We start from the raw sequence: 48,923 nt of genomic DNA, 5'->3' as shown, positions 1-48,923 counted from the left end.
TTTTTTGTACTTAAAAACATACTTGACAATATGAGAACAGAACGACAAAATACTTGACAAATTCGGGTATTAATAGTAAAATATTTTCAACAGTGGTTGTAAAATGTTGGTGAGGTGAGTATAGATGGATTTTTTAGATGCAAGAGATGTTTTAAATGAAAGTGTGCCGAAAGAAACGCAAGTTGAAATTGCAAAGATTATAAAACGTTCTTATAATATTGTAAAACATATAGAGAAAGATAAAGATTATTTTGATTCGTTATTAGCAAAGAATATACTTACATATTTAAGCAGTATTGTAGTTGAAATACAACTAGAAAAGGCAATTAAATCTAATGTACTGCCTTATAAATGTTCGGTTATTCCAAATTCAGCAAATAATCATTATCATTTGGAAATGAAAACTTATGATGACAAATATATATTTACAGTAAATCAAACAGCGAATAAAAACTATACTCCTAGGTTATCAATTTTTAGAGCAAACCATAGTTTAAATAATCAGATTACAATTGAAGACTTTTTAGGGATTAAAAGAAAACAAAGCGATTCGATTTATCTTCTAATTACTCATGGGCATTATAGAAATAAATTAAATTTTATAACTATAGGTATTCCACAGCCATATATAACAGGATGGGTGGATAAAATTAATTTATTGGAGCAGTCTTATATAGTTGAAGCATTAAATTCAGAAGAACACAAAGAAGAAAAAATAGAAAATGACATTGCATTAGAAATCAAAGATCTAATCACAAAAAGGGTGGCTAAAGATGGGTAAAAGCAAAACTTATAGGAAAGTTAATATTATTCCTGAAAGGTTAAGACAAGCAAGAATTATTAGAGGTCTAACTATACAAGAGTTAGCAGATAAAATAGGAGTAACTAGACAGTCAGTTTCTCAATACGAACTAGGACAATCAAATCCTAGTTCGGTGGTTTTGCGAAAAATAATAATGGTACTTAATTTTCCTAAAGGTTTTTTTTATAAACCTTCAAGAATAAAAAATACTCCTTCGGGGACTGCATTTTTTAGAAGTTATGCTACTGCAAGAAAAAAAGGAAAAGATCGAATAGAGGAAAGGTATGAGTTATTTGTTGAAATATGTCAATACTTGAGCCAATATATAAATTTCCCGAGTGTAAGTATCCCTAATTTAGAACATTTTAACCTAAGAGAATATATTGCTTTAGAGGAAATTGAAGAAATTGCGAATGAAGTGAGGAGTTACTGGGGGTTAGGGTTAGGCCCTATAAGTAATGTAATGTTACTTATGGAAAAACACGGCTTTTTTATTACAAGAAATACTATAGATGAAAAAACTATTGACGGATTTTCCAAGATTGAAGATGGAAGGCCTTTTATTTTCTTAAGTTCTGATAAAAAATGTGCTGTGAGAACTAGGTTTGATTTAGCACATGAATTAGGGCATATTATACTGCATCAAGGAATAGAACAAGATCAGTTAACAGATAAAAAATACTTTGATGAAATAGAAAGACAAGCCAATAAATTTGCTGCCGCTTTTCTATTGCCAAGAGAAAGTTTTATTAATGAAGTATTTTCAACGTCTGTTGATCATTTTTTGTCTTTAAAAGAACGTTGGAAAGTTTCAATAAGCGCTATGATAATGAGATGTAATGATGTTGAACTATTTACCGAAAATCAGCATTTGTATTTGCAAAAACAATTATCCCAAAAAAGATGGCGAAAAAATGAACCTTTAGATGATGTACTAGTTCCTGAAAAGCCTATTTTGACTAAACAAGCATTTGAGTTACTGCTAGATAGTGGTGTGTTAAATTCTTATCAAATAATAGAAGATTTGAAGATGCCAATAGGGGAGATAGAATCATTAGCTAATCTTGATGAAGGTACGCTAAGTAAGTGTAATCGAGTAATACCTATTAATATTAAGAAATTTAGCAACTAAAAGGTCAAGAATAGCAAATAAATTCAACTTTATTATTTTATAATCGGATAATATTTCGGAAAACCCAACGCTCATATTTCGATTTTAAGCCACGTTTATAAGCATAGCAATGGTTTAATATGGGTAAATATAAGCAAAAGACTGTATAAAAACGCAGTCCAACATCTGATTATGCAGATAAAAGCCTAGTGGCAATGAAATATCATTGATGGATATACTCGGGAGCGAAAATGATAGCGTTATAAGTCAAGTAGAGTTAAAGCTTCAGATTAAAAAAATGTATTATAAGATGAGAAAAGTACTAAAGAAGAGAGAACGTTTGATACTGGAGTTGAGGTACGGTCTTGCTGATGGCACTATTATGACTCAAAGAGAAATAGCTAAGATGCTTGGAATCTCTAGATCATATGTATCTAGAATAGAGAAAAAGGCAATAGACAAATTAAATAAAGAATTAAATCCATAAGGGCATAGAGTAAAATCTATTGCCCTATTATTTTCTTCAGACTACCATCCCTAAATTATATGATAATAAAACACGAGTTTACATATTTCCCCTAAAAAAAATCTACAAATTGACAATTGAGTTGATTTAATTTATTATGGGATTAATAATCATCGACTTATTAAAAATAATGAGGTGTGATATGAAAAAGCGATTAAAGCCTGATTTATTTATTGACTCAATTTACGAGCTTGACCTTGAGATGCTAAAAGATAAAGGTATTTCAAACTTAATAATTGATATCGATAATACTGTTGTATCATGGAATCAGACTTATCTTGATCAAGAGATCAAAGATTATATAAATCACATAAAAGAGCAAGGATTTGATATTTGTTTTATATCAAATAATACCAAAAAAAGATCCCGGGTTTTTGAAAAGGAATTGGACATCCCAGTTATTTGTAATGCCGCAAAGCCTATGAAACGGTGTTTTAAGAAGGCACTGACCATATTGGATGGAGAGAGAAAAAATACTGCAGTGATTGGTGACCAGATCTTCACCGATGTATATGGAGGCAACAGAATGAAGCTGTTTACTATACTGGTTAAACCTATTAGTGAACAGGAGTTTATTACTACAAAAATAATGAGAAAGATGGAAAACAAGGTGTTAAAGGAGATAAAAGATAGGTATGAAAAATGACGCATATACTTTAGGTTTGGTAGGTAAACCTGTTTCTCATAGCCTGTCACCACTACTTCATTCTTTATTGTTTGAAATGCTCAATTTAAAATGTACATATATAGCTCATGAAGTAAATTCCCAAGATTTAAGGAGTACAATAGAAAAAATAAAGGCATTAAATTATAGGGGGTTCAATGTAACATATCCATATAAACGTGATATAATAAAATATCTGGATGAAATAGATGAGTCGGCAAAACTGATAGGCGCAGTCAATACCGTTAAATATGATGGGCAAAAACTGATAGGATATAATACGGATGGTATAGGTTTTATACGATCGATGGCTGATAAAGGAAAAGAAATTAAAAACCGAAGGGTATGTATATTAGGTGCGGGGGGAGCTTCGCGTGCAATTGCTGTGAATATTGCTTTGCAAGAGCCAGCTAATATCACTGTTCTAAATAGGACGGTCAGTAAGGCAGCAGAAGTCTGTAATATAATAAATAATAATATAAAAGACATTGCACAATATGGGAGTATCAAAGAGATACAAAGAATTGAAAATTCGGATATAATTATAAATACTACCCCCTTAGGAATGATTCCTTATGAAGATAGGTTGCCCATAGAAGGAAAGATTCAATTATCTGAGGATAATGTTGTATATGATATTATTTATAATCCTCCACAAACAAAACTTTTAAAATTGGCCGAAGATTTTGGTTGTGTAGCGCTAAATGGTCTAGGAATGCTTATATATCAAGGTATTTCATCTGAAGAAATATGGTTAGATATTCAAATATCTGACCATACTGCAAATTTAATACTAAAACAAATGAGAAAACTGACAAATTTTTAATTCCATGAAGGAATTTTTTTCTTTTTGACGAAATAAGTAGTTTATAATGGTAAAAAGGTGAATTTAAATGAATGATGAAAAGAGAATGCGGCTAGGTGAGATTTTGATAAATGCAGGTATTTTAACAAAAACTCAGCTCAAACAGGCATTATATAAGCAAAAAGAAACAGGCCAAAAGATAGGAAAGATACTTATAGATGAGGGGATGATCACAGAGCAGGAGATTATAGAGGTACTAGAATTCCAATTAGGAATTCCCCATGTTGATCTTATGAAGATCATGCCAGAAATTGAAGTTGTCGAACTGGTGCCTCAATCTATTGCGATCAAGAATACGTTGATACCCATCAGAAAAGTTTATAATAAAATACAAGTGGCTATGAGTGATCCTTTGGACATATTCGCTATTGAAGATGTTAGGCTTATAACAGGAATGGATGTAATACCAGTTATTGCAAGTGAAAGACAGATAATAAGTGCAATAAAGAAGTACTATAGCCAAAAATCTGCCCAGATGGCTGCTGATGATTTGAATAAAGAGGTTGTTTTAAATATACAAGATGATTTGGATCAACAGTTGGTTCAGGAGATAAACAGTGCACTTGCAGTAAGAATTGTAAATGCATTGATTGAACAAGCTGTGAGACGAAATGCTAGCGATATTCATATTGAGCCTTTTAAAGAAGATGTTAGAATTCGTTTTAGAATAGATGGTATGATGAGGGAGATTTTGAGGCACAACAAACAAATACATCCTGCAATTATTACTAGGATAAAGATAATTGGCAACATGGATATAGCAGAAAGGCGAATTCCCCAAGACGGAAGAGTGGAAATGAATATTGATAATAAGGAGATAGATATAAGGGTATCGATTTTGCCTACTATACATGGGGAAAAAGCTGTATTAAGAATATTGGATAGGACAAATTTTTTAAAGACAGTTGAACAGCTAGGTTTTAGCCGAGCAAACCTCAAGCATTTTAATTATTTAATGTCCACAAACGCCGGGTTGATATTAGCTACTGGTCCTACGGGCAGTGGAAAGAGCACTACCTTATACAGCATTCTAAATAAACTGAACAAATCAGACAATAACATTATTACTGTAGAAGATCCTGTAGAATACAGAATTGAAGGTATAAACCAAGTACAGGTGAATAATAAAGCAGGCCTTACTTTCGCAAACGGGTTGAGGGCAATTTTAAGGCAAGACCCTGATATAATTATGGTAGGAGAAATAAGGGATTTGGAGACTGCAAAAATATCCATTCGTTCATCCATAACCGGGCATCTTGTTTTAAGTACGCTTCATACAAATGATGCTGTAAGCACTATAAGCAGGCTTAGAGATATGGGTATAGAATCCTATTTGATTGCAGCTTCTATTAGAGGGATCATTTCACAGAGGTTAGTAAGGAAAGTATGTAATAATTGTAAGAAGCCGTACAAACCGGATAAAGCTCAAATTAAAATTCTTGGGGCAGAAACAGACGATGAGAAAACTTTTTATAGAGCGAGAGGATGCTCAATATGTGGAAAAACAGGTTATATCGGCAGGACTGGGATACATGAGGTTATGATGATAACCAAAGATATAAGGAATTTAATATCTTCCGATAGCAGCATTGAAGCAATAAAGGCTATGTCCATAAAAAATGGAATGCAAACGCTAAAGCAGTCTGGATTAGAGCTTATACAAAATGGTATAACAACCTTTGAAGAGGTGATGAGGGTAATAAATTTGGACTCGGAGGATGAATGAAAGTGAGTATACCTGAAATTGCAGTATTGTTAGAAAAAGCTGTACAATTAAATGCATCTGATCTTCACATAAGTGTAGGTGTTCCACCTGTGGTTAGAATAGATGGACAGCTAAAGCGACTTAACTATGATGTATTAAAACCGGATGATACTAAAGCGTATATAACTTATATTTTAGATAATGAAAAATTAATAGAACTTCAGAATAAAGGGGATATAGACTTATCTTACTCCATTCAAGGGTTGAGTCGGTTCAGAATAAATATTTATAAGCAAAGAGGCAGCTACAGCCTTGCGATAAGAATAGTAAATAGGAACATTCCTACCATGGAGAGTCTTGGTTTGCCTTCTGTAATAAAGAAGCTTGCTGTGGAAGCTAAAGGTCTCGTATTGATTACAGGACCTACCGGTAGTGGAAAAACCACTACGCTTGCCTCTATGATAGATTACATAAACAACAACCAAAGCAAACATATAATTACGCTGGAGGATCCTATTGAATATTTGCACAGAAACAATAAAAGCATAGTTAATCAAAGAGAAATACACAATGATGCGTTGAATTTTAATCGGGGGCTAAGGGCAGCGCTGCGACAAGACCCTGATGTTATATTGGTGGGTGAGATGAGAGACTTGGAAACTATATCAACAGCATTGACTGCTGCTGAGACAGGACATCTTGTATTGTCAACTCTTCACACAATTGGTGCAGTAAAGACCATAGACAGAATAATTGATGTTTTTCCACCTTCTAGCCAGCAGCAGATCAGAGTACAGCTTTCTATGGTGCTTAAAGGGGTTGTATCCCAGCAACTCATTCCCTTAAGGGATGGAAAAGGTCGGATACTGGCTCCAGAAACCATGGTTGTAACACCGGCGATTAGGAATATGATTCGTGAAAGCAAAGTACACCAGATTGCAAATTCAATCCAAACCGGGGGTAAATATGGAATGAAGACAATGGATTCACAACTGGCAGAACTATATTTAAAAGGAATGATAAGCAAAGAAGATGCGATAAATCACTCTTCTGAACTAGATGTATTATTGAGACTCATAGGAGAGTGATATAAAATGGAGAGGTATTATTATAAAGCTAAAGATATGTCCGGAAAGACAATCGAAGGATTATATGAGTCCAGCAGTGAAAGAGTTTTGATCTCAATGTTAAATGAGAAGGGGTTTTTCCCTACAGAGATTAAAAAGTCCAAAACTCGCAATAGCCTGAAGGAAACAAGATTGTTTAATAAAATTACTACTAAAGACCTATCCATGTTCTGTAGGCAGTTTAGCGTATTGTTGAGTTCTGGTATTCCCCTTGTCACCTGTCTTGATATATTGAGAAAACAGGAAAGCAATCCTAAAATGTTAATCGCCCTTAATTGTATTTTTGAAGAGGTGCAAAAGGGTAAATATCTTTCACAAGCTATGAAGATGGCAAAAGATGTTTTTCCTAAAATGCTGATAAGTATGGTAGAGGCTGGAGAAACGAGTGGAACTCTTGATGAAACCTTCAAACGCATGGAAATGTATTATGGACGGGAATTTAAAATGAAAAAGAAGATACAGAATGCAATGGTTTATCCTGTACTGGTATTAATTGTGGCAATTATTGTAGTTATTTTTTTGTTAGTTACAGTGGTGCCTATGTTTGTTAGCATATTTGAAGGATTTGGACAAGAACTACCCGGTCCTACTAAAGCTATACTTGCAATAAGTAATTTCTTAAAGAGATATTGGGTTTTAATAGTTTTAGGTATTTCAGCATTGGCGTCTATTATACACTATAGGAAAAAACGCCCACAGTCAAAAGCAAGATTTGATGGCCTAAAACTCAAGTTGCCTGTGTATGGGCCTACCCTCCAAAAGATTATAACATATCGATTCGCCATGGCATTGGGAGGGCTTTTAAAAAGCGGAATACCTTTGATACAATCATTGGATATGGTGGAAAACATAGTGGATAATGAAGTATATAAGGATAGGTTTCAACAGTCCAAAAGTCATATTCAACAAGGATTGAAGCTGTCTGAACCACTTGACAGTTTTAATATTTTTCCCCCTATGGTTATTCAGATGATAAGGGTAGGGGAAGAGTCAGGCACATTGGATGAGATGCTTCTCAAAATTGCCAGTTTTTATGAGAACGAGACAGAAGTAGCATTGACAAGGCTCACCACTCTCATAGAGCCTGTAGTGATAATAATTTTGGCGGTAGTTGTAGGTTTTATAGTTCTTTCTATAGCATTGCCTATGTTTAATATGTATAATTTTATTTCGTAGAAGGGAGGTGAGGGGGATGAAGGCGAAAAAGTTTAATAAATTATTAAAAGATGATAAGGGGTTTACTCTGATTGAACTTGTTGTGGTGTTAGCCATACTGGCAATACTCGTAATGATTGCAATACCTGTTTTCGGGAATACCACAGAAAATGCAAGGGTTAAGGTGGATGATGCTAACTTGAGGACGGCACAAAGTGCATTGCAATTATATATTGCAGAAAGCGGAGATGATGACCTATCAGAAGTATCAACTGTAGAGGATCTAAAAGTTGAGGTTACTTATGATGGGAAAGAGTATGGTCCATATCTGCCAGATGACTTTGAAACAGAACCTCAATCAAAAGAATATAAAGAAAAAGGATATACTATGATAGTAAGTGGCACAGATGTTGAATGGGGGACTCCCAGTAGTTGACCAGGATTTCGATCTAGTGTGATGCGGTATGCACAGTGTTTTGATTAGAACATGGAATAAAAACTTACATATAAAGTAAACGAATCCCTTGAAGAAATATTCGGTTAAAATAACTTGACGCATGGAATGGAGAAAATAACAGTTTAGCTTTAAGCAAGTTTAGAAAAGCTTGGTATTTTCGAAATGGCATGAGTCGTAGTTATTTCCGAATATTCATTTGTATGAATGTTCTTCAGTCGCAGCTACAGGTTATCATACACCCTAGCAAAGGTTAGCGATTAATTGGTAAACTGATAAAAAGTTTAACTGTAGATATATAGTATAAACTTATACAAGGCAAATGAGCTGCTCATAAGTGTTTAGCTAAAAAATAGAGGAGAAGATATGTGGACGCATAATGTAGTTATATTTTTATTTGGTTTGGTAATAGGAAGTTTTTTAAATGTTTGTATAGCCAGGATACCTAAAAAGGCATCTATAGCATATCCACCTTCACACTGTACTGATTGTGACACTAGGCTAAAGGTATCAGATTTAGTGCCTGTATTTAGCTATATACGATTAAAGGGGAAATGCAGATATTGTGGGTCTAAAATATCGTTGGTATATCCTCTTGTTGAGATAACAACAGGTATTCTTTTTACTCTTATTTATATAAAAACAGGATTATCAGCTAAATTAATCCCAGGGCTTATATTTGTTTGCATATTGATCATTGCTTCTTTTATAGATATAGAACATTTTATAGTGCCCGACATTCTTCCGATAGTACTTTCTGTTAGCGCATTTATTATGAATTTTGCAGGCATAAATATAGATGTTTTATACGGTATTTATGGTGGAGCCTTGGGGGGAGGAGTTGTATTGGCAATCGCTTATCTATCTCTGATGATCTTTAAAAAAGAGGGGATGGGTGGTGGTGACCTGAAGATAATGACTTCTATAGGTCTGTTTTTGGGTTTAAAGCTCACAGCCATAGCTTTGCTACTCTCCGTATATTCCGGAGCTATAGCAGGAATATTTATATTGTTAGGTAAGGGAAAACAAAAGAGATATATGCCTTTTGTTCCTTTTATATCCATCGGCAGTATAATATCTTATCTATATGGAGATAGAATCATAAGTTGGTATATAGGTACATTTCTTGTATAGAGGGATGTATATGGTAAGCAATACAAACGGCTTTACTTTAATTGAGATAATCACAGTTTTGGCCATAATAGGAATTGCCCTTGCTTGTTTTTCGCCGGGCTTGATGCATTTGTATGAACAATGGCAATTGGATACTTTCGTTGATAATTTTATAATGGATATAAGGTTTAGCAGACAACTTGCAATTTCCAAAGGATACAGACATTTAGTGGAGCTGAACTTAGAGGGCAAATATTACTATTTAAGAGGGGACTATGTTACCCAACCATCATTAAAGAAAGTTGAACTCCCTGTTTGTATACAAACGATAACTACTACATTTAAAAAAAATCCTTCAGGTTATATCACTATTATATTTAATGAAAATGGTGCCCCAGGTGGAGGAGGCACTATAGAATTCTCTACTAAAAACGATAAAAAAGCAACAATTACCGTATTGCCTGTAACTGGAAGGGTACAAAAGAAGTGAAGTGGTGATTGAATTGTTTTATCAAAAAAGAGATGGTTTTACCTTCATAGAAGTGATAACAGCTATTGCAATACTGGGAATATTTATTGTTGCCTTTTCAAATATTGTTACCGTAAGTATTCAAGCTAATGAAAAGGCTGATAAATTATTTAAAGCAACATTAATTTCAAACAATCTAATGGAAGAAATCACTTCTCATCCTAAAAAGCCACTGCTAGATTATCATACGGCTCCAGAAAGAAAAAATATTGATGGACTATATTGTGAAATAAGCATAGAAAAAAAAGGAGAACAAGATGACAAGGATGTATATCATATTGATATAAAAATATTTGAAGATTATCATACCCGAAAACCTATAAGCCAAAAAAATAAGATTTTAGTATTTTAAAACAGGTGTTATGTTATGAGTAAGCATAAAGGTTTTACTTTAGTTGAAATGATAATTTCTTTAGGATTGTTCTTGATTTTATTAACTAGTTTGTATTCTCTGTTTTCCATAGGGCATAAATTGTATACAAGTGAAAACCAACGGGTGGATGTTCAACAAAATGTTATGATATCAATAGACCATATTTTAACTAATATAAGAAGACAGGAGTCAACTGAGGTTATCCAAATTTTCAATGGAGATAAATTATCTGTGGGACAAGATATATATTCTATCAAAAACAATAAATTATATTTAAACAAAAATGCAATTGCATATAATATTGATATCTTTAATGTGTCAGAAGACCAAGATGGGGTTATACATATTACTGTGGGTACTATGGGAGACAAAGCTAGACAAGGATTCAAAGTAACTGCAAGTGTAGTTCCACGCAATTAGGAAGGTGTTTTATATGAATTTTGCAAGACCTAATGGTTCAGCATTAGTGCTTGTAGTTATAGTTATGATGCTCCTTTCTATTCTTTGTATGGCACTGTTAAACCTGTCACTGCTGAACTATAACTCTGTGTTAAATCAAGATTTTATGTTTTATGCGTATTATATAGCTGAATCCGGTGCTGGTATGGCAAAACATGATTTAAATAGAGAATTGTTAGATATCTTGCCTTATAAATTTAATTATAATGATTTTCAAGATTATAAGTCCAAGCAAGTAAAAGCAGTGGTAGAAGCTAGTTACAATAAAGACAAACAGCTTTTGATATTAGAGTCAACTGGATTTGTAGGAGAGATAAAAAAGAAAGTAGAAGTCGGGTTTCAAGTTTCTCACAAAGAGAATGGTGATATTGATCTCGTTCAAAAATATTTTAAAGAAAAAAAGCTTAATACTGACTACTAAAGCTTTGGCATTGTGGAGGAATAATATGATTTTTAAAAGAAATAGAATAGGTATTGAACTGGGCACTGCTTTTATAAAAATTGTAAAAGTGTCTTATAACAAATCCAAAATAAAGCTTTTAGAATATATGATAAGCCCCTTACCCTCGACCTGCTTTAATGATGGCAGGATAGAGAACATGACAGTTTTCTCCAGCTTGCTCAAAAAGTATATTGAACAAATCTCGCCTGCAAAAAGTGATATTTACATTACTTTAGATAGCAAGGATATAATAACAAGACAAATAGATATGCCTTATATGTCGGAGGCTGAATTAAAGAAGGCTATTAAATATCAAGCAGATCAATATCTTCCTATAGATGTCGATGATTATGTTATAGATTATAAAATATTAGGTATCCAACAACAGCAGGGAAATGAAATTATTAAAACCCTCGTTGGAGCAGTTCCTATTGAAATTATCGAAGGTTTGTCTAATGCATCAGCTAAAGCAAAGATTAAGATTAAAGGCATTGATTTATATTGCAATTCCATATATAAATTTTTTAAAAATATATTAAAAGATGATATTGATACAGGAGTCATTATCATTGATATAGGGGCAAAACATACCCATTTTACCGCATTTAACAATAACTTTTTTGCTTCCCAAACAATACAATTGGGGGCAGAAACTTTGATTGATGTGTTATCTGAAAATTTGAATTTAGATAAAGAGCAAGCTGAAAAAAACATGATATCTAAATTAGACCTATCCATCGATAATATAATAAATAACACCCATATGGTAAAGTCGGTTAAACCTGTATTGCAAATACTCAATCAAGAAATTTTTAAGATGAATGAATATTATAAATCTAGAAATTTTGGCAAGGATATTGGGAGTGCGATACTTATAGGAGGGGGAGGCAACATAGACGGTATGGATGAATACATACAATTCAATTCAGGTTTGAACGTCCAGACGTTGAACCAATATTTAGCTAAAAATAATATTTTGCTTTTTGACTCAACTTCAGAAGATGCAAGTTTCCTATGTGGAGCAGTAGGAGCTACTGTGAGGCAGGTGGATAGTGGTTGAAGGATTTTAACTTTTTGGATGAATATTATGACTCTAATAAATATAGCGATAAAAGAAAAAGAATTACTTTTGAAGTAATAATAATTGTAGTTCTAATAGTTGTAGTTATATGTGCTATTTGGTTACCTCGAAAGATATTGGATAACACCATTGAAAGCTCTTATAATATAAAGAAAGACCTAGATGAGATCGGCTTGAACATAGAACAAGGGAAAAATATTCAAGATGAACTTGAGCAAAAAGAAGAATTAATTGAAATATTAAAAGGATTGGAAGCAGAAAAGATTGTGTTTTCTAAACTATACCCCATGTTGATAGATATGGTGCCTGAGGATGTTGATATTGAAACTATAAGCTATAATTTAAATGATTTGCAAATCAGTGGAAGCTCATACACCAAACGAGATATTTCTGAATTCATGATAAATCTTGGCGGATTGGATGTATTCAAAGATATAGAATTAAGCAATGTTGTTTATGTGGGCAGTAGCAACAAAAATAATTTTGAGATTAAATGTACTTTTGCTAAAGTTATGGAGTGACTCATTATGAAGCTTTCTAATAGAGAAAAAACATTGATTGTCATTGCATGTGTTTTATTAGCTTTTTTAATATATTTTAGACTTTATCTAAAGCCCATAGTTGATCAGATAATAGAGGCTAAAGTCTCTATCCAACAAAACAGTCAACTGGTTCAAAAAAACAGTAAAACCGGAAGAAAAACAGATGAGCAGGAGAGTTTGTTAAAAAACTATAACACCAAAATCCAACAACTAAGTCAAGGATATTTTTGTCCTGTTGATATGTCTTCTGTGCTTGTATTGTTTGAAAAGTTAGAGATTAAATATGATATAACTATTGATTCAATAAGTGTAAATGACTATATTGAAAAAGAAGGATATAGAATACTACCTATCGATATAAGTTTAAAAACCGACCAAGAGACATTCAATAAATTCATAAATGATGTTGAGAACTATGAAAAAAAGATAATATTGATGAGTGTAAATATATCCAGCCAAGATGAAGAAGGGATTTTGAACATAACTTCAAAACTAGGTTTATATGAGATTACCGGATTAAAAGAACAAAAACAATAGAGCGTAGGCATAATAGAACATGATGATAAAGGTGTATATATGAATAATATTGTATTAATTGGATTTATGGGAACAGGTAAAACCACAATAGGAAAGGGATTAGCACATAAATTAAGCTATGATTTTTTGGATACCGATGAGGAGATTGAAAGGCAGGAGGGAATATCCATAAGTAATATTTTCGATAAATATGGAGAAGAATATTTTAGACTATTAGAGCAAAAAACAGTCAAACAAGCCAGCTCTTTAAAAAATACTGTAATATCTACAGGTGGAGGAGTGGTGCTCAATCCTCAAAATATAAATTATTTAAAGAGCAGTGGGCTTTTAGTATGCCTTGAAGCAAATATAGATACAATATATAAAAATGCATTAAAAAGCGATAATAGGCCTTTATTGTGCGGTCATCAAGATTTAAAAGGACGAATAACTGCAATGCTTAAAAATAGAAAAGGTTTATATGATTGTGCAGATATAAAGGTAAATGTTGATGAAAAATATATCCATGATATTATAGAAGAAATCATAATAACAATTAAAGAAAGGAAAATTTTATGACTGCAAAGTTCGGACCTTCGGGAAATTCTGATAGTTTCTATAATCAAGGTTACAAATCCAGCATCGATGCTCCGGAATGGATAAAATCTTTAGGCCTTGATTGTTATGAGTATTCTTGTACAAGAGGTGTTCGGGTAGGTGAAAAAACTGCGAAACAAATCGGACAGAAAGCAGAGCAAAATGATATATTGATGAGCATTCATGCTCCCTATTACATAAATTTTGCCAGCACTGATGTTAACTCCATAAACAAATCAAAAAAGTATATAAAGGATTGTATAAATGCGGCAAAATGGCTGAAAGCCGATCGTATAGTTTTTCATCCCGGTTCCTGTGCAAAAATAGACAGAAGCAAAGCATTTCAAAATACAAAGAAGTCAATAAAAGAACTATTAGATGAAATCAAAGAAGATTGCTGTAAATATAATATAAAATTGTGTCCGGAAACCATGGGCAAAAGAAATCAATTGGGTACCGTAGAAGAAATAATTGATATATGTTCTATTGATGAGATATTATTGCCTGTGCTAGATTTTGGGCATATATATGCATTTAATCTTGGGAAAATAAAGTCTAAAGCAGATTATGATTGCATATTTAATGAAATAAAAAACAAGCTGGGCACTGAACGGCTAAATAAGATTCACTGCCATTTCAGCCGGATAGAATATACTAAAGCAGGTGAAAAGAAACACTGGACTTTAAATGATGTTGATTATGGGCCGGATTTTGAACCCATTGCTGAATCAATTGTCCATAATAAGATAAATCCTAGAATAATCTGCGAATCTCGCGGCACCATGGCTGATGATGCTGTTAAGATAAAGAAAATTTATTTAAAATATTTGAATAAATATAGCTAACAGCCCTGTATGTATTTTCTATGGATTGTTTATATTAGTTTTAAATGCCATATAAATTTTCAATATAATTTATATATAATAACGATTGTTTAATTTAATTTTTTTGTATAAAATGGAGATGTAGGATAACTATTAGAAATTAACAAATATTATCAGAAGGTGTTGAAGATGGATAAGATATTAGTGATAAATGGACCTAATCTGAATTTGTTGGGGGAAAGAGAAAAAGAATTATATGGGAACCGTTCTATCGATTATTTAGGAAAGCTGTTGAAACAAAAGCAAGAGCAATGTAATACAAAAATAGATATAGTTCAATCTAATCATGAGGGTGAAATAATAGATTTTATTCAATCTTCAAGACATAAATATAATGGAATAGTTATCAATCCCGGTGCATATACCCATTACAGCTATGCGATACGAGATGCCATAGCGGCCATTAATATCCCTGTAGTAGAAGTACATATAACCAATATACACGCAAGAGAGGAGTTTAGGTCAAAGTCTGTTATTGCACCTGTATGTAAAGGGCAGATTTCAGGATTGGGTTTTAGCAGTTATCTATTGGCTATAGATTTTATTGTTGGATTGGAGGTATAAATGAAACAAAGAATAAAAAGAATAAAGCAGTTGATGCAGGATAAAGGCATAGACTGTGTAATAATAGTGAAACCTGAAAATAAGTTCTATTTAAGCGGTTTTACAGGGTCGGATGGATATACGATTATCACTGCTGACAAACACATATTATTTACTGATTTTCGTTATGTTGAACAAGCTCAAAAACAGTGCAAGGGATTCCAAGTCATAGATACGGGTAACGATGCTTTAGATACTATTTATAATGAGCTGAAGTCTTTAGATGTAAAGACCATTTGGTTTGAAGAAAACTATGTTACTTATGATCTTTATCAAAAGATGGACGAAAAATTTAAATGCATGGATCTATTCCCTATGGCTAGAGCGGTAGAGCGAATTAGGATAAAGAAAGATCAGAAGGAAATAAGAGCAATAAAAAAAGCCGCTGAAATAGCTGATAAAACTTTTTTATATATCCTAGATTTTATAAAGCCAGGAGTAAGAGAAAAGGATTTAGCGGATGAAATAGATTATTATATAAAAAAGTTGGGAGCCCAATCTCCGTCTTTTAAAACTATTGTTGCATCTGGGTGCAATTCATCTCTTCCACATGCAGAGCCTAGTGAAAAGAGATTGAATACTGGAGAATTTATTACAATGGATTTTGGAGCTAAAGTGTGTGGATACTGTTCAGATATGACAAGAACAGTATTCATTGGTACACCTGATGACAATCAAAAACGGTTGTATAATACAGTTTTAGAAGCGCAGAAAATTTCCCTTGACAAAGTAGCATGCGGTTTGAAGGGAAGAGAAGTAGATGCAATCCCGCGAGAGTTTATTGATCAAAGCGGGTACAAGGGTTGTTTCGGTCATGGGTTGGGGCATGGTGTTGGACTTGAAATTCATGAAATGCCTGCTCTTTCTCCTACCAGCAATGTAATATTAGAAGAAAATATGGTTGTGACCATTGAACCTGGAATCTATATCGAGGGAATGTATGGAGTAAGAATTGAGGATCTAATAGTACTCGAGCAAAACAATATACACAATCTGACTACAACAGCAAAACAATTAATAACGTTATAAAATAATTATATAAATGGAGGTAATAGCAATGATTTCTGCAGGTGACTTTAGAAAAGGTTTAACAATAGAAATAGATGGGGACGTATATAGTATTGTGGATTTTCAACATGTAAAACCTGGTAAAGGGGCTGCCTTTGTGAGGACCAAAATAAAGAATGAGATAACCGGAGCTATACTGGAAAAAACATTTACCCCTACTGAGAAATTTGCTCCTGCTCATGTTGAAAGAAAGGAAATGCAATACTTGTACAATGATGGCAATCTATATTATTTTATGGATATTGATACATATGAACAGATTCCATTAAACAAAGAACAAGTAGAAGATGCGCTAAAATATATTAAGGAGAATATGAATGTTAATATAAAGTTTTTTAAAGGCCAGGCCTTTTCAGTAGATCCGCCAAATTTTGTAGAGCTTGAAGTTGCGGAAACAGATCCAGGCTTTAAAGGTGATACAGCCGCAGGTGGAAGCAAGCCAGCAGTCTTGGAAACCGGTGCCACCATACAAGTACCATTTTTTATCAATGTGGGGGATAAAATAAGAGTAGATACTAGAACTGAAGAGTATATGGAAAGAGCATAATGGAATACTAAATAATAAATAAATTTATTTGAAGGGAGTATAATTATGGATTCAATAAGTAAAAAGGCATCCTATATCAAAGGTCTGTTTGAAGGTTTGCAAATCGATGAAAACCAAAAAGAAGGAAAGATCATCAAACATATTTTGGTGCTTCTAGAGGACATTGTTGATGAGCTGGAGGATATCAAGATATCTCAATACGAACTTCATGAATATATGGACTACATAGATGATGACTTGGGCAACTTGGAGGAATATATATATGATGAGGAAGAAGATTTAGAAGAAGAACCGGGATATATCGAAGTAGAATGTCCTAATTGTGATGAGATAGTTTATTTTGATGAAGATAGTTTAAAAGCAGATGAAGAATTGTTATGTCCTAATTGCCATCAGCCTGTTTATATTGACTATGATGATGAACAAGAAGATATTGAAGAATAAAGCCTCAAAAAAAGAGGCTTTTTTTTATTGCAAAAATAATAATATTTTCAGGAGTATATTAATAAGTATATATAAAAGGAGGCATGTTTTTTATGTCTGCATATAAAAACATAAGTCAACTGAATCAAACAAGAGATAATCCTGTATGGATGGATATAGTACTGAAAGTGTTGCCATCAAGTATTTCTAATATTCTCTGTAATATTGAGCCTTTTATTTGTAAAAATATTGAGGAAATCAGATTAAGGACAAGCAAACCTTTGATGATAACATATCAAGGCAAGTCATATATAGTAAATAGCCGTGGGCAAATATGCGAAAGAAATCCCTATATAGTGGATTATCTTAATATACAAAAAGCTGTTCAAATAATGACCCAAAACTCGATTTATGCAGTGCAAGAGGAGATAAAAAACGGTTACTTGACATTAAAAGGCGGATACAGAGTAGGCATTGCCGGAACAACGGTAGTAAATGAGGGAGAGGTTGTTACTATCAAGAACATTTCAGGCCTTAACATAAGAATTGCAAGAGAGATAATTGGAGTAGCGGATAAAATAATAGACTATATATTAGATGATAGAAAAAGGCCTATGCATACTTTGATAATATCACCCCCCAGGTGCGGAAAAACTACCTTACTTCGGGATATTGTTAGACAGATGAGCAATACGGGCATGAATATTGGGGTTGTAGATGAAAGATCAGAGATAGCGGGTACATATATGGGCAAGATGCAATTTGAATTAGGCATTAGGACGGATGTATTAGATTGTTGCCCAAAGGATAAAGGGATAATCATGATGATAAGATCCATGTCACCTGATGTGATTGTGACTGATGAAATAGGTAAAAAAGAAGATATAGCGGCAATAGAAGAAGCATTAGTGGCAGGGATTAAACTTATTACAACTGTGCATGGGATGGATATTGAAGATGTTAAATCAAGACCGGTTTTATCCCAAGTTATAAACAAGAAAATTTTTCAAAGAATTATTATTTTAGGTAATACGCTGGGAGTAGGAACTGTAGAAGATATTTTTGATGGCATGACTTTTAAAAAAATAAACAGGAAACCTTTGAGATAAGTCGATGAAAGTGGGGATGAATATGATTTTTAAAATCATAAGCAGCTTACTTATAGTTACATCTACAACCATGCTGGGATTTGCATATTCGAACAAGTATAGAGAAAGACTTGTTCAGATTCGACAGTTAAAATCTATAATCAGAGATATTGAAAATCAGATAGTTTTTTTTACAATACCTATACCTGATGTACTCAAAAATATAAGTGAAGGAAATAATCGTGTTTGTACATTATTTAAATATGTATATGATGTCATGTTATATGATAGGGAGACGACTCCGGGGGAGGCGTTTGAAAAAGCGTTGGATAGAGATATAAATGGTATTTTCTTAAACCAGGATGACAAAGAGATATTGAAAAATTTTGCAAAGTTGCTAGGTGGATCAAATATAGATGGTCAAATAAACAGCATAAGAATGATAGAGAAACAGTTGGATAATCAAGAAGTTTCAGCCGAACAGGAAAAAAACAAATATGAGAGGATGTATAAAAGCATAGGGATTCTTTCCGGATTAGCAATAGCCATCGTTTTATTTTAAGTGTTTACCAAAAGATGAAATCTTGTAAAAACAAAGATATTTTGGATTTCATGGCTGAACTTTAAAAGAAAAATAATTTATAAAAACCTAAAGATAAAAAGGAGGACATTGATATGAATGTGGACCTGATCTTTAAAATAGCAGCTATAGGAATACTTGTAGCTGTGTTAAATCAGGTGCTTATCAGGGCTGGCAGGGAGGAGATGGCTATGATGACAACTTTAGCAGGTATTGTAGTGGTTTTGTTTATGGTAATAAACCTTATAAGCGAGCTTTTTGAGACTATAAAGACTATTTTTAAATTATATTGAAAGGTAATAATCGAATGGAGATAGTACAAATAATAAGTATAGGGATTATAGCGACTATTATTTCAATCATATTTAAAAGTTATAAACCAGAGTTTTCAATATTTGTCTCAATAACTGCAGGTATATTGATATTAGTGCTGTTGATAGGGAAGATAGTATCTGTCATAGAATTGTTAAGCAATATAACGGAGAAGATGGAGATAGATACTGTATATTTTTCTACCTTGCTAAAGATTGTTGGAATAGCCTATATTACAGAATTTGGTTCTCAAATCTGTAAAGATGCAGGAGAAAATACAATAGCATCAAAAATTGAATTGGGTGGCAAAATATTGGTAATGATTTTGGCGGTGCCTATATTGATAGCCTTAATGGAATTAATAATAGATATATTGCCATAGATGAAGGTGAAACAGATGAAGAAAGCATTTATTTTAATTTTTATCATATTGATATTTACCAGCTTTTCTTTAGATGTATGTGCAGCAAGTCAAGATGAAAAAATATCGATAGATGATATTATTGACAATCAACTTAAAAAGGCGAATATAAGTGATTTGCAGGATAATATTCAGCAGTTAAAGTTGGATGAAGCTGGTATTGATGAGACTCAAAATATAGGAAAACTTATAAAAGATATTGCAACGGGAAGGCATAGGCTTAACATTAAATCGATATTGAATAATATATTAAATATTTTCTTTGCTGGTATAAATACTAACCTGAAACTGATGCTTCAAATAGTTGTACTTTCTATTATATGTGCAATATTCAACAATTTTCAGAGTTCGTTTATCAACTCAGATGTGAGCAGAATTGCATTTTATGCAAGCTATATATTGATAATTATAATCATAATTAAAAGTTTTGTTCTGACAATAGATATTTGCAAAAACACAATAACAAATATGGTATCTTTTATGGAAGTGTTAACACCATTGTTATTAGCATTTTTAGCATCTATAGGAGGTATTACTACATCTGCGGTGTTTCATCCTGCAATAGCCCTTATGGTTACCTTTATTGGAACTTTTTTAAAGAATGTCCTTCTTCCTTTGATTTTTTTCTCGGCTGTTTTATTTTTGATTGATAATATATCTAGTAGAATTCACGTTTCCAGACTTGCAAGTTTACTAAATAATATTTGCATATGGAGTTTAGGGATTATATTTACAGTGTTTGTAGGCTTAATGACAATACAAGGTGTATCCAGTACAACATTTGACGGGATTTCTATAAGAACTGCAAAATATGCTGTAGATACATTTGTACCCATAATAGGAGGAATGTTCTCAGATTCTGTAGATGCAATAATAGGGTGTTCCCTCTTAATAAAAAATGCAATCGGAGTGGTAGGATTGATCATTATTTTATCGATATGTATCGTCCCTCTTATAAAGATCGCATCAATAATATTGATCTATAAAATTACCAGCGCTTTAGTACAAACAATAAATGTCGACGAATTATCAAAATGCATAAACGATGTAGGTAATTCAGCTGTACTTTTATTTTTGACGGTTGTATCTGTATCTTTGATGTTTTTCATTACAATCACAATAATAATCGGTGCCGGAAATATTGCGATGATGATGAGGTAAATCAAAATGAGTTTATTGAGAAATTGGATTGTCAATATAGTTTTAGTAATTATAATATCATCATTAGTTGATATATTGCTCCCAAACAGTGAGATGAGAAAGTATGTGAAGTTTTTTTCAGGACTCATATTAATAATAATAATATTAACTCCTATCATAAAATTATTGGGAACAGAAGCGGGAGAGCAAATAATAAAAACAGGTATAGAGCAAAATTCAAGTTTTGAGAATATCCAGCCTGTTATAAGAAATATTGAACAAGTACAAGAGGATATGGCGGTTGAAATATACGAGAACAAGCTTGAATCACATATAAAAACAATACTAAAAGATACTGTGGGAGAATGGGATATAAAAATAAAAATTAAATTTGATGATTTAATGTGGTCAGAACAAGAAGGTAAGGTAGAGAAAGTAGATATATACTTTAGTAATATGACTTCAAAGGACGGGGACAGATTAGAAACAGAGAGTTTAAGTAATTCAGAAAAAGAAAAAATTAAAGAATCGGTTTCTAAAATATGTGACATAAACAGGGAAGACATTAGTATATATATACAATAGAAGTATTGTGAGGGGATTTGATGAACTTTACAGATAAAATAAAGCAGATATCAGAAAAGCTCAAGACAAGTAAGAATATAGAGTTTCTTATTGCATTACTGATAGTAGGAGTAATAATAAGTATAGCAGCCAGTGTTTTTTTGGAAGGAGATAAAAATCAACAAGAGGATATAACAGCAGATGATAAAAAAACGGAACATCAAGAAATAAGTGGTGATTACCTGGAAGACAAACTTGAAAATGTCCTATCTCAAATCCAAGGCGCAGGACAGGTAAGTGTTATGATCACCTATGAATCGGGACCGGAAATAGTTGCTGCATATGAAAGCAGCGAAACAAACAACACAACTGAAGAAAAAGGAGAAGCCGGTATCAGTAAAACTACAAAACAGAGGGAAACAAATAAAAAGCCTGCTGAATTACAAAATCAAGGCAGTACGTCTCCCATGATATTAAAAGAAAAACAACCGGAAATCAGAGGGGTTATAGTTGTTGCTCAAGGTGCAAATGATATTAAAGTGAAGATGGAGTTGACTACTGCAGTTAAAACGGTACTCAATATTCCCGTCCATAAAGTAAAGGTTTGTACAAAAAAAAATTAGGAGGGATATCAAAATGATTGTACTTAAAAGAAGAAATATACTGGTTTTGTCTCTTGTGTTACTTCTAGTTATAACAGGATATATAAATCATAGATATAATCAACATCTTGGAGACCAAAAAGCGGCAGAGGGGCAGGTGGACCAAGAAGTTGATCAGGAAAACCAGGGAAAACAGGAACAAAAAGATGTTGAAGGGAAAGTTAATATAAAGGACGATTTTGTTGATGTTGATACTGATACTGATACAGAAATTACCACCTCACAATCTAATATGAATTTTTTCGTAGAATATAGGTTAGAAAGAGATCAAACTAGAAGTGAAGAAGTGGACTTATTGAAAGGGATTGTGGAGGATGAAAACAGTAGTCAGGATACTATAAAGGAAGCACAACAGAAGATTATGAATATTGTAGAAAGGACAGAACAGGAAATGACGGTAGAGAATTTGCTAAAAGCACAAGGATTTGATGATGCTGTGGCTATGATTCATGACGAATCGATAAATATTATTGTATCTGAGCAAAATCTGACAGATGATAAAGTTGCCCAGATACAAAATATAGTAATAAACGAGACAGATTTTGAGATACCCCAGATAAAGATAATCGAGAAAAGGTAATATATAAATTGTAAAAAATATTCATGTTTGTTATAATTATTATTGTAGTTGAATTTGCTTAAAATAAAAGGTGGTGCTTTAAAAATGACTGAATATAAAGAGAAACAATACGGAAAGGTTACTTTTGCAGATGAAGTGGTGGCAATAATAGCAGGTATTGCAGCTACAGAGATAGAAGGAGTATATTCCATGAGTGGTGGAATAGCCGGAGGTATTGCCGAAAAACTTGGCAAAAAAAATCTTTCAAAAGGCGTTAAGGTAGAAGTAGGAGAAAAGGAAGCTGCTATTGATTTATACATAATTGTCAATTACGGAGCTAGAATCCCGGAAGTAGCATGGAACATACAAGAAAATGTTAAAAAAGCTATTGAAACTATGACTGGTCTTAATGCTGTAGAAATCAACATTCATATCCAAGGAGTAAACATTGAAAAGGATATCCCTAGTGAAGAGAACGACACTCAAAGAGTAAAATAAAAAAGCGGAATAACCCTCTGACTTTTCAGAGGGTTAAAAAAACCAAAGAAAGGGGAAATAAAAAATTGAATACCAAAAAAGTATTAATAGCTGTCTATTCAATACTAATTGGCATATTGTCTTTGTTTATCCTTGTTCTATCTTTTAAAGCTATACCATTAGATATAATTATAGATAATATTTCAGTGATATATAATAATTTTGATTATCTAATATTAGTTGCAATAGTAGCTGTGTTGTTTTTTGTAGCCAGCATTTGCATTTTTCATATAACAGTTTCTAAAAAAAAGGCTTCGCCTAGCATCACTACCTTTAATGAATACGGTGTGATAAGAATTTCGATAGATGCAATAAAAAACTTATCATTGAAAGCTGCAAGACAGATAAGAGGGGTAAAAGAGGTAAAAAGTCATATAACATTCAAAGATGAAGATGGATTATATGTGAATATCAGCCTAAAGGCTCTTCCTGAGGTGGATATTCCTTCAGTATCTTCGCAAGTTCAAAAAGAGGTTAAAGAGTATGTTGAAAAATATGCGGGAGTCAGTATTAAAGAGATAAGAGTATATGTACAGGATATATTTTATTCAGGAACAAGAGTAGAATAATGGCCTTTCGAGGTGATAAAATGGACAAGTTATTAAATTTAATATCCAAAAATAAGGGGAAGTTTATCGGCTGCATAATAGGTATCATATTCGGTATACTAGTTTTAAAAATAGGATTGCTAAAAACTATATTTATACTTATATGTATATCATTAGGGATATATTTGGGCAACAGATTTGATAGGGGCAACGATAATGATTTTTGGGACAAAATAAGATAAAAGTCTTACAGGAGGCAGGCAATGGGACGTAGAAGAGATAGAGAAATAGCAATGCAAATTCTATTTGAAAGAGAATTCAATGAACAGGAATTGGAGCAGATAGTTGAGTATGCGTTTAGCAAAAACAAGCTGGACAAAGAGGATAAAACTTTTATTGAAAAAATAACTTTTGGTACTTTATCAAATTTAGGGACAATAGATGATTACATAGAAGAATATTGTAAGGATTGGAGCAAAAAAAGAATTGCCAAAGTTGATTTGGTTATTTTACGTATTGCAATTTTTGAAATGTTGTTTAGCCAGGAAGTGCCTATAAATGTAGCAATAAATGAAGCTATAGAGCTTGCTAAAAAATTCAGCACAGAAGAATCGCCATCTTTTGTAAACGGAATATTAGGTGCGATATCGAGAAACAAAAAGGTTGAGGAGAGATAACATGAGTGCAAACATAATTGACGGCAAAAAAATAGCGCAACAGATAAAAGATGAATTAAAGATAAAAATTGATAAGTTGGAGAATAAGCCAGGTCTTGCGGTTGTACAAGTAGGCAATGATCCTGCTTCCCAAGTTTACGTTAGAAACAAGGAAAAAGCCTGCCAAAAGGCGGGTATATATTCGAAAGTCATCAAGCTGAAAGAAGATATCAGTCAGCAATACCTGATAGATCTGATCCGCCAGTTAAATTCAGATGTCAAAATAAACGGTATACTTGTACAGCTTCCCTTGCCGGAACATATAGACTCTAACAAAATAATAAATACAATTGATGTAAAAAAAGATGTGGATGGGTTCAGTCCTATAAGTATGGGTAATGTATTAATAGGAAGACCTGGATTCATCTCATGTACTCCAAGGGGGATAATAAGACTGATAAAAAGTACCGGACAAAAAATTGAAGGGAAAAATGCTGTTGTAGTTGGAAGAAGCAATATAGTAGGTAAACCTACAGCCACTCTATTGATGAGGGAAAATGCTACAGTAACTGTATGTCATTCAAGAACGGTGGATCTGGTACAACATACAAGCAAAGCTGATATATTGGTAGCTGCTACAGGCAAACCAGGGATGATAAAAGGCGACATGATAAAGGAAGGTGCAATAGTTATAGATGTGGGTATATCTAGGGTTAATGGAAAGCTGAAAGGTGATGTAGATTTTGATTCAGCCAAGGAAAGAGCAGGCTGGATTACCCCGGTGCCAGGCGGAGTAGGGCCTATGACTATAGCTATGCTCTTACAAAATACATTGGAGGCTGCTTATCCGAATGAATGACGTGATAAGTGTTACCCAGTTAACAAATTATATAAGAGAGCTTATTTCACAAGATAGAAGTTTGTCTAATATAATGGTGAAAGGTGAGATATCAAACTTTAAGCATCATTACTCAGGACATATGTATTTTGTGCTAAAAGATAGTAAGTGCAAGATAAGATGTGTCATGTTTAAAAGTTTTAATTCTAAACTCAAATTTATACCTGATGATGGCGATAATGTTATAATATCTGGAAGTGTTTCAGTTTATGAAAGAGATGGTCAATACCAGCTTTATGCACATGATATTCAACCGGATGGAATAGGTGCCCTTTATAAAGCCTATGAGCAATTGAAGCAAAAGCTTGAGGCAGAAGGATTGTTTGATGATAGACTTAAAAAGAAAATCCCAATGCTGCCTTCCAGGATAGCTGTCATAACTTCTGCGACAGGTGCAGCCTTGAGGGATATAATAAATGTTGCTACTCGACGTTTTCCACAAGTAGACATTCTTATAATACCTGTATCTGTACAAGGTGAAAAGGCTGCATTTGAAGTAGCTAATGCAATAGAAAGAGCTAATGCTCTTGAGGGAATAGATGTGATCATAGTGGCGAGAGGTGGTGGTTCCATAGAAGAATTATGGGCCTTTAATGAGGAGATTGTCGCTAGATGTGTTTTTAATTCTACAATACCTGTAATATCTGCTGTGGGTCATGAAACTGATTATACTATAATCGATTTTGTTTCAGACTTAAGAGCGCCTACACCTTCTGCTGCAGCGGAACTTGCAGTGCCAAATCATTATGATTTAAAGACTAAATTGAATTCATATTATATTAGATTAGTTAATAGCATGAATAATATCATAAACATAAAAAAAGAAAAGATTAAAGAAGTAAAAAATCCTCAAACATATATAAATAATATAAGGCAATATTTAGACGGACTTTATAAACAATTAAAATATAGTATTATTATGACTTATAAAGCAAAAGGACAGAAAAAGGATTTATTAATAAGCAAGCTTAATATACTGAATCCTCTAGACATAATAAATAGGGGCTACTGCGTAGTTGAAAAAAAACATAATAAAAAAATAATCAAATCAATTGATGAGCTTATGGTAAATGAAGAAATTCTTTTGAGGATAAAAGATGGTACTGCAGAGTGTACCGTTAAAACGATCATGGAGGAGAAACCATAAAATGTGTGATAAAAAACAGCCCAAATTTGAAGAATGCCTTAAAAAACTAGAAAATATTGTTACAAAATTAGAAAACAATGATTTGCCTCTAGATCAAGCGTTAAAGAATTTTGAGGAAGGTATTAGATTGACTAGAATATGCAATAAAATGCTTGATGATGCAGAAAGACGAATAAATATTTTAATAGATAAAGAAGATGGAACTTCAGATGAACTAGCATTTGAAGCAGTTAAGGAGGAATAGACTTGCAATTTAAAAATGCCTTCAATGAGAAAAAACGAATGTTTGATAAATATTTAGATGAATATCTTCCATCCGGAAAAGAAAACATAGGTGTTATAGAAGATGCGATGAGATATAGTGTACTATCTGGAGGCAAGAGATTAAGACCCATCCTCATGGCCAGTACATATGAGCTGTTTAGAGATGATATACAAGGGATAATACCTTTAGCATGTTCAATTGAGTATATTCATTGCTATTCTTTGATACATGACGATTTGCCTGCTATGGATAATGATGATTACAGGCGCGGAAAGCTTACAAATCACAAGGTGTTTGGAGAAGCCATGGCAATATTGGCAGGAGATGCTCTTTTGACTCATGCTTTTGAAACCATGTTAAGTTGTATAAATTTTGATAGCGCAGCTACATATATCAGGGCTATAAGAGAGATCACGGCTTCAGCAGGATTGGATGGAATGCTAGGTGGTCAGGTTGCCGATGTGATATACGAGGGTAAAAATATTTCAAGTGATGTATTAAGGTATATTCATACTCATAAGACCGGTGCTCTTATAAGGGCAAGTGTTATAACGGGCGCTATAATGGGGAATGCTGAACATGAACAGAGGATGGCTCTAGAGAAATATGCTCATAATATAGGTCTCGCATTTCAGATAAAAGACGATTTATTGGATATAATAGGTGATGAAAACATAATGGGCAAAAAAACAGGCAGCGATGCAAAGAAAAACAAATCTACTTATCCATCTTTGTTTGGCATAGATGAATCAAAAAAAGTTCTAGATTCATTGACTAGTGAAGCAGTTGATTCACTTAAAATATTTGGAGAATCGGCTGAATTTCTCCAACAATTAGCAATATATATTGGAAAGAGAGACAGGTGAGGAGGGCAAGTGGTTGGATTTTATAAATCAGATCGCCTCGAATAAAGCTTTAGGCATATCCATCCTTGCATGGTTCATTGCTCAAACATCAAAAGTATTGATAACTTTGATCATGACTAGAAAGTTTAATTTTGAGCTTTTTGTAAGCACTGGCGGCATGCCTAGTTCCCACTCGGCGTTTGTCACTGCTTTAGCAGTTGCTGTGGGAAAGGAATATGGTTGGGATTCTTACTTGTTTGCTATTTCAGTGGTTTTTTCTATGATAGTAATGTATGACGCTGCAGGGATAAGAAGGGCAGCGGGAAAACAGGCTAAAATTTTGAATAGCATTGTTAAGGAAATACAAATCAATCGAGTCCTAAACGAAGAAAAGTTGAAGGAACTACTGGGTCACACGCCTTTTGAAGTGATAGGTGGTGCTGCAGTAGGAATTTTAGTTTCTAATATATTTTTATGATATTGATTATTGAAATATCATATGCTATAATGTTTTCTGCATGTATAATAATTAATAAAACAAAGGATGGTGCAGTATTCTAGTCAGCAATATTTTTCTTGAAGGCGGGGCTAAAAATCCGTCAATGGCATATCGATGAAGTTCCTGGGTCTGGCTTCTGACGCCCAGTCAGGGGTTGGATGTGGGAGTTAAGGAAGAAGGGCGATCCACAAGGGCATGTGGGCGTTGACCCAGCTTCCGTGGAGACCTGGAAGTATGTATAGAAGTGCTTCCTTATTTTTATTGCAATACTTTCAGGGAACTCTACAAAAGCACTTGTAGAGTAGCCTGTCTTGAGTGGAGTGGGTGGATAGAAAGATCGCATCCAATTACGCAGGGCCCGTGTTAATTGGATTATTGTTCTTGAAACCTTCTCTGCAAAAGAGACTAGAGAAATTTGGCGCTGTTGAGGAAATCTCCTAGACTGTTCATGCTGAAATATATATGGGATTGTAGTGTGGCCTTAGTGGTAATCTAGTCCTACTTTGTGGCAACACAGTAGAAACGGATTTAAAGGGAAACCGTTGATATGGCGACATATCAATATTCGTTTGGGAAATCCTACTAGACCTAAGCCGCAAGTTTTACCATATGTATTACCATCCTTTGTTATCATTCAATTTGGAGGCAATCTGTTGAAGCCAAACAAGAACCAAAATGGTAAAAAGTCCAATGATAAAAAGTCTAAAATACGTTGGGCTTTGACTATTTCTATGTGGACATTTATACTTGCGTTTTTGTTGAGTATTTTGTCCGAATCACTTATGAAGGCTATAAACTTAGTTTTTGCTATAATATTGCTTCTTGTGATAATATTAATCGGAATAATTTTCGATATTATAGGTACAGCTGTAACTGCGGCAGATCAAACCCCATTTCATTCAATGTGCTCAAAAAAAGTGCCGGGGGCTAAACATGCAGTTAACATGATAAAAAAAGCAGATCGTGTTTCAAACTTTTGTAACGATGTAATAGGAGATATTTGCGGAATTGTAAGTGGAGCTGCTAGTGCCACAATAGTCTATAAAATATTGCTGGAAAATCCAGATTTACATACAACTTTCATCAGCATATTGCTTACTTCAATTGCTGCTTCATTGACAGTTGGGGGAAAAGCCTTTGGCAAAAATTTTGCAATTAAAAATTCAGGTAAGATAGTTTACTCTGTTGCGTATATGATATATATAATAAGGAGAATCTTTAGAAAAGAAAACTGAGTTATATTAAAATCGAAAAAAGAAAAATTAGGTGAAAAAATGAGCAAAAAAAGCAGGCTAGATAAAGTACTTGTGGAAAAAGGATTAGCTAAGAGCAGGGATCGAGCAAAACGCTTAATAATGGCTGGTCAAGTCTATGTCAACAATGAGTTGGTGGATAAACCTGGGACGAATATATGTATATGTGATATGGACAAAATAGTCATTAAGGGGAACGATATTCCATTTGTTAGTCGTGGAGGCTTAAAACTTGAAAAGGCAATAAATGAATTTGATATAGATTTAAATGGCAAAATATGCATTGATGTAGGTGCTTCTACCGGAGGATTTACAGACTGCATGCTCAAAAAAGGGGCATCGCGCGTATATTCAATAGATGTTGGGTATGGACAATTTGATTGGAGCCTTAGAAATGACCCAAGAGTTGTGTGTATGGAACGTACAAATATACGAAATGTAGTTCCAGCTGATATAGGAGTATTATGTGACTTTGCTTCCATCGATGTTTCTTTTATTTCACTGAAATTAGTAATTCCAGTTGTGAAAAATCTTCTTAATGATCAAGGGAAAATGGTTTGTCTTATAAAACCGCAATTCGAGGTTGGAAAAGAAAAAGTAGGGAAAAATGGAGTTGTAAGGGATCCTGTAGCTCATAAACAAGTAATAAATGATATTATTCAATTTTCAATTAATTCTAAATTATGTATAATGGATATCGGATTCTCTCCTATAAAAGGGCCAAAGGGCAATATCGAATATTTGATATATTTATCTAATGACTCAGCCAATAATAAAACAGAATATAGCATGATCGAAGGAAAAATTGATATAATAGTAGATAGCTCACATGATGTTTTGAATTAATCTTATAATATGATGTTGAACCTTTAAAGCAATAATTGTAAAATGATTATGAGGTGTATTCTTTGAATAAAGGCTTTAATAAAATTGGATTGATACCTAACGAATTAAAAGATAAAAATTTAAAGATAACTTGGAAGCTGCAAAGTTGGTTATGTCAGAGAGGATGTAAAGTATATATACCAAGTACTTTTAAAAAACAAAAAGATGATTTAAATTTAAACTTTATCGATTTTCCTGCAATTTTTAATGCCTGTCAAATGGTTATAGTACTTGGTGGTGATGGAACATTGCTTAGAGTGGCCAAGAGCGCTGCTCATTGCAATACGCCTATACTTGGAGTGAATTTAGGTAGGTTAGGATATTTAACAGAAATAGAAATAAAAGATATGTTTGAAGTGATAAGCCAAATTCTTGAGGGAAATTATATAATAGAAAAGAGAATGATGCTTAAAGCAAAAATATTGAAGGGAACGCTGGAGAAAACATCCTTTCTTGCGTTAAATGATGTAGGAGTTGCGAAAGGCTCTTTATCGCGAATGATACTTCTAAAAACATATATAGATGACTATTTTGTTGATACATTCCCTGCTGACGGTTTAATAGTTTCAAGTCCTACCGGTTCTACTGCCTATTCTTTATCTGCCGGAGGACCTATAATAAGCCCAAAGATGGAATCTTTGCTTATAACACCGATATGTCCCCACACCCTTCATTCTAGACCAATCGTTATATCGGATAGTGAAACTGTCAAGATAAAAGTGGTAGGGGACTATGAAAATATCCTGGTGACTATAGATGGACAGGAAGGATATAGCTTGAATAAGGGTGAAGTTGTGTTAGTAAGTAAGGCGGATATTTATACTCAGTTAGTAAGATATAAAGATAAGAATTTTTATAGTATTCTTAGGAAAAAGTTATCTGAGAGAAAATATGAACAATATGAAGAATAACAGGGGGAGTTATGAAGATACATAGGCATGCCAAAATATTAGAAATAATACAACAAAAAGATATCGAAACACAAGAAGAGTTGACTGATGAATTGAGGAATATAGGTATAGATGTGACTCAGGCTACAATATCCAGAGATATCAAAGAGCTAAGGTTGACTAAAGTATTAGCAGAAAGCGGAAAATATAAATATGCATATATTGAACAGGACGGAGAAAGCATATCTAATAAGTTGATAAGAGTTTTTTCAGATTCTATAATTTCCATTAACCATGTGAACAATCTAATTGTGATTAAAACTTTAACAGGTTCTGCTCATGCAGCTGCAGCTGCAGTGGATTCTTTTAAATATACTGAAATATTAGGTACTATAGCAGGTGATGATACTATATTAGTTATTGTTCAAACAAATGAAATTGCAGAAGCTTTAGTAAAAAAGTTTAAGAAATTACTGGATTGATCGAATTTTTAATGGGGGATGAATATGCTCCGTGAATTGAATATCAAAAACTTTGCTTTGATTGATTCTTTAAGTATTACATTTGATGAAGGTTTCAATGTGTTAACGGGAGAAACAGGTGCCGGGAAATCAATAATAATAGATGCTGTTAATCTGGCCCTTGGTGGAAGAGCTAATAGGGACCTTATTAAAAAAAATGAAACCAATTGTATAGTGGAGGCTCTTTTTGACATAAAATATAATAACAAAGTAAGCCAAGCATTGGACTCATTTGGATTAAATGAAAATATTGATGAAACTTTGGTCCTTACAAGGGAGATAAACGCCAATGATAGAAATATATGCAGAATAAATGGAAGACCGGTTACATTAAGCATGTTAAAAGAAATAAGTTCTTACCTGATAGATATACACGGACAACATGAACATCAATCACTTTTACATTCCAGCAATCACATTCATTTATTGGATAGTTTGAGCGGTAAACAATCAGAACACATAAAAAAAGAAGTTAAGCAAAATTATATTGAATGGAAAGCTATAAAGGATAAGATTGCTGATCTTAAAAAAGATGATAGTGAACTGGAAAAAAAGATTGATTTTTTAATATATCAGATAGAAGAGATTGATAGGGTAAATTTGCAAGCAGACCAAGAAGAAGAGTTGATGCAACAATACAAGATTATGAAAAACAGTCAAAAAATGATTGAAAAATTGAATAAAGCATACACTATTTTGTACAATGGAGAAGGGATAAAACCGGCAGTGATCGATATCCTATCCCATATAGTCACCGATATTCAAGAATTGGTAGGAATAGATGATAGTCTTAATATGACTTACCAAGATTTAAATAGTATTCTTTTACAGATACAGGATATTGCCATAGATATAAGGCAATATAGGGATAACCTTGATTTTGATCCTGAACAACTAAATGAAGCGGAACAGAGAATCGATACTATAAATAGATTGAAGAGAAAGTACGGCAATTCTATTCAAGATATAATAAATTATAGAAATAGAATATATGAAGAACTCCAGTTTTATAAAAATGCTGAATTGCGTTTAGAACAGTTAAACTTGCAATTAGAATCCTCTAGCAAAAAGCTATTTGATTCATGTACCAAGTTATCAGAAAGAAGGAAAAAAACAGCACAAAATTTAGAAAAGCTTGTAAATGATGAGCTTGAAGATTTAGGTTTACAAAGTGCACAATTTGTAGTTGATATTCATTCTCCAACTAAAGATAAGGGTCAAAGCCCAAGCGAAATTAATTTTAGCATGTACGGATTCGATAAAGTTGAATTTATGATATCTACCAATATTGGTCAAGATGTAAAGCCATTAGCTAAAATTGTGTCCGGAGGAGAGGTTTCTAGGATAATGCTGGCATTAAAAAATGTATTGGCGGCAGTAGATGATATTCCCAGTTTAATTTTTGATGAAATAGATACAGGCATAAGTGGAAGAACTGGCCAGATGGTAGCTGAAAAGATTGCCCAAATTTCGCGCACAAGGCAAGTTATATGCGTGACTCATCTTGCTTCTATTGCAGCAATGGCTGATATACATTTTTTCATTCAAAAAAAAGTGGAAGGCGGGGATACATCTACAGTTGTCAACAGATTGGACGGGAAGCAAACTGTATCAGAAATAGCTAGACTTCTCGGAGGTAAGAATATTACAGATATTTCGTTAAATCACGCTCAAGAAATGCTAAAAACGGCTAAAAAATTAAAAAAAGCAATTTAAAGGTTTCTGTTTAACAGAAACCTTTTTTTATACTTAAATTCATATAAAAAGGTATTATTTAATAGCTTACATAAAGAATAAATTGATATATTAAAGGTTAACTTAATTATAGTATTTGATATTTAATAAAGCTAGTTTTTATTGTAAATAGCAGGAGTGTGATGGCATTTGTGGAGTAAAAATACCAATAAAAAAATTATTGGTGTTATTTTATCAATTATTATTGTAGCATTAAATTTTTCTCCCCAAATTCAAGGTATATCACAAATACCTTCTGAAATAAAAGTTTTAGAAGGGAATCACCATACTTTTGATTTTAACCTGCCCTTAAATGTATGCATTGAATCGGACAAGTCTGGAATAATAAAAATAAATGATGGACCAGATGAAACCAAAAAAGTCAATTGTAATTTAAGCAAACCATTAAATTTAAGCACAATTTCTAAAGGAAAAGTAAACCTTGAGTTTAAAATATTTGGCATAATACCTTTAAAAAGAATAACGCTAAATGTAATACCTGAGATAAAATTAGTTCCAGGTGGGCAATCAATCGGTGTTTCATTATTTACTAAAGGTGCGCTTGTTGTGGGAGTATCAGATATTCAAACTGAAGATGGTAAAATATATAATCCTGCAGAACAAGCAGGAATATTACCGGGAGACGTGATAGAACAGGTGGAAGAAAAAGATGTAAAAGATGCAGACCATTTGTCTAATATCATCAATAAAAAGGATGGAAAACCAATAAATTTAGGTATCAATCGTGAAGGGAAAAGAATATTTGTCAGCATAACACCTGCGAAGGATGCAAATGACAAGCAATATAGATTAGGGTTATGGGTGAGAGATAGTACCATGGGAGTTGGTACTTTAACTTTTTATGAACCAAAATCTAATATTTATGGGGCTTTAGGGCATGCAATTACTGATATGGATACAGGCTCTATATTGTCTGTACAGAATGGTGAGATAGTTAATTCCCAGGTTATTTCAATAATACAAGGTGAAAAAGGTAAACCAGGGGAAATAAAGGGGGTTTTTTCCGGTGGCAAGGATGCTATAGGTGATATAAAACTGAACACGATATATGGCATATACGGCAGTGTATACAGTAAATTTTATGACCAGCTTGATGCTAAAGCACTTCCAATAATGCTTCAATCTGAAGTAAAGGAAGGTCCAGCCAAGATATTGAGCACAATTGATGATACTGGTGTGAGAGAATTTGATGTTGAGATAATTAAAACTGTAAAACAGGACAATCAGCAGTCTAAAGGTATGGTAATCAAGATAGTAGATCAAGAGCTGCTTAAAAAAACGGGAGGCATAGTACAGGGCATGAGTGGCAGCCCAATAATACAAGATAATAAAATTGTAGGCGCAATCACCCACGTATTTATAAATGATCCTTCCAAGGGTTATGGAATATATATTGAGTGGATGTTGAAAGAAGCAGAAAATAAAATGGCAAGTTAAAATTTTATTGAACAAATTTATAAAAAATAGTAAAAAAACATATCTAGTGGGAGGATTATTTAACCATTTGTCGAATTGTTAAAATGTGTATTTTTTCTTAATTATAAAGGGGGATAATGTAACATGAACAAAATTAAAGTAGTGATTGCAGATGACAACAAAGATTTTTGTGAAATTATGAAAGAATATTTTGTTAAACAGGAGGACATGGAGATTGTTGGAATAGCTAATGATGGAATAGAAGCAGTAAACATTATAATGAAAACAAAACCTGATATAGTTGTTTTGGATATTATCATGCCGCACCTTGATGGATTAGGAGTGCTTGAAAAATTGAATTCATCTGAGCTTATTTCATATCCTAAAATAGTTGTGTTATCGGCTGTAGGTCAGGATAAAATCACCCAAAGGGCTATAAGCCTAGGAGCTGATTATTATATGATAAAGCCTTTTGATATGGAGATATTTGTACAAAGGATTAGAGAGATGGTTAATACAAATTCTCACATAGTAAAGAGAAAGATAAGTTATTTCAAAGATAACCCTAGAGAAGAAAGCTCATCCCTTGAACTAGAAATAACAAACATGATACATGAAATAGGGGTACCTGCTCATATAAAAGGCTATCTATATTTAAGGGAAGCAATAAATATGGTAGTGAAAAATGTAGAACTTTTAAGTGCTATAACCAAAGAACTATATCCTGCTATAGCTAATAAGTTCAATACTACTCCCAGCAGGGTAGAAAGAGCGATAAGACATGCAATAGAGGTGGCTTGGAGTCGTGGGAGGGTGGATACTATAAATAAACTTTTTGGTTATACCGTTCATGATGAGAAAGGCAAACCTACTAATGGTGAATTTATCGCTATGGTGGCAGATAAACTGAGAATGGATGCAAAATATAGTTGAATATATATTTTTGAAGGCTGTCGACTTTTAGGTTGACAGCCTTTTCTATGTTTATTTACCGACGGTGATGCTGTGTTTTAAAGATAACAACAACTACTGGACGGGACTTATATGCAAGACCATTTATGGGCAGCTCATTTATCTTGCCTATAAGTCCCTATTCAGTGATTTTATTTAAACCTTTAAGAGAGCATATAATGCCAGAGCTGCGACTAAATTTGATATAATGCGCTAGATTGCGGAACACGGAGGGTATTGCCGTATTTAAAATCAGTGCTTTTATCTATATCCTGATAATTAGAATAAAAATTGATATATAGAGAAAAATTATACTAATAGAGAAAAGAAATACAAAATGGAGGAAAAAATGTTTTATATAAAGGGAAAAGCAAAAAAAGATGATAAAACTAAAAATTTAGTTAAGAAAATTAAAAAAAATGAGATAGCGGTCATTGATCATACAGATATCGATGAAATAGCGGCTTATTCTTTGATTGAAAAGAAAGTGAAGCTGATAATAAATGCAGCCCAGTCTATAACCGGTACCTATCCTAGCAAAGGCTGTGAGTTATTGGAAAATGCGGGAATATTTATTTTAGATGAAATAGGTCGAGAAAAATATAACATGATAAAAGATGGCGATTTTATTGAATTGATAGAAGATAATATTTATGTTAATGGAAAATTGTTGTGTAAAGCAACAATTTTGACAAAAAATCAGATTGAAAAAAAGATGTTAGAATCAAGAAAAAATGTAAAAAATGAATTAAACAAATTTATTGATAATACTTTAAAGTATGCAAAACTTGAAAAAGATTTCTTTATAGATGAGATAGAAGTTCCTAATATAAAAACTAATATATATGGAAGACATGTGCTGGTGGTTATAAGAGGAAAAAATTATAAGGAAGATCTAATGGCTATAAAAAGCTATATAGATGAAATAAAACCTGTGACGATAGGTGTAGATGGTGGGGCAGATGCGTTAATAGAAAGCGGTTATAAACCAGATATAGTTATAGGAGATATGGATAGTGTAAGTGATAATACATTGAAAAAATGTAAAGAAATAATTGTACATGCATATATAGATGGTGAGGCACCCGGATTGAAAAGAATACAATCTCTCGGATTGAAGTGCAATGTGTTTTCTTTCCCCGGCACAAGTGAAGACATAGCCATGATATTGTCCTACGAAAAAGGTGCAGAGCTGATTGTAACCGTTGGAAGCCATACTAGTATGATAGATTTTCTTGAAAAAGGGAGGCCAGGCATGGCTAGTACTTTATTGGTAAGGTTGAAGGTAGGCACAAAGCTGGTAGATGCAAAAGGTGTCAGTGAATTATACAGGATTCCTCTCAAATTTCGCTATGTAGCAGGGGTGTTGATAGCAGCTATTTTTCCCATTATTGTGATTGTATTTTTTTCACCAAATTTATTCTCACTTTATAAACTTATAGAGTTAAAGCTAAAATTATTTTTAGGTTGGTAGGTGGTTTAATGCTTATAAACTTGAAATACTATCTTATATTTGTCATAGTAATATTTCTTACCCTAGGAATAGGTATATTGATAGGTTTGAATATGAACAGCGGGGAATTCTTAGAATCACAAAAAACGAGTCTTGTGAGCGAAATAGAGCAGGAATTTATCACCTTGAGAAATCAAAATAATTATCTGCTTTCACGTTTAAATGAAACTGACTGTGAAAAAAACATGTATTATGATTTAAGTAATAAGTTGTTTGAAAGTTATACATACAAAAAACTGACAGATAAAAATATTTGTATTATAGAAATGGATAGTGATTGGGTATATACAGATATTTCAGAACTCGTAGAAAAAGCAGGGGCAAAAGTTACTACAGTTATAACTATAAATTCATATGATTTTGATCAAGCAGATATCCAGGAGTTTACAAACTCTGATCTTGGAATAAATAATATATTTGATAAATTGGTATTAGACTTATGTTTGCAACTGGATAGCCAGCTGTTGAACAAATTGGATTCTATGAATATTATAGATATTTCAAATATTCCTTTTTATAAAAGTGAATATATAATTTTTGCAAGCGGTGATAATGCTAAAGACCAAAAGACAATAAGATTTATAGATGGTATGCTAAAAGCTATAAAAAACTTCCAAGTAAAAGCTGTTGCTATTGAAAAGACTGATATTAAAAATACAACTATGAATCTATTCAAAAAACAAAGAATTTCCACAATTGATAATGTAGATGAGATAACTGGCAATATTTCACTTATAGAAATTTTAGCCGGTGCTAAAGGAAATTTTGGATGCAAAGATTATGCAGATGCTATGATGCCGGAAACATTGATTGACTTAAAAAAACTTGAGGAGGAGCAGGAAAATTGATAGGAAATAAAAAATTGGGAGTTATAATTCCTGCATACAATGAACAGAATCATATAGAAGATACATTGCATGCAATATTTTCGCTGAAAATTATGGATGAAGTAATAGTCATAGATGACGGTTCTAAAGATAATACTTATGCATTAAGCAGACAAACTGGTGCAAGGACTATCAGAACAAAAGAAAACAAGGGAAAAGGAGATGCAATAAAAAAGGGTCTGGAGATAGTTGACTCAGATATTATAATTTTTTTGGATGCAGATATAGGCCAAAGTGCAAAAGAAATAGAAAAATTGGTTTATCCCCTAATTAATAATGATGCAGATGTGACTATAGCAAGTTTTCCTAAAAATAAGGGTGGTGGTTTTGGTATAGTTAAAAGTGCTGCAAGATACTATGTAAAAAAATATACAGGTAAAGAATTTAATGATGTATTGTCTGGACAAAGGGCATTCAAAAAAGAAGTAATAAACGATATTAAAATGATAGATACGGGATTTGGACTTGAATTGGGAATGACTATAGAACTCATAAAAAAAGGATATAGAGTTTTATCTGTAGATGTTGATATGTATCATGATATTACTAAAAAAGATATAAGAGGTTTTATTCATAGATTTAGACAGTTTTTTGATATAAACAGATTTATTTTCAAAAATAAAAACATGCTAAAGAAACTTGAAAGGGAGTAATTATAATTGTTTTATATATTGATTTATGTCCTTTTTTGCATAACAACATCAACATTCTTTATATCCATATTTTTCAATATGCTGCACGGATATAAATTATATTCTTATAATTTCGATAACATGAAAGTTATAAATATTATGGGTATATCCTTTGTCCCCATTCTTTTATGTTTATACATGTATTTAGCATGGTTTATAGAAATGAACGTTGAAAATAGTATCCCTTTAATTATTGGGATTTGCTCAATGGGATTTGTAGGTATTGTTGATGATCTTGTAGGAAACAGGAGGACTACAGGGTTAAGGGGTCATTTCAGTAAGTTTATAAAAGGAGACTTTACAACTGGGACATTCAAGGCAATTATTTGTTTATTAATATCCATAATTATATCTAGTACTTTATCAAAGGGTTATATAGATTTAATATTGAACATATTAGTGATTTGTCTATCTACAAATTTAATAAATATATTTGATGTTAGACCTGGTAGAGCGGTAAAAGTTGTACTTTTTTTATGCACTATATTTTTACTGATAGAAATATCACTTTTGTATTTAGCAACGCCATTAATTTGTATGTTAGGTGTATATGGAAATTATGATGTAAAATCATATTGCATGATGGGAGATACAGGTTCAAATATATTGGGATTTATATTGGGGTTTTTCAGCATATCACATTTTGACTTTTTAACAAAAATTACATATCTGATATTTTTAATAATTATACATATTGTAGCTGAAAGATATTCTATAACTGATATAATCAATCATCATAGGGTATTGAGCTTTATAGACAAAATAGGCAGTATTAGGCAAAATTAAATTGACATGAACAATATTGTATGATATTATTCAAACTATACTTTTTACAGGCCGAATTTATATACCCTTTCTATACTTATAAATATACATTATAGGCATATTAATAAGCATAAGAATATAACGTTCTTTAAATTACCATGTACATAACATTATCGGTATTTCAAAGAATTAAATATCTATATAAATTCGGTTAAATATTTGATAGGAGGTATGGTTAATGGCTGATTTAAATCAAAAGGCCCGTGACCAATGGGGCAGCAAGGTTGGTTTTATACTTGCAGCCATAGGATCGGCAATTGGGCTGGGAAACATATGGCGGTTTAGCTATATGGCTTATGCTAATGGTGGTGGTGCATTTCTTATACCTTACTTTTTTGCACTGCTGACGGCAGGCATTCCTTTGTTGATTTTAGAATTTGGGTTTGGACATAAGATGCGTGGATCGGCACCTTTATCATTTGCTAGATTCGATAAAAAGTGGGAATGGCTAGGATGGTTTTCTTCTATTATTTCTTTTGCTATTGTTGTTTATTATGTGGTTATTGTTGCATGGGGTGTCAGTTATTTTGCTTATTCATTTAATTTAGGCTGGGGAGAAAATCCTGAAACATTTTTTTATAATTCATATCTAGGTATAACAGATATATCAGAAGGATTTGTATTCGGAGGATTTAGCTTAAATGTGCTTATACCTATAATAATAGTTTGGGTTTTAAATTATGTGATTGTTATGAGTGGGGTAAAATCGGGAATAGAAAAGGCAAGCAAAATATTCATGCCAATACTTGCAATAATTTGTGTGATAATCGTTATAAGAGGTATAACCCTTGAAGGTTCAATAGAAGGGATCAAGCATTATTTAACTCCGAATTTTGCTGCATTAAAGGATTACAAGGTTTGGATGGCAGCTTATGGCCAGATATTTTTTACTCTGTCACTAGGCATGGCTATTATGATAACTTATTCAAGCTATCTTCCTAAGAAGACTGATATCGTAAACAGTGCATTTATAACCAGCTTTGCGAATTGCGGGTTTAGTTTCTTATTGGGACTTGGAGTATTCGGTATATTAGGTTATATGGCTGGTCAGCTAGGGGTGCCGATAGATGAAGTTGCAAAGAGTGGAATTGGACTTGCTTTTATTGTGTTTCCAAAAGCGATAAGTCTTATGCCCATGGCTGAATTTGTCGGGATAGTATTCTTCCTTTGTCTGATATTGGCAGGTCTTTCTTCCAGTATATCTTTGGTGGAAGCTTTTACCTCTTCTTTGATAGATAAATTTGAAATGCCTAGGAGAAAGGCTGTTACAATTGTAAGCGGACTAGGGCTATTGATAAGCATGATCTTTGCAACAGGTAGTGGCTTATATATACTGGATATAGTAGACAATTTCTTGAATAATTTTGGACTTGTTGCTGTTGGGATGCTAGAAGCGATAGTTTTAGGATACATGATGAAGGCACAGGTGATCAAAGATCATGTAAATTCTATATCTGATTTCAGGGTAGGTAAATGGTGGGACGTATCTATTAAATTTATCACTCCTTTGATATTATTATATATGTTTGTGCAAAAAATAAGAGATGAGATAATTGCACCTTACGGTGCTCCCGATTATTCCAGAGGGCTTGTTGCAGTATTAGGATATGCTGTAATAATTGCAATAATTGTGCTTTCATTTGTTTTTTCAAATGTAAAGTGGAGAGACGAGGCAACTTATGTTTCTCAAGGGAATGCTCGGGAGGTGAAGTAAATGCCTATCAGTGCTTGGATAATGCTCTTGTTTGGCTGTGTAGTTCTCTATGGAGGATTAGGATATTGTTTGAATATAGCTATCAAAAATGGAAGAAATAAAAAGTAATATATAAAAGCCCTTATAAAAGCTCATTTTGGTTTAAAAACCAAAATGAGCTTTTATTTTAAGTATGTATAAAATTAACCGTATATGTATAAATTAACATATATATGCCAAGTTATTTCCTAACATTTATCGTAGGGGCTGTATCGGTAAAAAAAGATTTAAGTAAAAATAACTAACAGCAAATTAAATGAAATGCTTATAAATATTTCGTTTATGAAAGGCAAAGGATAGTAATTATGATAGTTATAAAACAAGGGATTGTAAAAGAGATAATGACTGAACATGATAATATCCAAGTAATACTAGTGGATGTTGAAGGCAGCACCAATAAAGCTATAAATTATGTCAATATTACAGGTAGACTAGAAAAAAATGAAAAAGTATTTTTAAACAATACGGCTGTATCATTGGGGTTGGGAACAGGCGGCTACGATTTTGTATTAAATGGCCAATCAACAAATATGATAAAACAGAGATATGATGGTCATATAATGAAGATGCGATATACTCCCATACAATTTAGCTGTTTAACTGTAGAAGAAAAAAACCATCAGTACAATGATATTTTTAATAAGTTTAAATCTCTAAACAAGATGCCCTGTATAATAGCCCCACTTCATAGCAGTATTGCACCTTTTGCTGCAGCCTTGAAATACATAAAGGGGATGAATGTAAAGATATCATATATTATGACGGAAGGTGGATGCTTACCATTGAGCTTTAGCAATACTGTAAGACAACTTAAAAGTAAGGGATTGATTGATCATACTATAACCTATGGCAATGCATTTGGCGGCGATTTTGAAACTATTAATATCTATACTGCATTGATAGCTGCAAAATATATAGCCAGTGCAGATGTCACTATTATTGCTATGGGACCGGGTATAGTAGGAAGTAATACTAGATATGGACATACAGCTGTAGAACAAGCAATAATCATTGATGCAGCCACTGCTATAGGAGGGAATACATTTACAATTCCTAGAATAGGCTTTTCAGATTCAAGGATACGCCATTTAGGGATCAGCCACCATTCAATAATAGTACTTTATGAGCTATGCATCAATCCATCAACGGTATGTTTCCCACTTATGAAAAAAGAAAAAATGAATTATATTTTAAATCAAATCAAAAAATATGCTATTCATAAAAAACATAACATTATTTTTCGAGACGGAAGTATAGTAAAGAATGCACTAAAATCATTCGAGCTAGAAGTAACTACTATGGGGCGAAATTTTAACCAAGAGCCCGAATTTTTTATGTCTGCAGGCAGTATGGCTCGGCTGATAAGTGATATAATATAAGGAACATTGAATAGGGGGCGAACAAATGGAACTATATGAGAAAACAATAGATTCAAAAAAGATATTTGATGGGAAAATCATAAAGCTGAAGGTAGATACAGTATTATTGCCGGATGGTAAAAAATCAACTAGAGAGATAGTTAACCATCCTGGTGCAGTAGCTATCTTGCCGTTAACTGATAAAAATGAATTGATAATGGTAAAGCAATACAGAAAACCTATAGAAAGAGTACTTTTGGAGGTCCCGGCAGGAAAACTTGATGAAGATGAGCTTCCAGAAGAATGTGCAGAAAGAGAATTGGAAGAGGAGACAGGATTAACCGCCGAAAAACTGATAAATCTTTCAAGTATTTATACTACTCCAGGATTTTCAGATGAGGTAATTCATTTATTTATTGCAACAGGTCTAAAAAAAGGAAGGGCAAATTCTGATGATGATGAATTCTTGGAGGTTGTAAAAATTCCATTTAATAAAGTAATGGAGATGATAGAACAAAACCTGATAATGGATAGTAAAACTATTAATTGCATACTATTAGCAAGGCATTATTTACCAGGCAATAACTTTTAAAAAGAAAAGACAAGACATATATACTATTCCCCCAGCATAAATATTTAAAGGGGTATACTCAGAGGAGGAAGTAAGCTATATGTCTCGTTTAAAAACCTTTATAGTAGAACACATAAGCAATCATTTAATGATATATATCATAGTATTTTTCTGCTTTGTTGCAGGCATATCTGCTGGTGCCTATACAGTAGGTTCTATCAGCAGTGAGCAAAAAGAAGAACTTTCAGATTTCCTTAAAAGTTCTAGTACAATATTGGATGATGACAGCCTGGATAATAATATTATTTTCAAACGTTCTTTAATCAATAACTTTCAGTCTCTGGGATTGATATGGATTTTAGGCATAACAATCATTGGGATACCGGCTATATTGATAGTGGTAGGAATAAAAGGCTTTATTATAGGATTTACTGTAGGTTTTTTAATCAATCAGATGAATTTTAAAGGGATTGTATTTGTTCTTTTATCAATACTTCCTCAAAATATTATATTTGTTCCTGCTACAATAGTCATGGGAGTAATGGCAATAAGCTATTCTTTATTTATTTTGCGTATTAAGAAGAAGGGAAAATGGGTGGATAAACAATTATTAAAACGCCAATTTTTATTATATATATTAGTGTTTTTTATTTTATCTATAATCTTTCTTTTAGGTTGTATTATGGAATCTTATATCGCTCCGTTTTTGATAAAATGGATGTCTTTTTAACTTTTAATTAATATTTAATGTTTTTTTTAGCAAAACTTGTTAATACTAAATAACAAATAATAATTTTAATTATTTAAAAGGAAAATTATAAAAAATGTTGAATATAATCATTATATACTGGTAGCATATAACATATTAAAAAGGAGTTATATATATGCATAGTTTTATTGAAGAGTTCGAAGAGCATTTAAAAAATGATAAACAACTTTCTGATAATACTCTTGACTCGTATAGCAGGGACATAAAACAATTTTTTGATTTTTTATGTGAAAATAATTTAACAAATGTATTAGATGCAAATAAAACCACCATAATTTCGTATGTACTGCAACTACAAAAGAACAAACAGGCTGCTTCTACAATATCAAGAAAGATATCGACTATAAGGGTATTCTTCAAATTTTTGAATGAAAAAAGGTATATTGACTCTGATCCCTGTGGCAATTTACCGGTGCCTAAAATAGAGAAAAAACCTCCTGAAGTTTTAACCAAAAAAGAGGTAGAATTACTGTTAGATCAACCTAAATGTGTTGATGCAAAGGGTATTAGGGACAAAGCTATGTTAGAGTTATTATATGCTACCGGAATAAGAGTATCAGAGCTAGTGGAATTGAAGATGGATCAATTAAATTTAAATCTGGGATACATAAAATGCATAAATCGCAACAAAGAAAGGGTAATTCCCGTAGGATCGGTATCTTTGAAATACATGAAACTTTATTTAGAACAATCAAGGGACAAGCTGAACAAAAATAATGAAATTGATAATATCTTTTTAAACTGCCAGGGAGGACAGCTTTCACGGCAGGGTTTCTGGAAAATAGTTAAATATTATACCAAGAAAGCGAATATAAAAAAAACAATAACACCCCATACATTGAGACATTCATTTGCAATACATCTTTTAAATAATGGTGCTGATCTAGAATCAGTACAAAAGATGCTTGGACATTCTGATATATCAACTACTCAGATATACACCCAAGTAACTGATAGCGATATTAAAAGAGTATATAAAAACGCACATCCAAGGGCATGATAGCCCTTTTATTATTTTTACTGCAAGAAAGGAATGACAGGCGACATGATTAAACGTGTAATTTTGATTGTTCTTGATAGTTTAGGAATAGGTGAATTGCCTGATGCATATCTTTATGGAGATGCTGGAAGCAATACTTTGAAAAACATTATAAAAAAACGTGGATATTTAAATATAGATAATATGTCTAAATTAGGTATTTCAAATATAGAAGGGATAGATTATCTTCCAGAAGAAAAAAATCCTGCTGGATTTTTTGGAAGATGTAAGGAAAAGTCTGCAGGTAAAGATACTACAACTGGACATTGGGAGATTGCGGGGATAATAGTGGATAAACCATTTCCAACATACCCTGAAGGATTTCCAAATGAAATCATAGAGACATTCATCCAACAGACAGGTTATAAAATATTGGGCAATAAACCTGCTTCTGGCACTCAAATAATAGAGGAACTGGGCCAGGAGCATATTAAAACAGGGTATCCTATCATTTATACCTCTGCCGATAGCGTATTTCAGATTGCAGCACATGAGCAGGTAATAAATATTGATGAATTATATAACATCTGCAGCACTGCCAGAAATATTCTTGTTGGGAAACATGGTGTGGCCCGAGTTATAGCACGGCCATTTATAGGAGAACCCGGCAGCTTTATTAGAACTAATAGAAGAAAAGATTTCTCTCTGTCGCCTCCTTCGCCTACAATGCTTGATTTTATCAAAGAATCTGATAAAAAAGTTGTCGGGGTAGGCAAAATAGAGGATATATTTAATAAAAAAGGGATAACTGAAGCTGTGCATAGTAAAGATAATTCAGATGGAATAGATAAGACAATAGAATATATAAAAATGAATTTTGAAGGGCTTATATTTACAAACTTGGTTGACTTTGATATGAAGTATGGACATAGAAATGATGTGGAGGGTTATGCTCGGGCGATAGAAGAGTTTGATAGAAAATTGCCCAAGATAATAAATAATATGAATGATGATGATATTCTTATATTAACCAGCGATCATGGCTGTGATCCTACAACTGATAGTACAGACCACTCAAGAGAGTATTCTTTTTTGTTGGGATATGGACATAAAATCAAAAAGGGCGTAGATTTAAAAACTCGAAACACTTTTTCCGATATAGGACAGACTATTTGTTCCCTTCTAGGTGTTAAAAAGCTTTCTGTAGGAGAAAGCTTTGCAAATATGATATTACCGTCCTTAAAATAAATCAGGAGGATGAGAGAAATGTATGACAGGGCTTACAATTATATCAAACAAAGGATTGACAAACCCCCTAAAGTAGCCATTATATTAGGTTCAGGTCTGGGGGAACTGTCCAGGCAAACAAAATCTGATGTGACTATTGATTTTAGTGATATACCCGGCTTTGCAAAAGCAACTGTAGAAGGACATAAAGGCCAGTTTATTTTTGGGGAATTATATGATAAATATCTTATGGTAATGAACGGAAGATTGCATTATTATGAAGGGCATAGCATGAAAGATATAACTTTTCCCATAAGACTAATGAGAAAATTGGGCATTAAAATCGTCATAATAACCAATGCCGCAGGAGGGATAAACAGAGCATTTAAGCCGGGAGATCTGATGATAATCAAGGATCATATAAATTTAATGGGAACCAACCCCTTGCTAGGTAAAAACATGGATCAGTTTGGTCCAAGATTTCCCGATCTTTGCAACACATATGATAGAGAACTTATATCTATGGCAAAAAAATGTGCAGACAAAATCGGCCTAAATATAAAAAGTGGTATATATGCTGCAATGAGCGGGCCAAGCTATGAAACACCGGCAGAAATAAAGATGCTGTCTTGTATAGGGGCAGACGCAGTAGGTATGTCCACGGTTCCGGAAGTAATTGTTTGTGCACACTGTGGAATAAAAGTTTTGGGTATTTCATGCATTACAAATATGGCTGCAGGGATATTGGATAAACCTTTAAGTCACCAAGAAGTTTTAGATACTGCTGATCGTGCGAAAGATGATTTCATCGGTCTTATAAAGGCCGTTGTAAATAACCTAGATATTAGATATTAGGAAGAGAAACCTGCATAATTCAGGAGGTAAGACTATAATGAGAATGTATGATATTATTCTAAATAAAAGAGAAGGAAAAAAACTAACTACAAAAGAGATTGAATATTTTGTTGACAACTATATAAAAGGAGCTATACCTGACTATCAAGCTGCCTCTTTGTTGATGGCCATATTTCTAAACGGGCTCAGCAAAAAAGAAACTATAGACTTAACATATTCAATGGCTAAATCAGGGGAAATAATTGATTTATCATGTATACAAGGTGTGAAGGTGGATAAACACAGTACAGGTGGCGTGGGAGACAAGACTACCCTTATAGTAGGCCCTATAGTTGCCTCCTGTGGTATCCCTTTTGCAAAGATGTCAGGCAGAAGTTTGGGACATACAGGTGGTACTATAGATAAGCTTGAATCAATAGATGGATTTAAGGTGAATTTATCCAAAGAAGACTTTATCAAAAATGTAAATAAAAATAAAATCAGCATAATAAGCCAAAGTCAGGATATAGCACCTGCTGACAAAAAATTATATGCTTTGAGGGATGTTACCGCTACAGTTGATAGCCTACCTTTGATTGCTAGCAGTATAATGAGCAAAAAGCTAGCATCTGGTTCAGATGCTATATTGTTGGACGTAAAAGTAGGTAACGGAGCTTTTATGAAAAAGCTTGATGAGGCGATAGAACTTGCAGAAATAATGGTAGAGATAGGCCAAGCTAACGGAAAACCCACAATAGCATTGATTACAGATATGAACCAGCCCCTTGGCAAAGCTATCGGCAATTCTGTTGAAGTGGCAGAAGCAATAGATACCCTGGTTGGAGAGGGACCTGATGATTTAAACAGGTTATGTACCATAATCAGTGCATACATGCTTTTATTATCAGGTGTTTCAAAGAGCCTTACAGAGGCAAAGATAATGGTAAAAAACGCAGTAAAACAAGGAAGTGCTATAAAAAAATTCGAACAGTTTGTTTGTTCTCAAGGAGGCCATATTGACATAGATAATTTTCGCGCCCAATCAGCTGATCACATAGTGCCAATAATATCAAATAAAAGTGGTTATATACATACCATTGATACATATGGAATAGGAATGAGTGTAAAAAGTTTAGGTGCAGGCAGGGATAAAAAGGAAGATCCTATAAATTACTCAGTTGGTTTGGTTTTAAATAAAAAGGTAGGCGATTGTATAAAACAAGGAGATATATTAGGAAATGTATACTCAAACGACAAAGCCAAGGCAGAAAATGCGATAAATTCAATTATCAATTGCATAAGAATAGATAATATTAAGCCAGTACCTACCAAATTAATTTATGGTTTGGTAGATGAACACGGATATAAAGTAATTGAATAACATCCTCCGATTATGGATAGTCTAAAAATATATAGTATTAAGGAGGATGTGTATGGAAAAAACAAGGAAAATATTTGTGTTTTTTCTTTTGACTATTTTTTTATTTAACATCAATTGTTTTGCGTCAGCTCAAGAAATTGAGCTGGAATCTAAATC

Annotated in this window: 59 protein-coding genes and 1 pseudogene; all 60 read left to right on the top strand. The window is 33.0% G+C overall.

All coding sequences use genetic code 11. From position 1 onward, the window contains the following. Positions 1-124 precede the first annotated feature (124 nt). The 60 genes and pseudogenes from PHP06_01460 (at position 125) to PHP06_01165 (ending at position 48,767) form a co-directional block, all read left to right on the top strand. Positions 125-781 (top strand): hypothetical protein, encoded by a 657-nt coding sequence (locus PHP06_01460; protein MDD3839227.1) that lies wholly within the window; start codon positions 125-127, stop codon positions 779-781. After that, positions 774-1,934: an XRE family transcriptional regulator gene (locus PHP06_01455; GenBank protein ID MDD3839226.1), complete on the top strand. Its 1,161-nt coding sequence runs from the start codon at positions 774-776 to the stop codon at positions 1,932-1,934. The genes PHP06_01460 and PHP06_01455 overlap by 8 nt, the downstream gene beginning before the upstream one ends. Before the next feature lie 190 nt (positions 1,935-2,124). Further along, positions 2,125-2,400 (top strand): annotated as a pseudogene (locus PHP06_01450) (sigma-70 family RNA polymerase sigma factor). A gap of 181 nt (positions 2,401-2,581) precedes the next feature. Further along, a complete protein-coding gene (locus PHP06_01445; protein ID MDD3839225.1) occupies positions 2,582-3,085 on the top strand; it encodes a YqeG family HAD IIIA-type phosphatase in 504 nt (167 codons plus the stop codon). After that, on the top strand, positions 3,075-3,929 hold the full coding sequence (aroE, locus tag PHP06_01440) for a shikimate dehydrogenase (protein MDD3839224.1): 855 nt from the start codon (positions 3,075-3,077) through the stop codon (positions 3,927-3,929). The genes PHP06_01445 and aroE overlap by 11 nt, the downstream gene beginning before the upstream one ends. Positions 3,930-3,996: 67 nt before the next feature. Then, entirely contained in the window at positions 3,997-5,694 is a 1,698-nt protein-coding gene (locus PHP06_01435; GenBank protein ID MDD3839223.1) for a GspE/PulE family protein, read from the top strand. A 2-nt stretch (positions 5,695-5,696) separates the two neighbouring features. After that, positions 5,697-6,761: a type IV pilus twitching motility protein PilT gene (locus PHP06_01430; protein ID MDD3839222.1), complete on the top strand. Its 1,065-nt coding sequence runs from the start codon at positions 5,697-5,699 to the stop codon at positions 6,759-6,761. Positions 6,762-6,767: 6 nt separating this feature from the next. Next, on the top strand, positions 6,768-7,976 hold the full coding sequence (locus PHP06_01425) for a type II secretion system F family protein (GenBank protein MDD3839221.1): 1,209 nt from the start codon (positions 6,768-6,770) through the stop codon (positions 7,974-7,976). Between the two features lie 16 nt (positions 7,977-7,992). After that, entirely contained in the window at positions 7,993-8,391 is a 399-nt protein-coding gene (locus PHP06_01420; protein ID MDD3839220.1) for a type II secretion system protein, read from the top strand. 384 nt (positions 8,392-8,775) lie between these two features. Next, the gene (locus PHP06_01415; protein ID MDD3839219.1) at positions 8,776-9,543 is read left to right on the top strand and encodes a prepilin peptidase; all 768 of its coding nucleotides are present in this window, start codon (positions 8,776-8,778) and stop codon (positions 9,541-9,543) included. A gap of 10 nt (positions 9,544-9,553) precedes the next feature. Further along, positions 9,554-10,012 carry a prepilin-type N-terminal cleavage/methylation domain-containing protein gene (locus PHP06_01410; protein ID MDD3839218.1) on the top strand — a complete coding sequence of 153 codons (459 nt, stop codon included), beginning with the start codon at positions 9,554-9,556 and terminating at the stop codon, positions 10,010-10,012. A 4-nt stretch (positions 10,013-10,016) separates the two neighbouring features. Then, positions 10,017-10,403 (top strand): prepilin-type N-terminal cleavage/methylation domain-containing protein, encoded by a 387-nt coding sequence (locus PHP06_01405; GenBank protein ID MDD3839217.1) that lies wholly within the window; start codon positions 10,017-10,019, stop codon positions 10,401-10,403. Between the two features lie 15 nt (positions 10,404-10,418). Beyond that, positions 10,419-10,844: a prepilin-type N-terminal cleavage/methylation domain-containing protein gene (locus PHP06_01400; GenBank protein ID MDD3839216.1), complete on the top strand. Its 426-nt coding sequence runs from the start codon at positions 10,419-10,421 to the stop codon at positions 10,842-10,844. A gap of 13 nt (positions 10,845-10,857) precedes the next feature. Next, complete coding sequence (locus PHP06_01395) at positions 10,858-11,304, top strand: hypothetical protein (GenBank protein MDD3839215.1); 447 nt, start codon at positions 10,858-10,860, stop codon at positions 11,302-11,304. A 25-nt stretch (positions 11,305-11,329) separates the two neighbouring features. Further along, entirely contained in the window at positions 11,330-12,385 is a 1,056-nt protein-coding gene (gene pilM / locus PHP06_01390) for a pilus assembly protein PilM (protein MDD3839214.1), read from the top strand. After that, positions 12,382-12,927, top strand: a complete 546-nt coding sequence (locus tag PHP06_01385) for a PilN domain-containing protein (protein MDD3839213.1) — start codon at positions 12,382-12,384, stop codon at positions 12,925-12,927. The genes pilM and PHP06_01385 overlap by 4 nt, the downstream gene beginning before the upstream one ends. A 6-nt stretch (positions 12,928-12,933) precedes the next feature. Further along, a complete protein-coding gene (gene pilO, locus PHP06_01380) occupies positions 12,934-13,485 on the top strand; it encodes a type 4a pilus biogenesis protein PilO (protein ID MDD3839212.1) in 552 nt (183 codons plus the stop codon). Between the two features lie 39 nt (positions 13,486-13,524). After that, positions 13,525-14,043 carry a shikimate kinase gene (locus tag PHP06_01375; protein ID MDD3839211.1) on the top strand — a complete coding sequence of 173 codons (519 nt, stop codon included), beginning with the start codon at positions 13,525-13,527 and terminating at the stop codon, positions 14,041-14,043. Then, complete coding sequence (locus tag PHP06_01370) at positions 14,040-14,906, top strand: TIM barrel protein (protein MDD3839210.1); 867 nt, start codon at positions 14,040-14,042, stop codon at positions 14,904-14,906. Before PHP06_01375 ends, PHP06_01370 begins: the two co-directional genes overlap by 4 nt. Positions 14,907-15,074: 168 nt before the next feature. Then, positions 15,075-15,509: a type II 3-dehydroquinate dehydratase gene (aroQ, locus tag PHP06_01365; GenBank protein MDD3839209.1), complete on the top strand. Its 435-nt coding sequence runs from the start codon at positions 15,075-15,077 to the stop codon at positions 15,507-15,509. Next, the gene (locus PHP06_01360) at positions 15,510-16,577 is read left to right on the top strand and encodes a Xaa-Pro peptidase family protein (GenBank protein MDD3839208.1); all 1,068 of its coding nucleotides are present in this window, start codon (positions 15,510-15,512) and stop codon (positions 16,575-16,577) included. 28 nt (positions 16,578-16,605) lie between these two features. Further along, the gene (efp, locus tag PHP06_01355) at positions 16,606-17,163 is read left to right on the top strand and encodes an elongation factor P (GenBank protein MDD3839207.1); all 558 of its coding nucleotides are present in this window, start codon (positions 16,606-16,608) and stop codon (positions 17,161-17,163) included. Between the two features lie 45 nt (positions 17,164-17,208). Beyond that, positions 17,209-17,607 carry a hypothetical protein gene (locus PHP06_01350; protein ID MDD3839206.1) on the top strand — a complete coding sequence of 133 codons (399 nt, stop codon included), beginning with the start codon at positions 17,209-17,211 and terminating at the stop codon, positions 17,605-17,607. Between the two features lie 92 nt (positions 17,608-17,699). Beyond that, on the top strand, positions 17,700-18,695 hold the full coding sequence (spoIIIAA, locus tag PHP06_01345; protein ID MDD3839205.1) for a stage III sporulation protein AA: 996 nt from the start codon (positions 17,700-17,702) through the stop codon (positions 18,693-18,695). A gap of 22 nt (positions 18,696-18,717) precedes the next feature. Continuing rightward, positions 18,718-19,236, top strand: a complete 519-nt coding sequence (spoIIIAB, locus tag PHP06_01340) for a stage III sporulation protein SpoIIIAB (protein ID MDD3839204.1) — start codon at positions 18,718-18,720, stop codon at positions 19,234-19,236. A 113-nt stretch (positions 19,237-19,349) separates the two neighbouring features. Continuing rightward, complete coding sequence (gene spoIIIAC, locus PHP06_01335; protein MDD3839203.1) at positions 19,350-19,547, top strand: stage III sporulation protein AC; 198 nt, start codon at positions 19,350-19,352, stop codon at positions 19,545-19,547. A gap of 14 nt (positions 19,548-19,561) precedes the next feature. Then, positions 19,562-19,948, top strand: coding sequence for a stage III sporulation protein AD (spoIIIAD, locus tag PHP06_01330; GenBank protein MDD3839202.1), 387 nt, complete (start codon positions 19,562-19,564; stop codon positions 19,946-19,948). 15 nt (positions 19,949-19,963) lie between these two features. Then, complete coding sequence (spoIIIAE, locus tag PHP06_01325) at positions 19,964-21,148, top strand: stage III sporulation protein AE (protein ID MDD3839201.1); 1,185 nt, start codon at positions 19,964-19,966, stop codon at positions 21,146-21,148. Positions 21,149-21,154: 6 nt separating this feature from the next. Beyond that, complete coding sequence (gene spoIIIAF / locus PHP06_01320) at positions 21,155-21,712, top strand: stage III sporulation protein AF (protein ID MDD3839200.1); 558 nt, start codon at positions 21,155-21,157, stop codon at positions 21,710-21,712. Positions 21,713-21,732: 20 nt separating this feature from the next. Next, positions 21,733-22,314, top strand: a complete 582-nt coding sequence (locus tag PHP06_01315) for a stage III sporulation protein AG (protein MDD3839199.1) — start codon at positions 21,733-21,735, stop codon at positions 22,312-22,314. Between the two features lie 13 nt (positions 22,315-22,327). Then, positions 22,328-22,933 carry a SpoIIIAH-like family protein gene (locus PHP06_01310; protein ID MDD3839198.1) on the top strand — a complete coding sequence of 202 codons (606 nt, stop codon included), beginning with the start codon at positions 22,328-22,330 and terminating at the stop codon, positions 22,931-22,933. An 84-nt stretch (positions 22,934-23,017) separates the two neighbouring features. Continuing rightward, on the top strand, positions 23,018-23,410 hold the full coding sequence (locus PHP06_01305; protein ID MDD3839197.1) for an Asp23/Gls24 family envelope stress response protein: 393 nt from the start codon (positions 23,018-23,020) through the stop codon (positions 23,408-23,410). 65 nt (positions 23,411-23,475) lie between these two features. Then, positions 23,476-24,018, top strand: coding sequence for an alkaline shock response membrane anchor protein AmaP (gene amaP, locus PHP06_01300; protein ID MDD3839196.1), 543 nt, complete (start codon positions 23,476-23,478; stop codon positions 24,016-24,018). A 20-nt stretch (positions 24,019-24,038) separates the two neighbouring features. Then, positions 24,039-24,239 (top strand): DUF2273 domain-containing protein, encoded by a 201-nt coding sequence (locus PHP06_01295; GenBank protein ID MDD3839195.1) that lies wholly within the window; start codon positions 24,039-24,041, stop codon positions 24,237-24,239. A 21-nt stretch (positions 24,240-24,260) separates the two neighbouring features. Continuing rightward, positions 24,261-24,674, top strand: a complete 414-nt coding sequence (gene nusB, locus PHP06_01290; GenBank protein ID MDD3839194.1) for a transcription antitermination factor NusB — start codon at positions 24,261-24,263, stop codon at positions 24,672-24,674. 1 nt (position 24,675) lies between these two features. Further along, on the top strand, positions 24,676-25,512 hold the full coding sequence (gene folD, locus PHP06_01285; GenBank protein MDD3839193.1) for a bifunctional methylenetetrahydrofolate dehydrogenase/methenyltetrahydrofolate cyclohydrolase FolD: 837 nt from the start codon (positions 24,676-24,678) through the stop codon (positions 25,510-25,512). Continuing rightward, a complete protein-coding gene (xseA, locus tag PHP06_01280) occupies positions 25,505-26,698 on the top strand; it encodes an exodeoxyribonuclease VII large subunit (GenBank protein ID MDD3839192.1) in 1,194 nt (397 codons plus the stop codon). The genes folD and xseA overlap by 8 nt, the downstream gene beginning before the upstream one ends. A 1-nt stretch (position 26,699) precedes the next feature. Continuing rightward, positions 26,700-26,942 (top strand): exodeoxyribonuclease VII small subunit, encoded by a 243-nt coding sequence (locus tag PHP06_01275; protein MDD3839191.1) that lies wholly within the window; start codon positions 26,700-26,702, stop codon positions 26,940-26,942. Positions 26,943-26,944: 2 nt separating this feature from the next. After that, a complete protein-coding gene (locus PHP06_01270; GenBank protein ID MDD3839190.1) occupies positions 26,945-27,829 on the top strand; it encodes a polyprenyl synthetase family protein in 885 nt (294 codons plus the stop codon). 13 nt (positions 27,830-27,842) lie between these two features. After that, entirely contained in the window at positions 27,843-28,286 is a 444-nt protein-coding gene (locus PHP06_01265; protein ID MDD3839189.1) for a divergent PAP2 family protein, read from the top strand. A 674-nt stretch (positions 28,287-28,960) separates the two neighbouring features. Then, positions 28,961-29,542, top strand: a complete 582-nt coding sequence (locus tag PHP06_01260) for a hypothetical protein (protein ID MDD3839188.1) — start codon at positions 28,961-28,963, stop codon at positions 29,540-29,542. A gap of 39 nt (positions 29,543-29,581) precedes the next feature. Then, the gene (locus tag PHP06_01255) at positions 29,582-30,406 is read left to right on the top strand and encodes a TlyA family RNA methyltransferase (protein ID MDD3839187.1); all 825 of its coding nucleotides are present in this window, start codon (positions 29,582-29,584) and stop codon (positions 30,404-30,406) included. A 62-nt stretch (positions 30,407-30,468) separates the two neighbouring features. Beyond that, the gene (locus PHP06_01250; GenBank protein MDD3839186.1) at positions 30,469-31,356 is read left to right on the top strand and encodes an NAD(+)/NADH kinase; all 888 of its coding nucleotides are present in this window, start codon (positions 30,469-30,471) and stop codon (positions 31,354-31,356) included. An 11-nt stretch (positions 31,357-31,367) separates the two neighbouring features. Beyond that, on the top strand, positions 31,368-31,817 hold the full coding sequence (locus PHP06_01245) for an arginine repressor (GenBank protein MDD3839185.1): 450 nt from the start codon (positions 31,368-31,370) through the stop codon (positions 31,815-31,817). Positions 31,818-31,841: 24 nt separating this feature from the next. Continuing rightward, entirely contained in the window at positions 31,842-33,572 is a 1,731-nt protein-coding gene (recN, locus tag PHP06_01240) for a DNA repair protein RecN (protein ID MDD3839184.1), read from the top strand. A gap of 168 nt (positions 33,573-33,740) precedes the next feature. After that, positions 33,741-35,048 (top strand): SpoIVB peptidase, encoded by a 1,308-nt coding sequence (spoIVB, locus tag PHP06_01235; GenBank protein MDD3839183.1) that lies wholly within the window; start codon positions 33,741-33,743, stop codon positions 35,046-35,048. A gap of 123 nt (positions 35,049-35,171) precedes the next feature. Beyond that, a complete protein-coding gene (gene spo0A / locus PHP06_01230; GenBank protein ID MDD3839182.1) occupies positions 35,172-35,960 on the top strand; it encodes a sporulation transcription factor Spo0A in 789 nt (262 codons plus the stop codon). 367 nt (positions 35,961-36,327) lie between these two features. Beyond that, positions 36,328-37,452 (top strand): putative cytokinetic ring protein SteA, encoded by a 1,125-nt coding sequence (steA, locus tag PHP06_01225; protein MDD3839181.1) that lies wholly within the window; start codon positions 36,328-36,330, stop codon positions 37,450-37,452. An 8-nt stretch (positions 37,453-37,460) separates the two neighbouring features. Then, positions 37,461-38,339: a copper transporter gene (locus PHP06_01220; GenBank protein MDD3839180.1), complete on the top strand. Its 879-nt coding sequence runs from the start codon at positions 37,461-37,463 to the stop codon at positions 38,337-38,339. Continuing rightward, the gene (locus PHP06_01215; protein ID MDD3839179.1) at positions 38,339-39,031 is read left to right on the top strand and encodes a glycosyltransferase family 2 protein; all 693 of its coding nucleotides are present in this window, start codon (positions 38,339-38,341) and stop codon (positions 39,029-39,031) included. The genes PHP06_01220 and PHP06_01215 overlap by 1 nt, the downstream gene beginning before the upstream one ends. 201 nt (positions 39,032-39,232) lie before the next feature. Beyond that, positions 39,233-39,856 (top strand): hypothetical protein, encoded by a 624-nt coding sequence (locus tag PHP06_01210; GenBank protein ID MDD3839178.1) that lies wholly within the window; start codon positions 39,233-39,235, stop codon positions 39,854-39,856. A gap of 217 nt (positions 39,857-40,073) precedes the next feature. Next, positions 40,074-41,609 carry a sodium-dependent transporter gene (locus tag PHP06_01205; GenBank protein ID MDD3839177.1) on the top strand — a complete coding sequence of 512 codons (1,536 nt, stop codon included), beginning with the start codon at positions 40,074-40,076 and terminating at the stop codon, positions 41,607-41,609. Next, the gene (locus PHP06_01200) at positions 41,610-41,717 is read left to right on the top strand and encodes a MetS family NSS transporter small subunit (protein MDD3839176.1); all 108 of its coding nucleotides are present in this window, start codon (positions 41,610-41,612) and stop codon (positions 41,715-41,717) included. 236 nt (positions 41,718-41,953) lie between these two features. Next, on the top strand, positions 41,954-43,027 hold the full coding sequence (locus tag PHP06_01195; protein MDD3839175.1) for a DUF3866 family protein: 1,074 nt from the start codon (positions 41,954-41,956) through the stop codon (positions 43,025-43,027). 25 nt (positions 43,028-43,052) lie between these two features. Next, positions 43,053-43,598 (top strand): NUDIX hydrolase, encoded by a 546-nt coding sequence (locus tag PHP06_01190; GenBank protein MDD3839174.1) that lies wholly within the window; start codon positions 43,053-43,055, stop codon positions 43,596-43,598. A gap of 79 nt (positions 43,599-43,677) precedes the next feature. Next, entirely contained in the window at positions 43,678-44,307 is a 630-nt protein-coding gene (gene spoIIM, locus PHP06_01185; GenBank protein ID MDD3839173.1) for a stage II sporulation protein M, read from the top strand. Positions 44,308-44,461: 154 nt separating this feature from the next. Continuing rightward, a complete protein-coding gene (xerD, locus tag PHP06_01180; protein MDD3839172.1) occupies positions 44,462-45,346 on the top strand; it encodes a site-specific tyrosine recombinase XerD in 885 nt (294 codons plus the stop codon). A 48-nt stretch (positions 45,347-45,394) separates the two neighbouring features. Continuing rightward, positions 45,395-46,573 carry a phosphopentomutase gene (locus PHP06_01175; protein MDD3839171.1) on the top strand — a complete coding sequence of 393 codons (1,179 nt, stop codon included), beginning with the start codon at positions 45,395-45,397 and terminating at the stop codon, positions 46,571-46,573. A gap of 9 nt (positions 46,574-46,582) precedes the next feature. Beyond that, positions 46,583-47,407, top strand: a complete 825-nt coding sequence (locus tag PHP06_01170) for a purine-nucleoside phosphorylase (GenBank protein ID MDD3839170.1) — start codon at positions 46,583-46,585, stop codon at positions 47,405-47,407. Between the two features lie 37 nt (positions 47,408-47,444). Next, positions 47,445-48,767 carry a pyrimidine-nucleoside phosphorylase gene (locus tag PHP06_01165; protein ID MDD3839169.1) on the top strand — a complete coding sequence of 441 codons (1,323 nt, stop codon included), beginning with the start codon at positions 47,445-47,447 and terminating at the stop codon, positions 48,765-48,767. Positions 48,768-48,923: the final 156 nt, after the last annotated feature.

The sequence above is a fragment of the Clostridia bacterium genome, from assembly GCA_028698525.1.
Lineage (GTDB): Bacteria > Bacillota > Clostridia > JAQVDB01 > JAQVDB01 > JAQVDB01.
This window is presented reverse-complemented; position numbering and strand designations above follow the sequence as displayed.

Bases quoted from the DNA above. Each gene is read 5' to 3' on its own strand.
- xerD (MDD3839172.1), top strand. From the start codon at position 44,462: ATGCATAGTTTTATTGAAGAGTTCGAAGAGCATTTAAAAAATGATAAA.
- PHP06_01165 (MDD3839169.1), top strand. From the start codon at position 47,445: ATGAGAATGTATGATATTATTCTAAATAAAAGAGAAGGAAAAAAACTA.
- PHP06_01245 (MDD3839185.1), top strand. From the start codon at position 31,368: ATGAAGATACATAGGCATGCCAAAATATTAGAAATAATACAACAAAAA.
- PHP06_01310 (MDD3839198.1), top strand. From the start codon at position 22,328: ATGATTGTACTTAAAAGAAGAAATATACTGGTTTTGTCTCTTGTGTTA.
- spoIIIAA (MDD3839205.1), top strand. From the start codon at position 17,700: ATGTCTGCATATAAAAACATAAGTCAACTGAATCAAACAAGAGATAAT.
- PHP06_01375 (MDD3839211.1), top strand. From the start codon at position 13,525: ATGAATAATATTGTATTAATTGGATTTATGGGAACAGGTAAAACCACA.
- PHP06_01305 (MDD3839197.1), top strand. From the start codon at position 23,018: ATGACTGAATATAAAGAGAAACAATACGGAAAGGTTACTTTTGCAGAT.
- PHP06_01190 (MDD3839174.1), top strand. From the start codon at position 43,053: ATGGAACTATATGAGAAAACAATAGATTCAAAAAAGATATTTGATGGG.
- spoIIIAF (MDD3839200.1), top strand. From the start codon at position 21,155: ATGAGTTTATTGAGAAATTGGATTGTCAATATAGTTTTAGTAATTATA.
- PHP06_01295 (MDD3839195.1), top strand. From the start codon at position 24,039: ATGGACAAGTTATTAAATTTAATATCCAAAAATAAGGGGAAGTTTATC.
- PHP06_01170 (MDD3839170.1), top strand. From the start codon at position 46,583: ATGAGAGAAATGTATGACAGGGCTTACAATTATATCAAACAAAGGATT.
- PHP06_01205 (MDD3839177.1), top strand. From the start codon at position 40,074: ATGGCTGATTTAAATCAAAAGGCCCGTGACCAATGGGGCAGCAAGGTT.
- PHP06_01315 (MDD3839199.1), top strand. From the start codon at position 21,733: ATGAACTTTACAGATAAAATAAAGCAGATATCAGAAAAGCTCAAGACA.
- PHP06_01350 (MDD3839206.1), top strand. From the start codon at position 17,209: ATGGATTCAATAAGTAAAAAGGCATCCTATATCAAAGGTCTGTTTGAA.
- PHP06_01360 (MDD3839208.1), top strand. From the start codon at position 15,510: ATGAAACAAAGAATAAAAAGAATAAAGCAGTTGATGCAGGATAAAGGC.
- pilO (MDD3839212.1), top strand. From the start codon at position 12,934: ATGAAGCTTTCTAATAGAGAAAAAACATTGATTGTCATTGCATGTGTT.
- spoIIIAB (MDD3839204.1), top strand. From the start codon at position 18,718: ATGATTTTTAAAATCATAAGCAGCTTACTTATAGTTACATCTACAACC.
- recN (MDD3839184.1), top strand. From the start codon at position 31,842: ATGCTCCGTGAATTGAATATCAAAAACTTTGCTTTGATTGATTCTTTA.
- PHP06_01275 (MDD3839191.1), top strand. From the start codon at position 26,700: ATGTGTGATAAAAAACAGCCCAAATTTGAAGAATGCCTTAAAAAACTA.
- PHP06_01435 (MDD3839223.1), top strand. From the start codon at position 3,997: ATGAATGATGAAAAGAGAATGCGGCTAGGTGAGATTTTGATAAATGCA.
- PHP06_01370 (MDD3839210.1), top strand. From the start codon at position 14,040: ATGACTGCAAAGTTCGGACCTTCGGGAAATTCTGATAGTTTCTATAAT.
- PHP06_01455 (MDD3839226.1), top strand. From the start codon at position 774: ATGGGTAAAAGCAAAACTTATAGGAAAGTTAATATTATTCCTGAAAGG.
- folD (MDD3839193.1), top strand. From the start codon at position 24,676: ATGAGTGCAAACATAATTGACGGCAAAAAAATAGCGCAACAGATAAAA.
- PHP06_01415 (MDD3839219.1), top strand. From the start codon at position 8,776: ATGTGGACGCATAATGTAGTTATATTTTTATTTGGTTTGGTAATAGGA.
- PHP06_01425 (MDD3839221.1), top strand. From the start codon at position 6,768: ATGGAGAGGTATTATTATAAAGCTAAAGATATGTCCGGAAAGACAATC.
- PHP06_01420 (MDD3839220.1), top strand. From the start codon at position 7,993: ATGAAGGCGAAAAAGTTTAATAAATTATTAAAAGATGATAAGGGGTTT.
- PHP06_01410 (MDD3839218.1), top strand. From the start codon at position 9,554: ATGGTAAGCAATACAAACGGCTTTACTTTAATTGAGATAATCACAGTT.
- PHP06_01395 (MDD3839215.1), top strand. From the start codon at position 10,858: ATGAATTTTGCAAGACCTAATGGTTCAGCATTAGTGCTTGTAGTTATA.
- PHP06_01255 (MDD3839187.1), top strand. From the start codon at position 29,582: ATGAGCAAAAAAAGCAGGCTAGATAAAGTACTTGTGGAAAAAGGATTA.
- PHP06_01210 (MDD3839178.1), top strand. From the start codon at position 39,233: ATGAACGTTGAAAATAGTATCCCTTTAATTATTGGGATTTGCTCAATG.
- nusB (MDD3839194.1), top strand. From the start codon at position 24,261: ATGGGACGTAGAAGAGATAGAGAAATAGCAATGCAAATTCTATTTGAA.
- spoIIIAE (MDD3839201.1), top strand. From the start codon at position 19,964: ATGAAGAAAGCATTTATTTTAATTTTTATCATATTGATATTTACCAGC.
- spo0A (MDD3839182.1), top strand. From the start codon at position 35,172: ATGAACAAAATTAAAGTAGTGATTGCAGATGACAACAAAGATTTTTGT.
- PHP06_01200 (MDD3839176.1), top strand. From the start codon at position 41,610: ATGCCTATCAGTGCTTGGATAATGCTCTTGTTTGGCTGTGTAGTTCTC.
- spoIIIAC (MDD3839203.1), top strand. From the start codon at position 19,350: ATGAATGTGGACCTGATCTTTAAAATAGCAGCTATAGGAATACTTGTA.
- steA (MDD3839181.1), top strand. From the start codon at position 36,328: ATGTTTTATATAAAGGGAAAAGCAAAAAAAGATGATAAAACTAAAAAT.
- aroE (MDD3839224.1), top strand. From the start codon at position 3,075: ATGAAAAATGACGCATATACTTTAGGTTTGGTAGGTAAACCTGTTTCT.
- spoIIM (MDD3839173.1), top strand. From the start codon at position 43,678: ATGTCTCGTTTAAAAACCTTTATAGTAGAACACATAAGCAATCATTTA.
- spoIIIAD (MDD3839202.1), top strand. From the start codon at position 19,562: ATGGAGATAGTACAAATAATAAGTATAGGGATTATAGCGACTATTATT.
- PHP06_01460 (MDD3839227.1), top strand. From the start codon at position 125: ATGGATTTTTTAGATGCAAGAGATGTTTTAAATGAAAGTGTGCCGAAA.
- efp (MDD3839207.1), top strand. From the start codon at position 16,606: ATGATTTCTGCAGGTGACTTTAGAAAAGGTTTAACAATAGAAATAGAT.
- PHP06_01445 (MDD3839225.1), top strand. From the start codon at position 2,582: ATGAAAAAGCGATTAAAGCCTGATTTATTTATTGACTCAATTTACGAG.
- PHP06_01195 (MDD3839175.1), top strand. From the start codon at position 41,954: ATGATAGTTATAAAACAAGGGATTGTAAAAGAGATAATGACTGAACAT.
- pilM (MDD3839214.1), top strand. From the start codon at position 11,330: ATGATTTTTAAAAGAAATAGAATAGGTATTGAACTGGGCACTGCTTTT.
- PHP06_01400 (MDD3839216.1), top strand. From the start codon at position 10,419: ATGAGTAAGCATAAAGGTTTTACTTTAGTTGAAATGATAATTTCTTTA.
- PHP06_01220 (MDD3839180.1), top strand. From the start codon at position 37,461: ATGCTTATAAACTTGAAATACTATCTTATATTTGTCATAGTAATATTT.
- xseA (MDD3839192.1), top strand. From the start codon at position 25,505: ATGAATGACGTGATAAGTGTTACCCAGTTAACAAATTATATAAGAGAG.
- aroQ (MDD3839209.1), top strand. From the start codon at position 15,075: ATGGATAAGATATTAGTGATAAATGGACCTAATCTGAATTTGTTGGGG.